The sequence below is a fragment of the Enterobacter sp. KBR-315C3_2022 genome (assembly GCF_041399425.1).
In the GTDB taxonomy this organism is placed as follows: Bacteria; Pseudomonadota; Gammaproteobacteria; order Enterobacterales; family Enterobacteriaceae; genus Enterobacter.
In genome coordinates, this window is the sequence record NZ_JBGKEB010000007.1 from 1 (window position 1) to 57,671 (window position 57,671).

48 protein-coding genes, 1 rRNA gene and 1 pseudogene (1 of these 50 running past the window's edge) are annotated in these 57,671 nt (G+C 58.0%); 20 read left to right on the top strand and 30 right to left on the bottom strand.

Going from position 1 to position 57,671, the window contains the following annotated elements; all coding sequences use genetic code 11:
• Positions 1 to 105, top strand: a 5S ribosomal RNA gene (gene rrf, locus AB8804_RS09200); the annotation flags it as partial.
• A 92-nt stretch (positions 106 to 197) separates the two neighbouring features.
• Here rrf and mobB read toward each other — a convergent pair.
• A complete protein-coding gene (gene mobB / locus AB8804_RS09205) occupies positions 198 to 701 on the bottom strand; it encodes a molybdopterin-guanine dinucleotide biosynthesis protein MobB (RefSeq protein WP_371185218.1) in 504 nt (167 codons plus the stop codon).
• Positions 701 to 1,282, bottom strand: coding sequence for a molybdenum cofactor guanylyltransferase MobA (mobA, locus tag AB8804_RS09210; protein WP_371185220.1), 582 nt, complete (start codon positions 1,280 to 1,282; stop codon positions 701 to 703). Before mobA ends, mobB begins: the two co-directional genes overlap by 1 nt.
• 68 nt (positions 1,283 to 1,350) lie before the next feature.
• Here mobA and AB8804_RS09215 point away from each other — a divergent pair, with 68 nt between their 5' ends.
• The 3 genes from AB8804_RS09215 to dsbA all read left to right on the top strand — a co-directional run bounded on the left by AB8804_RS09215 (position 1,351) and on the right by dsbA (position 3,333).
• Complete coding sequence (locus AB8804_RS09215; RefSeq protein ID WP_154161702.1) at positions 1,351 to 1,620, top strand: YihD family protein; 270 nt, start codon at positions 1,351 to 1,353, stop codon at positions 1,618 to 1,620.
• Positions 1,621 to 1,695: 75 nt separating this feature from the next.
• Positions 1,696 to 2,682 carry a serine/threonine protein kinase gene (locus tag AB8804_RS09220; protein ID WP_371185223.1) on the top strand — a complete coding sequence of 329 codons (987 nt, stop codon included), beginning with the start codon at positions 1,696 to 1,698 and terminating at the stop codon, positions 2,680 to 2,682.
• Positions 2,683 to 2,709: 27 nt separating this feature from the next.
• Complete coding sequence (gene dsbA, locus AB8804_RS09225; RefSeq protein ID WP_371185225.1) at positions 2,710 to 3,333, top strand: thiol:disulfide interchange protein DsbA; 624 nt, start codon at positions 2,710 to 2,712, stop codon at positions 3,331 to 3,333.
• Between the two features lie 27 nt (positions 3,334 to 3,360).
• Here dsbA and AB8804_RS09230 read toward each other — a convergent pair whose 3' ends face one another.
• The gene (locus tag AB8804_RS09230) at positions 3,361 to 4,269 is read right to left on the bottom strand and encodes an acyltransferase (protein WP_371185594.1); all 909 of its coding nucleotides are present in this window, start codon (positions 4,267 to 4,269) and stop codon (positions 3,361 to 3,363) included.
• A gap of 438 nt (positions 4,270 to 4,707) precedes the next feature.
• Between AB8804_RS09230 and polA the strand changes: the two genes are divergently transcribed.
• Entirely contained in the window at positions 4,708 to 7,500 is a 2,793-nt protein-coding gene (gene polA / locus AB8804_RS09235; RefSeq protein ID WP_371185227.1) for a DNA polymerase I, read from the top strand.
• 302 nt (positions 7,501 to 7,802) lie between these two features.
• Here the strand turns inward: polA and yihA are convergent, their stop codons facing one another.
• On the bottom strand, positions 7,803 to 8,432 hold the full coding sequence (gene yihA / locus AB8804_RS09240) for a ribosome biogenesis GTP-binding protein YihA/YsxC (protein ID WP_371185229.1): 630 nt from the start codon (positions 8,430 to 8,432) through the stop codon (positions 7,803 to 7,805).
• A gap of 577 nt (positions 8,433 to 9,009) precedes the next feature.
• On the opposite strand from yihA, the gene yihI reads away from it, so the two are divergent.
• Together yihI and hemN are read left to right on the top strand one after the other, a co-directional pair.
• Positions 9,010 to 9,525: a Der GTPase-activating protein YihI gene (yihI, locus tag AB8804_RS09245; RefSeq protein WP_371185231.1), complete on the top strand. Its 516-nt coding sequence runs from the start codon at positions 9,010 to 9,012 to the stop codon at positions 9,523 to 9,525.
• Between the two features lie 188 nt (positions 9,526 to 9,713).
• On the top strand, positions 9,714 to 11,087 hold the full coding sequence (hemN, locus tag AB8804_RS09250; RefSeq protein ID WP_371185233.1) for an oxygen-independent coproporphyrinogen III oxidase: 1,374 nt from the start codon (positions 9,714 to 9,716) through the stop codon (positions 11,085 to 11,087).
• A 63-nt stretch (positions 11,088 to 11,150) separates the two neighbouring features.
• Here the strand turns inward: hemN and glnG are convergent, their stop codons facing one another.
• The 3 genes from glnG to glnA form a co-directional block, all read right to left on the bottom strand.
• On the bottom strand, positions 11,151 to 12,563 hold the full coding sequence (gene glnG / locus AB8804_RS09255; protein ID WP_297119822.1) for a nitrogen regulation protein NR(I): 1,413 nt from the start codon (positions 12,561 to 12,563) through the stop codon (positions 11,151 to 11,153).
• Between the two features lie 11 nt (positions 12,564 to 12,574).
• On the bottom strand, positions 12,575 to 13,624 hold the full coding sequence (glnL, locus tag AB8804_RS09260) for a nitrogen regulation protein NR(II) (protein WP_112012687.1): 1,050 nt from the start codon (positions 13,622 to 13,624) through the stop codon (positions 12,575 to 12,577).
• 233 nt (positions 13,625 to 13,857) lie between these two features.
• Positions 13,858 to 15,267 carry a glutamate--ammonia ligase gene (gene glnA / locus AB8804_RS09265; RefSeq protein ID WP_112012689.1) on the bottom strand — a complete coding sequence of 470 codons (1,410 nt, stop codon included), beginning with the start codon at positions 15,265 to 15,267 and terminating at the stop codon, positions 13,858 to 13,860.
• A gap of 376 nt (positions 15,268 to 15,643) precedes the next feature.
• On the opposite strand from glnA, the gene typA reads away from it, so the two are divergent.
• Positions 15,644 to 17,467 carry a ribosome-dependent GTPase TypA gene (gene typA, locus AB8804_RS09270; RefSeq protein WP_112012691.1) on the top strand — a complete coding sequence of 608 codons (1,824 nt, stop codon included), beginning with the start codon at positions 15,644 to 15,646 and terminating at the stop codon, positions 17,465 to 17,467.
• Between the two features lie 56 nt (positions 17,468 to 17,523).
• Here the strand turns inward: typA and AB8804_RS09275 are convergent, their stop codons facing one another.
• From AB8804_RS09275 to yihU, 8 genes are all read right to left on the bottom strand, one after another.
• Positions 17,524 to 18,942 carry an MFS transporter gene (locus AB8804_RS09275; protein WP_371185238.1) on the bottom strand — a complete coding sequence of 473 codons (1,419 nt, stop codon included), beginning with the start codon at positions 18,940 to 18,942 and terminating at the stop codon, positions 17,524 to 17,526.
• A gap of 20 nt (positions 18,943 to 18,962) precedes the next feature.
• A complete protein-coding gene (locus AB8804_RS09280; RefSeq protein ID WP_371185240.1) occupies positions 18,963 to 20,357 on the bottom strand; it encodes an MFS transporter in 1,395 nt (464 codons plus the stop codon).
• A gap of 13 nt (positions 20,358 to 20,370) precedes the next feature.
• Entirely contained in the window at positions 20,371 to 21,243 is an 873-nt protein-coding gene (locus tag AB8804_RS09285; protein WP_371185242.1) for a sulfite exporter TauE/SafE family protein, read from the bottom strand.
• 2 nt (positions 21,244 to 21,245) lie between these two features.
• Complete coding sequence (locus AB8804_RS09290) at positions 21,246 to 23,285, bottom strand: alpha-glucosidase (RefSeq protein WP_371185244.1); 2,040 nt, start codon at positions 23,283 to 23,285, stop codon at positions 21,246 to 21,248.
• A gap of 37 nt (positions 23,286 to 23,322) precedes the next feature.
• On the bottom strand, positions 23,323 to 24,192 hold the full coding sequence (locus AB8804_RS09295) for an aldose-1-epimerase (RefSeq protein ID WP_371185246.1): 870 nt from the start codon (positions 24,190 to 24,192) through the stop codon (positions 23,323 to 23,325).
• A 78-nt stretch (positions 24,193 to 24,270) separates the two neighbouring features.
• Entirely contained in the window at positions 24,271 to 25,512 is a 1,242-nt protein-coding gene (gene yihS, locus AB8804_RS09300) for a sulfoquinovose isomerase (protein WP_371185248.1), read from the bottom strand.
• Positions 25,513 to 25,527: 15 nt separating this feature from the next.
• Positions 25,528 to 26,403 (bottom strand): sulfofructosephosphate aldolase, encoded by an 876-nt coding sequence (gene yihT / locus AB8804_RS09305; protein ID WP_371185250.1) that lies wholly within the window; start codon positions 26,401 to 26,403, stop codon positions 25,528 to 25,530.
• Positions 26,404 to 26,430: 27 nt separating this feature from the next.
• Positions 26,431 to 27,315, bottom strand: coding sequence for a sulfolactaldehyde 3-reductase (gene yihU, locus AB8804_RS09310; protein ID WP_371185252.1), 885 nt, complete (start codon positions 27,313 to 27,315; stop codon positions 26,431 to 26,433).
• A gap of 164 nt (positions 27,316 to 27,479) precedes the next feature.
• Here yihU and AB8804_RS09315 point away from each other — a divergent pair, with 164 nt between their 5' ends.
• The 7 genes from AB8804_RS09315 (at position 27,480) to AB8804_RS09345 (ending at position 32,732) form a co-directional block, all read left to right on the top strand.
• Positions 27,480 to 28,376, top strand: coding sequence for a sugar kinase (locus AB8804_RS09315; protein WP_371185254.1), 897 nt, complete (start codon positions 27,480 to 27,482; stop codon positions 28,374 to 28,376).
• Positions 28,377 to 28,410: 34 nt separating this feature from the next.
• Positions 28,411 to 29,211, top strand: a complete 801-nt coding sequence (locus tag AB8804_RS09320; protein WP_371185256.1) for a DeoR/GlpR family DNA-binding transcription regulator — start codon at positions 28,411 to 28,413, stop codon at positions 29,209 to 29,211.
• A gap of 118 nt (positions 29,212 to 29,329) precedes the next feature.
• Entirely contained in the window at positions 29,330 to 29,929 is a 600-nt protein-coding gene (gene yihX, locus AB8804_RS09325; RefSeq protein WP_371185258.1) for a glucose-1-phosphatase, read from the top strand.
• Positions 29,923 to 30,804, top strand: a complete 882-nt coding sequence (locus tag AB8804_RS09330; RefSeq protein ID WP_371185260.1) for a virulence factor BrkB family protein — start codon at positions 29,923 to 29,925, stop codon at positions 30,802 to 30,804. Before yihX ends, AB8804_RS09330 begins: the two co-directional genes overlap by 7 nt.
• Positions 30,801 to 31,238: a D-aminoacyl-tRNA deacylase gene (dtd, locus tag AB8804_RS09335; protein WP_203465378.1), complete on the top strand. Its 438-nt coding sequence runs from the start codon at positions 30,801 to 30,803 to the stop codon at positions 31,236 to 31,238. The genes AB8804_RS09330 and dtd overlap by 4 nt, the downstream gene beginning before the upstream one ends.
• A gap of 44 nt (positions 31,239 to 31,282) precedes the next feature.
• Entirely contained in the window at positions 31,283 to 32,224 is a 942-nt protein-coding gene (fabY, locus tag AB8804_RS09340; RefSeq protein WP_371185262.1) for a fatty acid biosynthesis protein FabY, read from the top strand.
• 181 nt (positions 32,225 to 32,405) lie between these two features.
• Positions 32,406 to 32,732 (top strand): hypothetical protein, encoded by a 327-nt coding sequence (locus tag AB8804_RS09345; protein ID WP_371185264.1) that lies wholly within the window; start codon positions 32,406 to 32,408, stop codon positions 32,730 to 32,732.
• Positions 32,733 to 32,792: 60 nt separating this feature from the next.
• Here AB8804_RS09345 and AB8804_RS09350 read toward each other — a convergent pair whose 3' ends face one another.
• From AB8804_RS09350 to fdnG, 13 genes and pseudogenes are all read right to left on the bottom strand, one after another.
• Positions 32,793 to 33,053, bottom strand: coding sequence for a hypothetical protein (locus AB8804_RS09350; protein WP_371185266.1), 261 nt, complete (start codon positions 33,051 to 33,053; stop codon positions 32,793 to 32,795).
• Positions 33,050 to 33,679 carry an adhesin gene (locus tag AB8804_RS09355; RefSeq protein WP_371185268.1) on the bottom strand — a complete coding sequence of 210 codons (630 nt, stop codon included), beginning with the start codon at positions 33,677 to 33,679 and terminating at the stop codon, positions 33,050 to 33,052. The genes AB8804_RS09350 and AB8804_RS09355 overlap by 4 nt, the downstream gene beginning before the upstream one ends.
• A 39-nt stretch (positions 33,680 to 33,718) precedes the next feature.
• Positions 33,719 to 33,778, bottom strand: a pseudogene (locus AB8804_RS09360) (VENN motif pre-toxin domain-containing protein); the annotation flags it as partial.
• A gap of 54 nt (positions 33,779 to 33,832) precedes the next feature.
• A complete protein-coding gene (locus AB8804_RS09365; RefSeq protein ID WP_371185270.1) occupies positions 33,833 to 34,081 on the bottom strand; it encodes a hypothetical protein in 249 nt (82 codons plus the stop codon).
• Entirely contained in the window at positions 34,078 to 35,268 is a 1,191-nt protein-coding gene (locus AB8804_RS09370) for a VENN motif pre-toxin domain-containing protein (RefSeq protein ID WP_371185272.1), read from the bottom strand. The genes AB8804_RS09365 and AB8804_RS09370 overlap by 4 nt, the downstream gene beginning before the upstream one ends.
• A gap of 3 nt (positions 35,269 to 35,271) precedes the next feature.
• On the bottom strand, positions 35,272 to 35,553 hold the full coding sequence (locus tag AB8804_RS09375) for a hypothetical protein (protein WP_371185274.1): 282 nt from the start codon (positions 35,551 to 35,553) through the stop codon (positions 35,272 to 35,274).
• 70 nt (positions 35,554 to 35,623) lie between these two features.
• The gene (locus AB8804_RS09380; protein WP_371185276.1) at positions 35,624 to 35,923 is read right to left on the bottom strand and encodes a hypothetical protein; all 300 of its coding nucleotides are present in this window, start codon (positions 35,921 to 35,923) and stop codon (positions 35,624 to 35,626) included.
• Between the two features lie 18 nt (positions 35,924 to 35,941).
• Positions 35,942 to 44,200, bottom strand: coding sequence for a hemagglutinin repeat-containing protein (locus AB8804_RS09385; protein ID WP_371185278.1), 8,259 nt, complete (start codon positions 44,198 to 44,200; stop codon positions 35,942 to 35,944).
• 70 nt (positions 44,201 to 44,270) lie between these two features.
• A complete protein-coding gene (locus AB8804_RS09390) occupies positions 44,271 to 45,956 on the bottom strand; it encodes a ShlB/FhaC/HecB family hemolysin secretion/activation protein (RefSeq protein ID WP_371185280.1) in 1,686 nt (561 codons plus the stop codon).
• A gap of 173 nt (positions 45,957 to 46,129) precedes the next feature.
• Positions 46,130 to 47,059 (bottom strand): formate dehydrogenase accessory protein FdhE, encoded by a 930-nt coding sequence (fdhE, locus tag AB8804_RS09395; protein ID WP_371185282.1) that lies wholly within the window; start codon positions 47,057 to 47,059, stop codon positions 46,130 to 46,132.
• Positions 47,056 to 47,691 (bottom strand): formate dehydrogenase cytochrome b556 subunit, encoded by a 636-nt coding sequence (gene fdoI / locus AB8804_RS09400; RefSeq protein ID WP_371185284.1) that lies wholly within the window; start codon positions 47,689 to 47,691, stop codon positions 47,056 to 47,058. The genes fdhE and fdoI overlap by 4 nt, the downstream gene beginning before the upstream one ends.
• Positions 47,688 to 48,590: a formate dehydrogenase subunit beta gene (gene fdxH, locus AB8804_RS09405; protein ID WP_371185286.1), complete on the bottom strand. Its 903-nt coding sequence runs from the start codon at positions 48,588 to 48,590 to the stop codon at positions 47,688 to 47,690. Before fdxH ends, fdoI begins: the two co-directional genes overlap by 4 nt.
• Positions 48,591 to 48,602: 12 nt before the next feature.
• Positions 48,603 to 51,653 (bottom strand): formate dehydrogenase-N subunit alpha, encoded by a 3,051-nt coding sequence (gene fdnG / locus AB8804_RS09410; RefSeq protein WP_371185288.1) that lies wholly within the window; start codon positions 51,651 to 51,653, stop codon positions 48,603 to 48,605.
• Between the two features lie 381 nt (positions 51,654 to 52,034).
• Between fdnG and fdhD the strand changes: the two genes are divergently transcribed.
• Positions 52,035 to 52,871 carry a formate dehydrogenase accessory sulfurtransferase FdhD gene (fdhD, locus tag AB8804_RS09415; protein WP_371185291.1) on the top strand — a complete coding sequence of 279 codons (837 nt, stop codon included), beginning with the start codon at positions 52,035 to 52,037 and terminating at the stop codon, positions 52,869 to 52,871.
• 114 nt (positions 52,872 to 52,985) lie between these two features.
• Positions 52,986 to 53,198 (top strand): DUF1471 domain-containing protein, encoded by a 213-nt coding sequence (locus tag AB8804_RS09420; protein ID WP_015569916.1) that lies wholly within the window; start codon positions 52,986 to 52,988, stop codon positions 53,196 to 53,198.
• Between the two features lie 44 nt (positions 53,199 to 53,242).
• Here the strand turns inward: AB8804_RS09420 and AB8804_RS09425 are convergent, their stop codons facing one another.
• A complete protein-coding gene (locus AB8804_RS09425; RefSeq protein WP_371185294.1) occupies positions 53,243 to 53,566 on the bottom strand; it encodes an AzlD domain-containing protein in 324 nt (107 codons plus the stop codon).
• Positions 53,566 to 54,225, bottom strand: a complete 660-nt coding sequence (locus AB8804_RS09430) for an AzlC family ABC transporter permease (RefSeq protein ID WP_371185296.1) — start codon at positions 54,223 to 54,225, stop codon at positions 53,566 to 53,568. The genes AB8804_RS09425 and AB8804_RS09430 overlap by 1 nt, the downstream gene beginning before the upstream one ends.
• Before the next feature lie 102 nt (positions 54,226 to 54,327).
• Between AB8804_RS09430 and AB8804_RS09435 the strand changes: the two genes are divergently transcribed.
• The 3 genes from AB8804_RS09435 to AB8804_RS09445 all read left to right on the top strand — a co-directional run.
• A complete protein-coding gene (locus AB8804_RS09435) occupies positions 54,328 to 54,876 on the top strand; it encodes a helix-turn-helix domain-containing protein (protein WP_371185298.1) in 549 nt (182 codons plus the stop codon).
• 17 nt (positions 54,877 to 54,893) lie between these two features.
• Complete coding sequence (locus AB8804_RS09440) at positions 54,894 to 55,889, top strand: LacI family DNA-binding transcriptional regulator (RefSeq protein ID WP_371185300.1); 996 nt, start codon at positions 54,894 to 54,896, stop codon at positions 55,887 to 55,889.
• Between the two features lie 103 nt (positions 55,890 to 55,992).
• Positions 55,993 to 57,671, top strand: the 5' portion of a protein-coding gene (locus AB8804_RS09445; RefSeq protein WP_371185302.1) for an alpha-galactosidase. The gene runs 445 nt beyond the window's last position; 1,679 of the gene's 2,124 nt are visible here — the first part of the coding sequence; the start codon lies at positions 55,993 to 55,995; the stop codon falls past the right edge of the window.

Below are 57,671 nucleotides of genomic sequence, written 5' to 3' on the forward strand. Positions count from 1 at the left end.
TAGCGCGGTGGTCCCACCTGACCCCATGCCGAACTCAGAAGTGAAACGCCGTAGCGCCGATGGTAGTGTGGGGTCTCCCCATGTGAGAGTAGGGAACTGCCAGGCATCAATTGAGAAGAACCCCGTACCGTAAGGTGCGGGGTTTTTTGCTTTGTGCGGATAATAAGTCAGGCATGGCAATGCCGGTAGCTTGAAATTCAGGCCTTCCGCCACCTTAAAATAAATTCAGCAATCCCATCCGGATCATTCAAATCCAACACCGGAACTTCAAGTGGCAACGCACTATCACTGGCCACTGCAATTACGTGCTCATCAAGCGTTAACTCACCGACATCATGCCCGGCATCGCTTCTGAACAGCAGGATCTTAGGCACGGCCTCATGCTTAAACCCCTCAACCAGCACCAGATCCAGCGTGGAATGATCCATCCTGCTGACCAGATAACTAAGATCTAAAGGCGCTTCATCCGGCGTCTCAGTCATTAATGCCCAGCGCTGGCTGCTTGCGACCATCGTTTGGGCTGCACCCGCCTTGCGAAGCTCGTAGCTATCTTTACCCGGCTTATCGACATCCATATTGTGGTGGGTGTGCTTAATCAAGCCGGTACGTAAACCTCTGGCGGTTAGCGCTGGTATCAGTTTCTTCAGAAGCGTCGTCTTCCCGGTGCCGCTCCAGGCGGAAATAGCTAAAACGGGCGTCATTATTTCTCCTGCATCATTTGCAAATCTTCTGTGGTATTCACATTCACAAAGGCTGATTTAAGATCGCTAAAATCAACGGAATGACCGCCCGACTGGCGCATGAAAACCATCACGCGTCGTTCTCCAGACGTCAGATAGTTATGTAAATCAGGCAGTAGTCGTTTGTGCATTAACGCGATTGTGGGATGGTCACGCTCTCCGTCATGCACCCAGACGACAGGCGAGTCACCGCGCTGCTCCGTCAGACGTTCGACCAGACATGACGGAATAAACGGCGTATCGCACGGACAAAAGATAAACCACTCCCCCCTGGACTGCTGCATGACCGAGAGCATTCCAGCCAGTGGGCCAGGAAAATCAGTAAGGCTGTCGTGATAAATGGGGTACCCACTTTGCTGATAAATATTGATATGGCGATTGGCGCTAATGGCCATTGCCGATACCTGATCTGAGAGCATATCAGCGACATAACGCCACAATGGTTTACCGTTCAACACCTGCAAACCCTTATCTTTTCCGCCCATGCGCGTTGCTCTTCCGCCTGCCAACACGACGCCGATAATTTCCCGGTGCTGATTCACGAATATCGCCTCTTTTATTGTGGGATTGACCCTGCTAACGTGTCTCTCTAAATGAAAGGAGCACTACCATGAAATGTAAACGTCTGAATGAAGTTATTGAACTCCTCCAGCCCGCCTGGCAAAAAGAGCCAGAGCTAAATCTGATGCAATTTTTACAGAAACTGGCGCAAGAGTCAGGTTTTGACGGTGAACTGGCAGACCTTTCTGACGACATTCTGATCTACCACCTTAAAATGCGTGATTCTGCCAAAGACGCCGTCATTCCGGGCATTCAGAAGGATTATGAGGAAGATTTTAAGACCGCGTTGCTGCGCGCGCGTGGCGTAATTAAAGAGTAAAAGCTTGTAAGCGGAGCCACCGATATCGCTACAAAATGATATCCTGAATCATTCGTATAATTTCCGGATGATCGGATGAACGACCAGGCTTTTACTTTCCAGACATTACACCCGGATACCATCATGGACGCACTGTTCGAGCAGGGTATTCGGGTGGATTCCGGGTTAACACCGTTAAACAGCTACGAAAACCGCGTCTATCAGTTTCAGGACGAGGAGCGTCAGCGTTTTGTCGTAAAATTCTATCGCCCTGAGCGCTGGACGGCAGAGCAAATTCAGGAAGAGCATCAGTTCGCTCACGATTTGCTGAATGACGACGTGCCCGTTGCCGCCCCTCTGAAATTCAATGACCAAACGTTGCTTACGCACGAAGGGTTCTTCTACGCCGTATTTCCAAGTCTGGGTGGCCGTCAGTTTGAAGCCGATAATATCGATCAGATGGAATGGGTTGCCCGCTATCTTGGGCGCATTCACCAGACGGGGCGTAAAAAAAGCTTTATTGCCCGCCCGACTATCGGCATCCTGGAATATCTCACCGATCCACGCCAGGTATTCGAAACCTCGACGCTTATCCCAAATGGGCTAAAGGCTAATTTCCTCACGGCGACCGACAGGCTTATTGACGCAGTCAAAGCCTGCTGGCGCGATGATATTTCCACGCTGCGCCTGCACGGCGATTGTCACGCGGGTAATATTCTGTGGCGCGACGGCCCCCTGTTTGTCGATCTTGATGATGCGCGCATGGGGCCGGCCGTTCAGGATTTATGGATGCTGCTCAATGGTGATAAAGCTGAGCAACGTATGCAGCTTGAAACTATCATTGAAGCATATGAAGAGTTTAGCCCCTTCAATTCAGACGAAATTGCCCTGATTGAACCTTTACGCGCGATGCGCTTTGTCTATTATCTCGCATGGTTAATCAGACGTTGGGATGATCCCGCATTTCCCCGTAATTTCCCGTGGCTTACCGGGGAGGATTACTGGCGCAACCAGATATCCACATTTACCGAGCAGGTTAAGGTTCTACAGGAACCGCCTTTACAATTAACGCCAATGTATTAATAGGACACACCCAGGAGAGAGTTAATCATGAAAAAAGTATGGCTGGCGCTGGCAGGTATGATTCTGGCATTCAGCGTTTCCGCTGCGCAATTCAGCGACGGCAAACAGTACACTACGCTGGATAAGCCGGTAGCGGGAGAACCACAGGTTCTGGAATTTTTCTCGTTCTATTGCCCACACTGCTATGAATTTGAGCAGGTGCTGCATGTTTCCGATAACGTGAAGAAAAAGCTGCCAGAAGGCACCAAAATGACCAAATACCACGTCGAGTTCCTTGGCCCTCTGGGTAAAGATCTGACTCAAGCGTGGGCGGTTGCCATCGCGCTGGGCGTAGAAGACAAAATCACCGGGCCTATGTTTGAAGCTGTACAGAAAACGCAGACCGTGCAGACCACTGCAGACATCCGTAAGGTCTTCGTTGATGCTGGTATCAAAGGTGAAGACTACGATGCGGCCTGGAACAGCTTTGTGGTGAAATCACTTGTGGCTCAGCAGGAAAAAGCGGCTGCTGACCTGCAGCTGCGTGGTGTGCCAGCAATGTATGTTAACGGCAAATACCAGCTGAACATGCAGGGCATGGACACCAGCAGCATGGATATCTTTGTACAACAGTATGCTGATACCGTGAAATATCTGGTTGAGAAGAAGTAAGCTACTCTCAATACACGAAAACGCCGGTCAATGACCGGCGTTTTTGTATGAAGATTTGATGTTGTCTATCTGTTCGTCTTTCTCTTTCCAGAGCGTATTGAGCCATAGCTGGAAACGACGTTTGAAATTTTTATCGTTAACGTAATCGCCGTGCAGTTCGCTCTCAATTGGAACGAGATTAACCCGCACCACAATGCGCGTCAGCTTCCCGCTAAGCATATCGTAGAAGGGAGTCTTATCATTTTCCGGATAGCAAAGCGTCACGTTCAATAATTTATCGAACTGCTTCCCCAGGACATTAAGCGCCATTGCAATACCGGCGGCCTTGGGAGGCAAAAGATTCTGATAAGGGGAGCGAGTCTGACGATGTTTTTCTTCCGTAAAGCGAGAGCCTTCGACAAAGTTGACGATCGTCGTTGGATGCACGCGAAATTTCTCACAGGAGCGGCGCGTGGTGTCGACATCTTTTCCGCGATGTTCCGGGTGACGAAGAAGATAGCCGCGCGAATAGCGCTTCATGAACGGCATATCCAGCGCCCAGCAGGCCAGACCGATAAAGGGAACCCAGGCGAGCTGCTGTTTCAGAAAATATTTATTCATCGGGATATGTTTGCGAAATAGCACGCACAAAACGACGATATCTGCCCAGCTGTGGTGATTACAAATCAGTAAATACCAGTTCTTTTTGTTTAAACCCTCCAGGCCCTCAATATCCCATTTGAGATGTGGATTCAGGCGTAGAAGGAGTGCGAGCCCTTCGCACCAGCAGTACATCATGAAATTGCAAAATGCAGAAACGGCCCGCCAAACGCCAGGGATGGGGAGCAGCAGTTTAATCAACCCGGCGATGATGATCGGTACAGAACAGGCGATAGTGACCAGAATCGTTAAAATGATGCTTATGAGCAGGGTTAATGCAGCGAGCAATCTCGACATGATGAGCTTTTTCAGATAGTTAGCTTTAATGGAGCGACCATGTAGGCGCCGCAGGGCGCTGATTTTACCAGAAATTAAAATAAAAAATGGCGGTTTAACACGGTTAGTCAGGGCTTTTCCCATTCCACCGTGATTTAAACTATCTGAATAGGGTTAGCGAGGCTTATATCCACACTGACTAAATAGCGATCGATAAGCGATAAACAAAATAAAGACTTATTAATTCATTGATTTATAATGTTAATTTAATGTTCCTCTAAAGGCGCAGACGCCTATTATTCTTCCGTATTGAAATTATTCACAAACTTATCCACAGATTAAATTTTGCGAGCGATCCTCACGATCGCAAAATCTTTTCCTCTAAAGGGCGCTAAAAACTGATGTTTTCATGCTTCTGTGGCATCCTTTATCCATAAATTGATTAAAGGCACGGACATTATGGTTCAGATCCCAGAAAACCCTCTTATTCTCGTCGACGGCTCCTCTTACCTGTATCGGGCGTATCATGCGTTTCCTCCTCTGACCAACAGCGCAGGAGAACCTACCGGCGCGATGTACGGCGTGCTGAATATGCTGCGCAGCCTTATCCTCCAGTACAAGCCAACGCATGCGGCAGTCGTTTTTGATGCGAAGGGCAAAACCTTCCGCGACGAACTGTTTGAGCATTACAAATCTCACCGTCCACCGATGCCTGACGATTTGCGCGCGCAAATTGAACCGCTGCATGCGATGGTAAAAGCGATGGGTCTTCCGCTGATGGCGGTATCCGGCGTAGAAGCTGATGACGTCATCGGTACGCTGGCCCGGGAAGCCGAAAAGCAAGGCCGCCCGGTGCTGATTAGCACCGGTGATAAAGATATGGCGCAGCTGGTGACTCCGGGAATCACCCTGATTAACACCATGACCAACACCATTCTGGGCCCGGATGAGGTGGTGGCAAAATATGGCGTGCCGCCAGAACTGATCATCGACTTCCTTGCCCTCATGGGCGACTCCTCGGATAACATTCCTGGCGTGCCGGGCGTGGGTGAAAAAACCGCTCAGGCGCTGCTGCAGGGGCTGGGCGGTCTCGATACGCTGTATGTCGAATCAGACAAAATCGCCGGGCTTACCTTCCGCGGTGCGAAAACCATGGCTGGAAAACTGGAAGAAAACAAAGAGGTGGCGTACCTCTCCTATCAGCTGGCCACGATTAAAACTGACGTTGAGCTGGAATTAACCTGCGAACAGCTTGAGGTCCAGGAGCCTGCCGCGGAAGACCTGCTTGGCCTGTTTAAAAAATACGAATTTAAACGCTGGATCACGGATGTAGAGGCCGGTAAATGGCTGCAGGCGAAAGGGGCAAAACCAGCCGCAAAGCCGAAAGATACTATCGTGGTGGATGCAGAAGAGATGGTGGACGAAGAGATCTCAACTCTCTCTTCCGAGCATTACGAAACCATCCTCGAAGAGCCGCAGCTGCTCGCCTGGATTGAAAAGCTGAAAAAAGCGCCGGTGTTTGCCTTCGACACGGAAACCGACAGCCTTGATAACGTGTCGGCCAACATGGTGGGCCTGTCGTTTGCGATTGAGCCGGGCGTTGCGGCGTATGTTCCCGTCGCGCATGACTACATCGATGCCCCGGATCAGATCGCGCGCGACCGCGTCTTAGAGCTGATGAAGCCGCTGCTGGAAGATGACAAGGCGCTGAAGGTTGGTCAAAACCTCAAATACGATCGCGGTATTCTTCAAAACTACGGCATTGAGCTTCGCGGTATTGCGTTCGACACCATGCTGGAGTCCTACATTCTGGACAGCGTGGCGGGTCGTCACGATATGGATTCGCTATCTGACCGCTGGCTGAAGCATAAAACCATCACGTTTGAAGAAATTGCCGGTAAAGGTAAAAATCAGCTGACCTTTAACCAGATTGCGCTGGAAGAGGCGGGCCGCTACGCGGCGGAAGACGCGGACGTTACGCTCCAGCTGCACCTCAAAATGTGGCCAAAGCTGCAAAAGAACGAAGGCCCGTTAAACGTATTCCAGCATATCGAAATGCCGCTGGTGCCGGTGCTTTCGCGCATCGAACGTAACGGCGTTAAAATCGATCCAACGGTGCTGCATAATCACTCCGGCGAGCTCGCGCAGCGTCTGACCGAGCTGGAGCAAAAGGCGCACGAAGTGGCGGGCGAAGCATTTAACCTCTCATCACCCAAACAGCTGCAAACTATTCTGTTTGAAAAACAGGGCATCAAGCCGCTGAAGAAAACCCCGGGCGGCGCGCCGTCAACGTCTGAAGAGGTGCTGGAAGAGCTGGCGCTGGACTACCCGCTGCCGAAGGTCATCCTCCAGTACCGAGGCCTGGCGAAGCTGAAATCGACCTACACCGACAAGCTGCCGCTGATGATTAACCCGAAAACCGGGCGCGTTCATACCTCCTATCATCAGGCGGTTGCGGCCACCGGGCGGCTTTCGTCGACCGATCCTAACCTGCAAAATATTCCGGTACGTAATGAGGAAGGTCGACGTATTCGCCAGGCGTTTATCGCCCCGGACGACTACCTGATTGTCTCTGCGGACTACTCGCAGATCGAGCTGCGCATCATGGCGCACCTCTCGCGCGACCAGGGCCTGCTGACGGCGTTTGCCGAAGGGAAAGACATCCACCGTGCGACCGCAGCGGAGGTCTTCGGGCTGCCGCTTGAGAGCGTGACGAATGAACAGCGTCGCAGCGCTAAAGCCATCAACTTTGGCCTGATTTACGGGATGAGCGCCTTTGGCCTGTCGCGCCAGCTCAACATACCGCGTAAAGAGTCGCAAAAATACATGGATCTCTACTTTGAGCGCTACCCTGGCGTGCTGGACTATATGGAGCGCACCCGCGCCCAGGCGAAAGAGAAAGGCTATGTAGAAACGCTGGATGGCCGTCGTCTTTATCTGCCGGATATCACGTCAAGCAACGCTGCACGCCGTGCAGGGGCCGAACGCGCGGCGATTAACGCCCCGATGCAAGGTACGGCCGCTGACATCATTAAACGCGCGATGATCGCCGTGGACGCCTGGCTGGAAAAAGAAAAGCCGCGCGTGCGCATGATCATGCAGGTTCACGATGAACTGGTGTTTGAAGTGCACAAAGACGACCTTGAGCCTGTCTCTAAAAAGATCCATGAGCTGATGGAAAGCAGCATGAAGCTGGACGTGCCGCTGCTGGTGGAAGTTGGCAGCGGTGAAAACTGGGATCAGGCTCACTAAGGACTTTAGGAATAACGCCCTTTTTATGTAAGTAAGCAACATAACGTAGGGCGTTTTGTGACGATCATTAGATTTCCCTATGTAAAGAGTGAAAAAAAACTACGAAAAGTGCTTTTTCTGTCGTTAAAAAAGGGGTAGAGTTAGCGACGTAGGGTACAGAGGTAAGATGTTCTATCTTTCAGACCTTTTACTTCACGTAATCGGATTTGGCTGAATATTTTAGCCGCCCCAGTCAGTAATGACTGGGGCGTTTTTTATTGCGTCAAAGAAATAAAAAAGCGCGGACGGTGCCGCGCTCGGGATTACTCTTCTTCCGCTTCTGTTGCGGGTTCCAGCTCATTAAACCAGCTGTCGAGCTTCTGGCGAAGCTTATCCACGCCCTGTTTCTTCAGCGAAGAGAAGGGCTCAACCTGCACGTCGCCGTTGAACGCCAGCACCGCTTCGCGAACCATATTCACCTGCGCTTTACGCGCGCCGCTTGCCAGCTTGTCGGCTTTTGTCAGCAGCACCAGAACGGCGATTTCGCTCGAAACGGCCCAGTCGATCATCTGCTGATCGAGATCTTTCAGCGGATGGCGAATATCCATCAGCACCACGAGGCCTTTCAGACACTGCCGTTTTTCGAGATATTCACCCAGCGCGCGCTGCCACTTGATTTTCATCTCTTCCGGCACCTGCGCGTAGCCGTAGCCCGGCAGGTCGACAAGGCGTTTGCCTTCTGCCACTTCGAAAAGGTTGATCAACTGCGTGCGGCCAGGCGTTTTTGAGGTGCGCGCCAGGTTTTTCTGGTTTGTTAGCGTGTTAAGGGCACTGGATTTCCCCGCATTGGAGCGGCCAGCAAATGCCACTTCAATACCCGTATCGGAAGGTAAGTGGCGAATATCAGGCGCACTGGTGACAAAATGCGTCTGTTGATAGTTCCAGGTAGTCACGTGGTCGTCTCCAAAATCGTAATCTGCTGGGGATTATACCTGAATGCAGGCAAAAGGCTTTTCCCATCGTAACGGGCCTGTAGGTTAAAACCCTTCTGTCTGTGAGAGATCTGCCATAAAGTCTATGGGAGATTTAAGAGAAATCGCAGGCGTTAAAAACAGCAATATGTTTAAAATCAAAAAGTTGATTTAGGGTAATTATCCGAAAATTGATTTTTGTTCCTTTTGGTTGCTTGTTACTTTAACGGAAAAAGGTAAAGTGTGCGTCAAGGCGAGGATGCCACAGGATAACGACTTAAGGACAAGGGTCAGGAGCGCCAGGAGGCGAAGACTCAGGATTGTCAGGATGACAAGCGCCTGGAGGCGTTTAAACAGGAAATGGAACCGTATCACGGACGGTATTAGCCAAGGGATAAACAGGGTTTGTTGTTGGCAAACATGGATTGTCTGGCCCGTTAAGGGTTGAGAGTCAGGAAAAAAGGCGACAGATTGCTCTGTCGCCTTTTTTCTTTGCTTGCTTTCTGCTAGATTTCGCCGCAATTCTATACTGAAGAAAACGACTTAAAGATAAAACATCATGAAAAAACCGACTACCGCAGCGGGCGCGAAACGTCCTGCAAAAGCACGCCGCAAAACGCGCGAAGAACTGAACCAGGAAGCGCGCGATCGCAAACGCGATAAAAAGCATCGTGGCCACGCTGCGGGCAGCCGTGCAAGCGGTAGCGGTGCTGAAGGTGGGTCTGCAAAAGGCAAACCGCAGAAAGATCCACGCATCGGCAGTAAAACTCCCATTCCTCTGGGCGTGACAGACACCCCGGTCACTAAGCAGCACAAACCAAAGAGCGAGAAACCTATGCTTTCACCGCAGGCTGAGCTGGATTTGCTGGAGAACGATGAGCGCCTGGACGCGCTGCTGGAACGTCTTGAAGAGGGTGAAACCCTCACCGCAGAAGAGCAGTCATGGGTTGATGCCAAGCTGGATCGCATTGACGAGCTGATGCAGAAGCTGGGTCTGTCTTATGACGATGAAGACGACGAAGAGGAAGAAGAAAAGCAGGAAGACATGATGCGTCTTCTGAAGGGTGGAAACTAACGTTTGCATCCGGCAGGCACGCTCGTCCTGCTTATAACCCTTCCGGTTATATGTTATCTGGTGTGGTTATTCGTTAAACTACGGCGGTTGTCGCGGCGACAGAAGTGGCTGCGCACCCGAATGATGGCCCACAATGGGGCCAGAAAGGGCCGCCGTATACGAACGCGACACCAACGGAAGGAGTGAGCATGTCTGTACCATCTATCGACTGGGATTTGGCGCTAATCCAGAAATATAACTATTCCGGGCCGCGTTATACCTCATACCCCACTGCGCTTGAGTTCGCAGACACCTTTGGCGAAGCTGATTTTCAGCAGGCCGTTGCGCGCTATCCCGAGCGCCCGCTCTCGCTATACGTTCACATTCCGTTCTGCCACAAGCTCTGCTACTTCTGCGGCTGCAACAAAATTGTGACCCGCCAGCAGCACAAGGCCGATCAATATCTGGATGCGCTCGAGCAGGAAATTCTTCACCGCGCGCCGCTGTTTACAGGGCGTCATGTCACCCAGCTTCACTGGGGCGGCGGTACGCCGACCTATCTGAATAAAGCGCAAATCAGCCGTTTGATGACGCTGCTGCGCGGCAACTTCGCGTTTAACGACGACGCCGAAATCTCGATCGAGGTCGATCCGCGCGAAATTGAGCTGGATGTACTGGATCACTTACGCGCGGAAGGCTTCAACCGCCTGAGCATGGGCGTGCAGGATTTCAACAAAGAGGTGCAGCGTTTGGTTAACCGCGAGCAGGACGAAGAATTTATCTTCGCCTTACTCAACTGCGCGCGCGATATTGGGTTTACCTCGACCAACATCGATCTTATCTACGGCCTGCCGAAGCAGACGCCGGAGAGCTTTGCCTTCACGCTCAAGCGCGTGGCCGAACTTAATCCCGATCGCCTGAGCGTCTTTAACTATGCGCACCTGCCGACGCTGTTTGCGGCGCAGCGCAAAATCAAGGATGCGGACCTGCCGTCTGCCCAGCAAAAGCTGGATATTCTGCAGGAAACCATCACCTCGCTGACCGACACCGGCTACCAGTTTATCGGTATGGATCACTTTGCCCGCCCGGACGACGAGCTGGCGATCGCCCAGCGCGAGGGCGTACTGCACCGCAACTTCCAGGGTTACACCACGCAGGGCGACACGGATCTGCTCGGTATGGGCGTTTCCGCCATCAGCATGATCGGCGACTGTTATGCGCAGAACCAGAAAGAGCTGAAGCACTATTATCAGCAGGTGGACGACACCGGCAACGCCCTGTGGCGGGGGATCGCATTGACCCGCGACGACTGCATCCGCCGCGACGTGATAAAAGCGCTTATCTGCAACTTCCGCCTCGATTTCAGCGACGTGGAAGCGCAGTGGGATCTGCACTTCAGCGATTACTTTGCGGAAGACCTGAAGCTGCTGGCGCCGCTGGCAAAAGATGGGCTGGTGGATGTCGCTGATGGTGCGATCGAGGTGACGCCAAAAGGGCGCCTGTTGATTCGTAACATCTGCATGTGCTTCGATGCCTACCTGCGCCAGAAAGCGCGCCTGCAGCAGTTCTCGCGGGTGATTTAAGGCGCATTGCAAACGTGGCATTGCAGGCCGGGTAGGCGAAGCGCCACCCGGCACTGTACACAATCACTCCATTCCCAGCTCTTTCAGCTTGCGCGTGAGGGTGTTGCGCCCCCATCCCAGCAGGCGCGCGGCTTCCTGCTTGTGGCCCTGCGTATGGCGCAGCGCCGTGGTCAACAGCGTACGTTCCAGCTCCGGCTGAGCCTCAGAAAGCAGGTTTTGATGACCGGAACGCAGCGCGCGGTCGGCCCACTGCGCCAGCAGCGTCGCCCAGCTGTCCGGCAGCGCGTGGCCGGTGCTGCTTTCAGGCACGGTCGCTTCAAACAGCTCACTCGGTAAATCCTGAATCAACACCTCCTGTCCGGCGGCCATCACGGTTAGCCAGCGGCAGGTGTTCTCAAGCTGGCGCACGTTGCCGGGCCACGCCAGGCGGGTGAGGGCGGCGTCGGTTTCCGGATGCAGCTGCTTCGCTTCGACGCCCAGCTCGCGGGCGGCCACCTGCAGGAAATGGCGCGCCAGGCGTGGAATGTCCTCACGACGCTCGCGCAGCGGCGGCAGATGCACGCGGATAACGTTCAGGCGGTGGAATAAGTCTTCACGAAACTTCCCCTCCTGCACGCGCAGCTCCAGGTTCTGGTGCGTCGCGGCGATGATGCGCACGTCCACCTTAACGGGCGCGTAGCCGCCCACGCGGTAAAACTGCCCGTCGGCCAGCACGCGAAGCAGGCGCGTCTGCACGTCCAGCGGCATATCGCCGATTTCGTCCAGGAAAAGCGTGCCGCCATCCGCCTGTTCGAAACGCCCCTGGCGAATGGTGTTCGCCCCGGTAAACGCGCCTTTCTCGTGGCCAAACAGCTCGGATTCAATCAAATCCTTCGGGATCGCCGCCATATTCAGGGCGATAAACGGCGACTTTGCGCGCGGGCTATGGCGATGCAGCGCGTGCGCAACCAGCTCTTTACCGGTACCCGATTCACCGTTGATTAATACGCTGATTGACGAGCGGGACAGGCGGCCAATGATGCGAAACACGTCCTGCATCGCGGGCGCTTCGCCGATGATGTCCGTCGTCGGGCCAAAATCCGGCGCGTTGCGCGGCTGCTGCTGTTCCTGATAGTGGCTAATGGCGCGCTCGACCAGGGCAACCGCCTCGTCGATATCAAACGGCTTGGGCAGGTAGTCAAACGCGCCCTGCTGATACGCGCTCACGGCGGCATCCAGGTCCGAGTGCGCGGTCATTATGATGACCGGAAGCATCGGATGACGCTGTTTGATCTGCTTTAAGAGCGCCAGCCCGTCCATGCCCGGCATACGAATGTCCGACAGCAGCACGTCCGGCGTTTTGGTGGTGAGTGCGTCGAGCACCTCGCTGCCGCTTTCAAACGTTGTGCAGCTTAATCCGGCCCCCGTGAGCGCGCGTTCAAGCACCCAACGGATGGAGCTATCGTCATCGACTACCCAGACTATCCCTCGTTGCATACTCGTCACCTTTATTTTTTAATCGGCAGGAAAACCGAGAACTCGGTATGTCCCGGCCAACTGGTAAATTCAATTTTGCCTGAGTGTTGGTCAATCAGGCTGCGGGCAATGGATAATCCCAGGCCGGTACCGCCTTCGCGCCCGCTCACCATCGGGTAGAACAGCGTGTCCTGCAAATGCGGTGGAATGCCCGGCCCGTTATCCTCAACGTCGATGCGCGCCGCCAGGCGATAGCGCACGCCGTGCAGCGTGAGCTGGAACGCCGTGCGGGTGCGCAGAATGATCTCGCCCCCTTCCGGTCCCAGCGCCTGCAGCGCGTTACGCACGATGTTCAGCAGCACCTGTTCAATCTGGTCGGGATCGTGCGCCAGCTCCGGCAGGCTGGGATCGTAGTCACGCACCAGCGTGACGTTTTCCGGCAGCTCCATCGACACCAGCTTCACCACGCGCTCCGCCACCTTGTGGATGCTCTCTGAAACGTGCATGCCGGGGTGCTGCGGCCCTAAAAGACGGTCCACCAGATTACGCAGGCGGTCCGCCTGCTCGATGATAACGTTGGTATATTCCGCCAGCGAAGGATCGGGCAGCGCTTTGGTTAACAGCTGCGCCGCGCCGCGCAGGCCGCCCAGCGGGTTTTTGATTTCGTGGGCCAGGCCGCGCACCAGGTCGCGGGCGGCTATTTGCTGCGCATGCTGAAGCTGTTCCTGGCTCAGGCGGCGCTGATTGTCCATCGGCGCCATCTCCAGCAGGATCATGCCGTCAGGAAGACGCTGCGCCGTCAGGGAGAGAATATGCGAGCGCCCGTCAATCACCAGCGTCACTTCGTTGTCGGTAAACCCCTGTCCGGCGAGCAGGCTTTCGCGCATCAGCTCGACGTTCAGCGAGAAATAGCTCAGCAGCTCCGGGAGCGGGGTGCCAAACAGCTTGCGCGCGCTCTGCGCCAGCAGCTGCTGCGCCGCCGGGTTGGCGTAATGCACGGCCAGCTCGTCATCAACAAGCAAAATGCTGGTAATCAGGGAATTGAGGATCTGCCCAGCATCGGGCAGCGTGCCAGTTGCCATTCAGCAGTCTCCTGGAGTTGTTTGCACTAATTTAGTGCAGTATAGCTTTTTGTTAACAAAAAGCGCGGGGAATCAGACCGTTGGCGGAGAAAAAAGCCCATCCTGAGATGGGCTAAAAAGTTTCCACGGCAACTAAAACCTGCGTCTTTCTCGCTACAGCCGCGTTGCTGCGGCAAGAAATCCATTGGCTTTTAAAACTCTCGCGACGCATTGCGCAGAGTTTTTATTCTTCTTTAAACGCTGTAGTACAGTTCGAACTCAACCGGGTGCGGCGTCATGCGTACGCGGTCGTTCTCTTCGGTGCGCAGCGCGATGTAAGCGTCGATCGCTTCATCGGTGAACACGCCGCCGGCCGTCAGGAACTCACGGTCTGCGTCCAGCGCCTGCAGGGCTTCTTCCAGAGAGCCTGCAACCTGTGGGATCTCTTTCGCTTCTTCTGGCGGCAGATCGTACAGGTTTTTATCCATGGCTTCGCCAGGGTGGATCTTGTTCTTAATACCGTCCAGACCGGCCATCAGCAGCGCGGCGAAGCACAGGTATGGGTTAGCCGCCGGGTCCGGGAAGCGCACTTCGATACGACGCGCTTTCGGAGAAGCAACCACCGGGATACGGATAGAAGCGGAACGGTTACGGGCAGAGTAGGCCAGCATAACCGGCGCTTCGTAGCCTGGGACCAGACGCTTGTAGGAGTTGGTGGTTGGGTTCGCCAGGGCGTTGATCGCTTTAGCGTGCTTAATCACACCGCCGATGTAGTGCAGCGCCTGCTCGGACAGACCGGCATACTTGTCGCCAGAGAACAGGTTGGTACCGTTCTTGGACAGGGACATGTGGCAGTGCATACCGGAACCGTTGTCGCCAAACATCGGTTTTGGCATGAAGGTCGCGGTTTTACCGAAACGGTGCGCCACGTTGTGCACAACGTATTTGTAGATCTGAATCTCGTCCGCTTTCTTGGTCATGGTGTTAAAGCGGGTTGCGATTTCGTTCTGGCCAGCAGTAGCCACTTCGTGGTGATGCGCTTCAACCACCAGGCCCATCTCTTCCATGATCAGACACATGGTAGAGCGGATGTCCTGTGAAGAATCGACCGGAGGAACCGGGAAGTAACCGCCTTTCACGCCAGGACGGTGACCTTTGTTACCACCTTCGTATTTGGTGGAGGAGTTCCACGCGCCTTCGATGTCATCGATAGCCACGTGAGAACCGGAAATCGTTGCGCCGAAGCGGATGTCGTCGAACAGGAAGAACTCAGGCTCTGGCCCGAACAGCACGGTGTCCGCGATGCCGGTAGAACGTAGATACTCTTCAGCGCGTTTCGCGATGGAGCGCGGGTCGCGGTCGTAGCCCTGCAGCGTGCCTGGCTCGAGGATATCGCAACGGATGATCAGCGTAGACTCTTCGAAGAACGGGTCAATGAGCGCAGTAGAGGCGTCTGGCATCAGAACCATGTCGGATTCGTTAATGCCTTTCCAGCCGCCGATGGAGGAGCCGTCAAACATTTTGCCTTCTTCAAAGAATTCGGCGTTCACCTGATGAGCAGGAATTGTGACGTGCTGTTCTTTACCTTTGGTATCGGTGAAGCGCAGATCAACAAACTTCACTTCATGTTCGTTCAGCATCGTCAAAACGTGTTCAGCGGACATACTTACTCTCCAGATTGGTCATTGTCGTCGTGGTAACGAGGTCTTCAAATCGGCCGTGCTGCCATTTTTTTACTGTATTTCTGTAAAGCGAAATCTGTGCCAACTTTTAAAACACCCCAAAAAGGCGTTATCATGCGCACCATAGTGCAAAAGTGCTGCACTACAATGGATTTGTTGCACCAGTATAGTGCTTCAATGTGAACATTGAGCACCATATTGGTGCAATTTACGTTAAAGTGCCCTTTTACCGCTCCGTGAAAGCGATCACAAAGCATCTCTGCAATACTTGTTTGCGGGGGATGTTTGTGATCCTGTTTTGTAGTGCGATTAATCCGTGTACAATAACGCGCTATTTCTAAATGCCTGAGGCAAAGTTGTGATCGAAAAATTGCGTAACATCGCCATCATCGCGCACGTCGACCATGGTAAAACTACCCTGGTTGATAAGCTGCTGCAGCAGTCCGGTACGTTTGATGCTCGTGCCGAAACTCAAGAACGCGTGATGGACTCCAACGATTTGGAGAAAGAGCGTGGGATTACCATCCTCGCCAAAAACACCGCCATCAAATGGAATGACTACCGTATCAACATCGTTGATACCCCAGGCCACGCCGACTTCGGTGGTGAAGTTGAACGTGTAATGTCCATGGTAGACTCCGTTCTGCTGGTCGTTGACGCAATGGATGGCCCAATGCCGCAGACGCGCTTTGTGACCAAAAAGGCGTTTGCCCATGGTCTGAAGCCAATTGTTGTTATCAACAAAGTTGACCGCCCTGGCGCGCGTCCTGACTGGGTTGTTGATCAGGTATTCGACCTGTTCGTTAACCTCGACGCGACCGACGAGCAGCTGGACTTCCCTATCGTTTACGCTTCTGCGCTGAACGGTATCGCCGGTCTGGACCACGAAGACATGGCTGAAGACATGACCCCGCTGTATCAGGCGATTGTTGACCGTGTTCCGGCTCCAAACGTCGATCTCGACGGCACCCTGCAGATGCAGATCTCTCAGCTGGACTACAACAACTACGTTGGCGTCATCGGCATTGGTCGCATCAAGCGCGGTAAAGTTAAGCCTAACCAGCAGGTCACTATCATCGATAGCGAAGGCAAAACCCGTAACGGTAAAGTCGGTAAAGTCCTGACTCACCTGGGTCTTGAGCGTATCGAGAGCGACATTGCTGAAGCGGGCGATATCATTGCCATCACCGGTCTGGGTGAGCTGAACATCTCCGACACCATCTGCGATCCGCAGAACGTCGAAGCGCTGCCGGCCCTGTCCGTTGATGAACCAACCGTATCCATGTTTTTCAACGTCAACACCTCTCCGTTCTGTGGTAAAGAAGGTAAGTTCGTTACCTCTCGTCAGATCCTTGACCGCCTGAACAAAGAGCTGGTGCACAACGTTGCGCTGCGCGTTGAAGAAACCCCAGATGCGGACGCATTCCGCGTTTCCGGTCGTGGTGAGCTGCACCTGTCAGTTCTGATCGAAAACATGCGTCGTGAAGGTTTCGAAATGGCGGTTTCCCGTCCGAAAGTTATCTTCCGCGAAATCGACGGCCGCAAACAAGAGCCGTTCGAAAACGTGACCCTGGACGTTGAAGAGCAGCACCAGGGTTCTGTAATGCAGGCGCTGGGCGAGCGTAAAGGCGACCTGAAAAACATGAATCCAGACGGCAAAGGCCGCGTGCGTCTCGACTACGTGATCCCAAGCCGCGGCCTGATCGGCTTCCGTTCAGAGTTCATGACCATGACCTCTGGTACCGGTCTGCTGTACTCCACCTTCAGCCACTACGACGACGTTCGTCCGGGCGACGTGGGCCAGCGTAACAACGGCGTGCTGATCTCCAACGGTCAGGGCAAAGCGGTTGCGTTTGCACTGTTCAGCCTGCAGGACCGCGGTAAGCTGTTCCTGGGTCACGGTGCGGAAGTGTACGAAGGCCAGATCATCGGTATTCACAGCCGTTCTAACGACCTGACCGTAAACTGCCTGACCGGTAAGAAACTGACCAACATGCGTGCGTCCGGTACGGACGAAGCAACGGTTCTGGTTCCACCGATCAAGATGACCCTGGAGCAGGCTCTGGAGTTCATCGATGATGACGAACTGGTAGAAGTGACTCCACAGTCAATTCGTATCCGTAAACGTCACCTGACCGAGAACGATCGTAAACGCGCAATGCGCGGTGCGAAAGAAGAGTAATTTTTACTCTGAATGAAAAAAGCCGCTGACTTCAGCGGCTTTTTTGTGGCTGACGTTCAGGCGGTGCTCAGCGTGTCCCGGGCATTAATTTTTGCGGTATCTGAAACCTGTACCTGCTTACGCCGGGCCAGTTCTTCGATGATCAGCGCAAACCGCGCCTCGTTGAGCCTGTAAAAAAGCCCCATCGTTAATGCCGCGAGAATAGCCAGCGCGCAGGGCCAGAGGAAGATAAGCTGGCGCAAACCGGACAGCGCCCCGGCGCTTTGGACGACATTCGGCACATAGCCAATTTGCGTCAGCATAATGCCGGGTAAGAAGCCCGCCAGCGCGGCGGATATTTTCCGCGAGAAGGTATAGCCGGTATACACCGAGCCTTCAGCACGGATCCCCGTTTTCCATTCGCCATAGTCGACCGTATCCGGCACCAGCGCCCAGTTGAGGCTGTTAACGAACGCCGTGCCGAAGAATGCGACGCAGGAGAACGCCACGAACAGCGCAGAGCTGCTGCCCCAGACAAAGTTCAGCATATCGCCAGCGGCCCACAGAACCAGCCCGCCCAGATACACCTGTTTCTTGCCAAAGCGCTTCACCGCGGCAGGAACGAGCAGCACGCCGAGTAAAATGCAGCCCATGCTAAAAAAGCCCATCCATGCCAGCAGCTGAACGTCGTTTAAAACGTACTGCGTGTAGTAGACCTGAATGGCCAGCTTGATGTTGAAAGCCGCCAGCGTGCAGAGATTCGCAATGCATAACACCAGCAGCGGGGGATTGCGAAAGATGGCGCAGATCGATTTCACAATGGTCGGCTTATGGTGATCGGGCGAGCGCTCAATGTAGCGCTCCTTCACGCCGCTGTAGCACCCCCACATGCAAAACAGCCCGACGGTGACGAACAGCAGCGCAGCCACCAGATAACCCAGCGACGGTTTCGCGCTGAACAGCCCCTGAATGGGCATAAATCCAACGGTGCAGATCAGCAGGCCCAGGGTTGCTCCACCCTGTCGCCAGGCGGCGAGATGCGCCCGCTCCTGCGGATTTTTGGTGATAGCCGGCACCATCGCGCCATAAGAGCAGTTCATCAGGCTGTAGAACAGGCCAAACAGCATAAACAACGCGGTGGCGAGGGCGGTTTTGACCGTCAGGCTAAAGTCATTCGCCATAAACTGCGCGGCGGAGACAATGGCGACCGGTAAAGACGCATAAAGAATGAACGGACGGAATTTCCCTCTGGCACCGATGTTCCTTCGCGAGTCGAGCAGCACGCCGGTAAGCATGTCGGTAAAGGCGGTGAAAAATTTCGCCACCAGGAAAATCACGCCGCCGTAAAAAGCCGGCATCCCCAGCTCGTCGGTATAGAACTTCAGCAGATACAGCGTGCCGATGCTCAGCATCAGGTTTGAGCCTACGTCGCCAAGGCCATAGGCACATTTCTCCCGCAGGCTCAGCGTCAGGGTTAACGGGTTGTGAAGCGTCATAGTTGCCCTCTCATTGTCCATCAGGCCGTACGCTTACGCGTTTCGATTTCTTTTACGATGCGGACGTACATCTTCTCATCGAGGGTATAGAAAAAGCCCATTGCCACGATGGTGATGACCGCCAGCGCGCTCGGCCAGATAAAAATCAGCTCGCGAAGGCCTTCCACCGTGCTGGTGGATTGCACCACGTTGGGCACATAGCCGATTTGCGTGAGCATCAGTCCAGGGAAGAAACCGGCCAGCGCCTGGGAGACTTTGCGAAAGAAGGTAAAACCGGTGTATACCGTACCTTCCGAGCGCACGCCGGTTCGCCACTCGCCGTATTCAACGGTGTCGGACACCAGCGCCCAGTTCAGGCTGTTAACGAAAGCGGAACCGAAAAACGCCAGGCAGGAGAACGCCACAAAGCTCACCGAGCCGCCGCCGAAGAAGTAGTTGAGCAGATCGCCTGTCACCCAAATCAGCAGGCCGCCGAGATAGACCTTTTTCTTGCCGAAGCGCCGCACCGCGCCGGGCATCAAAAACACGCCGACAAAGATGCAGCCCATGCTGAAGAAGCCCATCCAGGACAAAAGAATCGGGTCGTTAAGCACGTACTGCGTGTAATACACCTGAATCGCGAGCTTAACGTTGAACGCCCCAAGCGTGCAGAGATTGGCAATGCAGAGGATAAACAGCGGGCGATTCCCGGCGATGGCGCGAAACGAGGCAAGCAATCCGGGTTTTTGTGCCGGATTGGCGGGCTGGGTTTCTACATAGCGCTCCTTCACGCCAGCGTAGCAGCACCACATACAGAACAGGCCGCAAAGGGAAAACAGCGCGGCGGCAAAAATATAGCCACGCTGCGGATTTCCCTCCATCAGGTTCATCACCGGCACGAAGCCCACCGTGCAGAGCAGCAGCCCGAGCGTTGCGCCTCCCTGACGCCAGGCCGCAAGCGAAGCCCGCTCGTCCGGATTTTTGGTGATGGCAGGCACCATTGCCCCGTAGGAGCAGTTCATCATGCTGAAGACCAGGCCGTAGAGCATGAACAGCAGCGTGGCGATGAGCGTCTTCCCGGTGATATCAAACGGCGTGCCGACAAAGTTGGCCACCGCCAACAGCGCCACCGGGAAGGCGGCGTACAGCACGAACGGGCGGAACTTGCCTGTCGGGCCAATCTTTCGGCGCGAGTCGAGCATGATGCCGGTGCCCATATCGGTAAAGGCCGTAAAGAACTTCGCCACCAGAAAGATAACCCCACCGTAGGTGCCGGGCAGTCCCAGCACGTCGGTGTAAAATTTCAGCAGATACAGGGTGCCGATATCCAGCAGGATATTCGACCCGAGCTCGCCCATCCCGTAGGCGACCTTCTCTTTAAACGGCAAACGCAACCGTGCCGGATCGCTGCCGCTTTCACTGATAACCTGACTCATCGCCCGCTCCTTCTTATGACTGACTAGCCGCGCGGATCGCCGCGACCTTTTTGCCAAACAGCAGGTGCAGCACCAGCAGCAGGCCAAAGACAGGCAGCAGCGCGCTGAGCGCGGAAATCCCGGTAGCGCCTTTAATCAGCATCGCGCCGGAGGCAATCAGCAGTAAAAACACCATCACACGGAATACGTTAACGGAAATCCGCTTATGCACGTACTGGCCCACCAGCGAGCCCAGAATCATGGTCGGGATGCAGAACAGCACCAGCTTGACGGTCGACACCGTCAGAATGCCGCTGGTGGTGAGCCCCCCGATAATGGCGATGTTGTTGGCGGTGAAAAACGCGTTCAGCGTACCGCGAAAAGCGGCCGGAGCCAGATTGCGCAGCATGCCGTAAATCACCACCGGCGGCCCGTTAGTGGAAAACGCCGATCCCAGCGCGCCGGCAATCACGCCGATCGGCATGGCGATCCAGTTTTTGTCGTACACCGGCAGACGCGGAATAAACAGGCTGTAGAACGAGTAGAGGATCAGGAAACCGCCAAGGCCGATTTTCATGATGTGATCGGGTAGGTACGACAGCGCGTAAATCCCCACCGGAATGCCTGCAAAGGAGAACACAATCAGCACCAGCGCGGAGCGCCAGTTCGTTTCTTTGCGCGACAGCCAGGTGGCGTACAGCGCGGTGGCGGTGCCGACAATCACCGACATCGGCGCGGCCATTTTTAACGGCAGCAGCAGGGTAATCAGCGGCATCGTGGTTAATGCCCCGCCGAATCCGGCGCAAATGCCAACGAAGGTGTACATAAACATAATGGCGATAACCAGCGCCATGACGCTGTAGTCCAGCTGAACGCCGTCGGGCGTAAAGAGCGTAAAAAAGTCCATGATTAGCCTCGGATAGCCAGGGTGCGGAGTGGGGCGAAGAGCGATTGCCATTCACTGCTGGCGCGATAAAAGACCGGCGGTTGCCCGAGCGGGGCGTCAACGGTAACGTCACCGCCCGCGTATTCCTGGCCTGTCCAGACGTGGATCCATCTGTCCTGCGGCAGATATACCGTCCAGTCGCGTCGTCCCTGCTCGTAAACCGGCGCCACCAGCAGGTCACGCCCAAGCAGATACTGATATTTCAGGTCGTAGGTGCGCCGATCGTCCTCGTAGTGCAGGAACAGGGGGCGCATGACCGGCAGGCCGCTTTTGGCGTTCTGCGCGACGGCGGCTTTGATATACGGCTTCAGCGTGGTGAAAACCGTAGTCATACGCGCGAAGTGGGCGATGGTTTCCGCGTCGCCGTCGAACTGCCAGTTATCGCCAGGACGATTGCCCTCGTGGGTGCGCATCATCGGCGTGAAGGCGCTGAAATCGCACCAGCGCAACAGCAGCTCTTTGCTGCGCTTCATCTCGAAGAGGGTGGTGTAACCGCCGATATCGCTGTGGTGCAGGCCGTGTCCGCTCATGGCCAGAGAGAGCGCCGCCGGGATCACCGAGGCCAGCCCGTCGTCGAGGCTCCAGTCGACGTTCTGATCGCCCGCCCACATCATGGTGGCGTACTTCTGGCTGCCGGTGTAACCCGCGCGCATAAAGAACAGGATCTCGCCGAGCTTGCCGGTCTCTTCCAGCGCCTCGTAGTTACACTTCGCCCACAGCGCGGGCCAGGCATTATGCATGATCTCCGCGCTGACGCCGTTGTGCAGGAAGGTATCGGTCGGCAGATATTCCCCGAAGTCGGCCATCCAGCCGCCGCAGCCCAGCGCAATCAGGTTCTTTTTAATCACCTCTTTGTACCAGTCGTAGGCTTCCGGATTGGTCAGGTCGATAACGCCCGCGTAAAACTCGCCGAACTCAACGTGGTAGTCCTTGCCGTCGGCGTCTTTGGTCAGATAGCCGCGCTTCGCCGCCTCGTCGCAAAGGTCTTTGTCGCTGGCGACGTAGGGGTTGATATAGGAGAGGAACCGCACGCCCTCCTGCTTCCACTGCGCGATGCGTTGATCAAGCTGCGGATACAGCTCGCGGTTCCACTTCCAGTTCCACATCACGCGCTTGCCGAACGAGGTCATGCGGATGCCGGACCAGTCCTGCGCCCAGATGCCGTTCACCTTCACGCCGCCTTCGCGCATGGCGTCGAGCTTTTGCTGGCACACGTCGGTGCCGCCCTGCACGCCCAGGGTCACGCCGTCGTAAACCCAGTCCGGCAGCTCAGGCTGGCGGCCGAGCAGCGCCGTTAATTTTTCCAGCAGATCGACGTACGTTGGCGCACATTCAAAGCGCAGCGTGGCGTTATCCTCCCAGAAAGCCAGCTCGTGAAAGTCCGGGGCGCTGAAGTCGAAATTCATGTACCCGCTGTTATCCACGTGGCAGTAATACTTTTGGGTGCTGACAAACGTCGGCTGGGGGAAGAAGGTCCAGTAGTAGTCGCCTCCGGCGTTTTCCTTGCAGTCGGCAAGCCAGGTCACGTGCGTTTTTTTATTGCGCCCCACGCCCTGTTCACTGGTCCAGAGCGGGAAGGGTTTACCGCGCAGATCAAAATAGGAGAACTGTTCGCCGCAGCCGTAAATGTGATCTTCTGGCTTCGCCGCTACCCTCAGCCAGATGCGGTTGTGGCTGGCGTTATCGTTGTGAAGATCCAGCACCAGGCGACCGTTTTCATCCTGATGAACGGCGAGCGTGGCGCGGGCCGTGTCGCCGCGTGAAAAGAGAATGCGCCAGCCTGAGTCGTGCTTTTGTACGCTGGCTTCCGTCAGCGCGATTTTCTCGCGAAGCTTATCTTTGATGCTGAAGTTGCCGCGAAACATCTCAATATCGGCCGTCCCCGTTCCAAGCCACAGGCATGGCGTTTGACGGCTGTGATGCAGAATGGGACGAGCCTGGAACGACAGCGTAAAGCCATCGTCCTGGGTGATCAGTTCTATATCAGTAAATTGCGAAGCCATAACGACCTCCGTTGTAGGGTAAGCGTTTCTTTTTTTGTTATTTGCAGCCAATGTCAAAGCACATCGAGTGGCCGTCGCCCGGATTGAGATGCACCAAATCAATGCCGGAATTAAAGGCGTTCGGCGGGCAGCTCATCGGTTCGACGGCCATCCCTTTCCGCTCCAGCTTTTCACCCGAGTAAACCTGCAACCACGGCGCGCGGGTTTGCAGCCGGACGGACAGGCCCGTTTGCGGATGCGTCATTTCAACCTGATAGGCGCTTTGGCCTTCCGGCGCTTTAAAGGTGTGATCGATTTGCGTGCCGCCGACGGGGCGCGACGTCAGGAAATCGAGTCTGGGGTCCGTCAACATCGTTTTCCTAACCACATCAAAAACGTCGCGGGTAGGCAGCCGTAGCTCGCACTCGTCAACGGGTTGCAGATCACAGGTCAGATACGGGTGGATGCCCGCGCCATACGGCGCGGTGACATCCCCGATATTGCGGCTAAAAATGCGGGCGCTGAGGCCCACGGTTTCATCCAGCCAGTAGCTCACCTCGGCGGAGAGCATGAAAGGGTATCCATAGGTCGGCGCTAAAAACGCAGACAGCGTGACGCGCCCGGGCGTCTGCTCCACAATCTGCCAGTTTTGCCACGCCAGCAGCCCATGGATGGCGGTATTCCCTGCGCGATCGTTGATCGCAGGAGTAAACGTGCGCCCGCCGTACTCATAGCTCCCGTCCGCGATGCGATTAGGCCAGGGAAGCAGGACTTTCCCCAGATGCGCCAGCGGCATCTCTTCCGGAGGATGCGGGATGACGAGGTGACGACCGCGGTGCGTCAGCGAGGCGATGCCCGCGCCAACGCTCACGATCTCTGCCCGGTAGTCTCCCGCAGCCAATACGATGGTGACGCCACTCTTATGCATTCCCTCTCTCCGCTATTTGCCTTGTTTTGTAGGCCGGATAAGCGAAGCGCCATCCGGCAATGACAATGAAGCCGCCGCTTACTTCGCCAGGCTGTCCAGCAGCCCGGCAGCCACAGCCGGCGCAAGCCCCGGAGCCAGCGGCAGGCGCGGGATCACCAGGCAGTGCAGCAGATGGTAAATATCCTGCTTGCCGTCCCACACTTTGGTGGTCACTTCGTTATTGGTGTCCAGCTCCTGCCACCACGAACCGTTTTCATAGTCCATCAGGTACTTGATGCAGTATTCCCACCAGGTCTGATACCAGGTCTCATACTGCTTCTCGCCGGTGACGGTCCACAGCGCGTAGGCCGTTCCCATGGCTTCCACGATGGGCCAGCGCACGCGTTCACGCACGATTGGTTTGCCGTCCCAGTCGACGGTATACACGATGCCGTCTGCGCCATCCGGCGCCCACGCGTCGCGAATGGTCGCGTGGAACAGGCCTTTGGCATCTTCCAGCAGCCACTCCGGCGGCGTTTCAAAGCGGGCTTCCAGCGCGGCGCGCAGATGAAGCATCAGGCGACCCCACTCGATCCAGTGGCCCGGCGTGCCGCCATAGGCGCGGAAGCGGTGGGCAGGATTCTCTTTGTTGTAATCGCGAATAGGGTTCCACTGGGTGTCGAAATGTTCGTTAACGCGATAGTCCCCTTTGCGGGCCACGTCGTGAATAATCACCGAGGCCACGCGCAGGGCGCGGTCGAGCCATTTGCGGTCGTGCGTCACGTCGTAGACGATCAGGAACGCCTCGACGGCGTGCATGTTGGCGTTCCCGCCGCGGTAGTCCTCGGTTTTGCTAAAGGCTTCGTCCCACGACTCCAGGCACATCTGCTCTTCTTCGCTCCAGAAGTACTTCTCGATGATCTCGATAGCGTCATCAAGCAGCTGGCGAGCGGCAGGATGGCCGGTGGTGACGGCGCTTGCCGCGCCCAGCAGAACGAAGAAATGCTGATAGCCCTGCTTGGACGCGTCGATCACGCCTTCGTCATTCACGCAGGCGTACCAGCCGCCGTGCTTTTTATCGCGCAGCGCGCCGTTCAGCGCGTTAATGCCGTGCTCCACCAGCGCATACGCGCCCGGACGACCCATGTTGGCGGCGACGGAATAGGTATGCAGCATGCGGGCGGTGATCCACAGGTGCGTGCCCTGATCGGCTTTGATCTGCCCTTTATTTCCCAGCCAGCCAAAGCCCGTAGGCACGGCGGCGTTTTTACCAAACTCAAAAATGCGGTCCGTTTCCTGTTCAAGCCAACGGTTGTGGCTCAGCGTGTTAAACCATTTCATTGGAATATCCTTTTATTAGCGGCGGGCCATCATTTCGTCGACGATGTCGCCTAAACGTTGCAATTTCGGCGCGGAAATATCGCGCAGCATCAGTTCTGTATCCGGGAGGCCGACGACGGTTGACCACACGGCGCGCCCGGCCAGGAAGCCGGAGGCCCCGGCCTGCATGGCCACGCGAACGGCGCGCGGGAACAGCTTTTCATCAACGCCGGATGAGAGGATCACCCACGGCATATTGATGTGTTCGTTCAGGCGCTGCGCCGCGGTCAGCAGCTCCGGCTGCGTGCCTTTACCAAAGAGCGGCATTTCCACTTTGTAGAGATCGGCTCCGCTGTCGCCGAGTTCTTTTGCGGTATCGATGATGGCCTGCTCGCGATCGAACCTATCGCCGCGGCGCGGTGGGCGCACCACCGGTTCAATAATGCTCAACAGCCCGTGGCTGTGGCAGAGCTGGTTAAATTCATGAACCATCTGCAGGCGCTGCTGCGGATCTTCATCGCTGCGCCAGAGCACCAGCAGCTTCAGCGCTTTGGCGCCTTCGCGCTTGAGGGCCGTAACGTCGAGGCTTTTATCAATCACCACGCTGTCGACAGGAATGCCGTTGCCCGGAATAAATTCATCGGCGGCCACAATCATCGCGCAGCTGTTGGCGACGGCCTGCTGCTCGATAATCTGGCGATAGCAGAACTGGCGATCGACCAGCACGGCAGAGGCGTGCGGCGACAGGATTTTTGCCGCGCTGACTTTAAAATCGGTGAGCTGCTGGTCGGCGATCGGCCCCTTCATGCCTGCGGCAGAAAACATCAGGCGCATCGCTTCGCGCTGATCGACCGCCAGCATCGCAAAACCGCCGGACGGGCGGGTGATCTCTTTCAGGGTGTACTGCGTCATAAGGTCAATCCTTGTAGGTACGTGAAATTAGCGTTTGAGCCCGGCGCTGGTGCGCACCTGCTCCAGAATGGCTGACCAGTCTTCCCGGCCGCGTCCGGCGGCGCGCGCCTGGCTGTAAACCTCGCGGGAAGCGGCGCCGAGCGGCATGGGAACGTGAAGCTGGTTAGCAACGTCCAGGGCAATGCCCAGATCTTTGTGGGCGAGGTCGATCATGAAGGCAGGGGAAAGATCGCCTTTGAGCACCTTGTTCGGCCAGGTGGTCGTGAAATGGCCTTTTCCGGCCGCGGTGCCGCTCATCACGCTGAGGGCGACGTCCAGCGAAAGCCCCAGCGCCTCACAGAGCGTGGCGGCCTCAGCGGAAAGGGCGTTCAGGGCGATGCTCATGTAGTTGTTGATCAGCTTTACGCGGATGCCCATGCCCGGCCCGCCTGCGTTGATGAGCTCGCTGCCCATCAACATCAGTACCGGCTTGGCGCGTTCGACCTGCTGCTCGCTACCGCCCGCCAGCAGCAGCAGGGTGCCGGAAATGGCGTTGTCCGACGTGCGGCCCACCGGCACATCCATCATGCTGAAGCCGCGCGCCTGCATCTCGGCGATGAGTTTGTCCGTTTGAAGCGGGTGGATGGTGGACATATCGATGACCAGCGCGTCGCGCTTAAGCGATTCACACACGCCGTTTTCCCCGAACAGCACGCTGCGCACCAGATCGCCGTTGGGCAGCATGGTGATGACAAACTCTGCCGCTTCGGCTGCGTTAGCCGGCGTGGCGGCGGCCTGTGCGCCTTTGGCGACAAGCTTTTTTACCGCTTCCGGGTTCACGTCATAAACCTGAAGCTGGTGCCCTGCGTTGAGCAGGTTGCTCGCCATCGGGGCGCCCATTTGCCCCAGGCCGATAAATGCGATGACAGACATACGATTCTCCTGCTGGTGGTGTCATGTTTTGTCAAAAATTGCGCGTTTGCGTTGTCTGTTTTTGATCGTATTTGTAATTTATGGTCAAAAAATTGACAGCCGTCACTTTTTAAACATTTGGCAAAATTAAAATAGCGGCAGGTTTTCACGCTTAAGGAACAGCCATGATTCGCATTGCTTGTATCGGAATTACCGTGATGGACAGGATTTATTACGTTGAGGGATTGCCCACGGAAGGGGGAAAGTACGTGGCGAATAACTACCGGGAAGTCGGCGGCGGGCCAGCGGCAACGGCTGCCGTCGCCGCCGCGAAATTAGGGGCGCAGGTTGATTTTATTGGCCGGGTCGGGGATGACGATACCGGGCAGAGCCTGCTGCAGGAGCTGGAGTCTTTGGGGGTTAACACGCGCTACTGCAAGCGTTACGCTAACGCCCGCTCTTCGCAGTCTGCGATTATGGTGGATGCGCAGGGTGAGCGCGTCATCGTGAACTACCCAAGCCCCGACCTGCTGGCCGACGCGGACTGGCTGGAGGAGATCGACTTCACGCAGTGGGACGTCGTTCTGGCCGACGTTCGCTGGCACGAGGGAACGCAGAAGGCGTTTACCCTGGCGCGACGGGCAGGGGCGGTAACGGTACTCGACGGCGACATCACCCCGCAGGACATCACCAGCCTGGTGGCGTTAAGCGATCATGCGGTCTTCTCCGCACCCGGGCTGCGGAAAATGACCGGCGAGCAGGATATCCGCCTGGCGCTGAAGAAGTCGCAAACGCTCACAAACGGACAGGTGTATGTCACTAACGGTGCCGAAGGGTGCCTGTGGCTTGAGAATCAGCAGATTAAGCACCAGCCAGGCTATAAGGTGGAGGTGGTCGACACCACCGGCGCGGGAGATGTTTTCCACGGTGCCTTTGCATTCAGCCTGGCGCAAGGCCAGGCGGGCGTTGATATTATTCGCTTTGCCAGCGCCGTTGCCGCGCTGAAATGCACGCGGCCTGGCGGGCGAGCGGGTATCCCAGACTGTGCACAAACCCGCTCTTTTTTGTCACTTTATGGTTAAAATGCGGGACGAGATGGTTTTCAGAGGACAACCCATGAGCCTTACCGAGCTGACCGGCAATCCGCGCCACGACCAGCTGCTGACGCTGATTGCCGAACGTGGCTACATGAATATTGATGAGCTCGCGCAGCTGCTGGAGGTGTCGACGCAGACGATCCGCCGCGATATTCGTAAGCTCAGCGAGCAGGGGCTGATCACGCGCCATCACGGCGGCGCGGGCAGGGCATCCAGCGTGGTCAACACCGCCTTTGAGCAGCGCGAAGTATCGCTGACCGAAGAGAAGCGGGCGATTGCCGAAGCGATTGCGGACTATATTCCCGATGGCTCCACCATTTTTATCACTATCGGGACGACCGTGGAGCACGTGGCCCGGGCGCTGCTGAACCACAATCATCTGCGCATCATCACCAATAGCCTGCGGGTGGCGCATATTCTGTATAAGAATCCGCGTTTCGAAGTGATGGTGCCCGGCGGCACGCTGCGCGCCCACAACGGCGGCATTATCGGCCCGGCGGCGACGGCCTTTGTGTCCGGCTTTCGGGCGGACTACCTCGTGACCAGCGTCGGGGCCATCGAGCACGACGGCGCGATGATGGAGTTTGACGTCAACGAGGCCAGCGTGGTGAAAACCATGATCGCCCACTCGCGCCACATTTTACTGGCGGCCGATCATACGAAATATCACGCCTCCGCGGCGGTTGAAATTGGCAACGTGGCGCAGGCCACCGCGCTCTTCACCGATGAGCTCCCCGGCTCCGCGCTGCAAAACCACCTTAAATCCAGCAAGGTTGAAGTGGTTGAGGTCCATTGCGGAGAAGAACAGCAGGCGGGTTAATGCTCTCACGGCCCGGGCGTCAGGTTCGGGCTGCTCCTTTCTCTAAGCTGAACCTGGCGCATAGCCAAACCTTCTCTTTCCCGCTACAGTTACTTTTCCACGGCGAAAGGAGATAAACATGCTTTATATCTTTGACTTAGGAAATGTCATCGTCGACATCGATTTTAACCGGGTGCTGGGCGCATGGAGCGATTTTAGCCGTGTTCCGCTGGCGACGTTAAAACAGAACTTCGCAATGAGTGACACCTTCCATCAGCACGAGCGCGGCGAAATCAGCGACGAAGCGTTCGCAGAACGTTTCTGCCAGGAGATGGGGCTGTCGTTAAGCTACGAGCAGTTTTCTCACGGCTGGCAGGCGGTATTTGTCGCGATCCGCCCGGAAGTGACGGACATCATGCATAAGCTGCGCGAGCAGGGCCATCGCGTGGTTGTGCTATCGAATACCAACCGTCTGCACACCACCTTCTGGCCGGACGAATACCCTGAAATCCATGCCGCGGCCGATAAGGTCTTTCTTTCCCAGGAGATGGGCATGCGCAAACCGGAAGCGCGGATTTATCAGGCCGTACTTCAGGCGGAAGGCGTTTCCGCCGCCGATGCCGTCTTTTTCGACGACAATGCCGAAAATATCGAGGGAGCTAACCAGCTCGGCATCACGTCAATTCTGGTGACCGGAAAAGAGACGATACCGAACTACTTTGCGAAGCAGCTATGCTAAAAACCGTTCATCAAAAAGCCACGCACCACACAAGACCGCTGCGCGCGTGGCTGAAGCTCCTCTGGCACCGCATTGACGAAGACAACATGACCACGCTGGCGGGCAACCTTGCCTACGTGTCGCTGCTTTCGCTGGTGCCGCTGGTGGCCGTTATCTTTGCGCTATTTTCCGCCTTCCCGATGTTTGCGGACGTGAGCGTGCAGCTTCGCCACTTCGTTTTCGCGAATTTCATCCCCGCCACCGGCGACATCATTCAGAACTACATCGAGCAGTTTGTCGCCAACTCCAGCAAGATGACGGCGGTGGGGGCGTGCGGGCTGATCGTCACGGCGCTGCTGCTGATGTACGCCATTGATAGCGCGCTCAACACCATCTGGCGGAGTAAAAAAGCGCGGCCCAAGGTTTACTCGTTTGCCGTCTACTGGATGATCTTAACGCTAGGCCCGCTGCTGGCGGGGGCAAGCCTGGCCATCAGCTCGTACCTGCTTTCGCTGCGCTGGGCGAGCGATCTGAATACCGTGATCGATAACGTCCTGCGCATCTTCCCGCTGATTTTGTCGTGGCTCTCTTTCTGGCTGCTGTACAGCGTGGTGCCGACCACGCGCGTGCCCAATCGCGACGCCGTTATTGGGGCGCTGGTGGCGGCCCTTCTCTTTGAGCTGGGCAAGAAAGGCTTCGCCCTCTACATCACCATGTTCCCGTCCTATCAGCTGATTTACGGCGTGCTGGCGGTGATCCCCATTTTGTTTGTCTGGGTTTACTGGACGTGGTGTATCGTCTTGCTTGGCGCCGAAATTACTGTCACTCTCGGCGTATACCGCGATCTCAAAAAAGCAGCACTTGCTGAAGAACAACAAGAAGCAGACCAACCATGATTGCATTAATTCAGCGCGTAACCCGTGCCAGCGTCACCGTGGAGGACGAGGTGACGGGTGAAATTGGACCAGGACTTTTGGTGTTGTTAGGTGTCGAAAAGGATGATGACGAACAAAAGGCGAACCGCCTGTGCGAACGCGTTCTGGGCTACCGCATCTTTAGCGATGCGGAAGGCAAGATGAACCTCAACGTTCAGCAGGCGGGCGGCAGCGTGCTGGTGGTTTCCCAGTTTACGCTGGCGGCGGACACCGAGCGCGGCATGCGTCCGAGTTTCTCAAAAGGCGCCGCGCCGGACCGCGCAGAAGCGCTTTACGAATACTTTGTTGAGCGCTGTCGCCAACAGGATATGAACACGCAAACCGGACGATTCGCTGCGGATATGCAGGTATCGCTGGTGAACGATGGCCCCGTGACGTTCTGGCTCCAGGTATGAGCCAGCTGGCGGCGCGGCCGCGGGTAACAAGAGAGAGTACAGCTATGTATCACCTTCGAGTACCGCAAACGGAAGAAGAACTGGAAGCGTATTACCAGTTCCGCTGGGAAATGCTGCGCAAGCCGCTCCATCAGCCGAAAGGCTCGGAACGCGACGCCTGGGACGCCATGGCGCACCACCAGATGGTGGTGGATGAAGAGGGCAACCTCGTCGCCGTCGGACGTTTGTATATCAATGGCGATAACGAAGCCTCGATTCGCTTCATGGCGGTGGATCCGTCCGTTCAGGATAAAGGCCTGGGGACGCTGATCGCCATGACGCTCGAGTCCGTCGCCCGCCAGGAGGGCGTTAAGCGCGTCACCTGTAGCGCCCGCGAAGACGCGATGGATTTTTTTGCCAAGCTGGGCTTCGTGAACCAGGGCGAAATCACCGCACCGCAAACCACGCCGATTCGTCACTTTTTGATGATCAAGCCGATCGCCACGCTGGACGACATTCTGCACCGCGCCGACTGGTGCGGGCAGCTGCAGCAGGCCTGGTATCAGCACATTCCCCTGAGTGAAAAAATGGGCGTGCGCATCCAGCAGTACACCGGGCAAAAGTTCATTACCACCATGCCGGAAGTCGGCAATCAGAACCCGCACCATACGCTGTTTGCGGGCAGCCTGTTCTCGCTGGCGACGCTCACCGGTTGGGGGCTGATCTGGCTGATGCTGCGCGAGCGCCACCTCGGCGGCACGATTATTCTGGCGGATGCCCACATTCGCTACAGCGCCCCGATCAGCGGTAAGCCCAGCGCGGTGGCCGACCTCGGCGCGCTCGGCGGCGACCTCGACCGTCTGGCCCGCGGCCGCAAGGCGCGCGTACAGATGCAGGTTGAACTGTTCGGCGATGAAACGCCGGGCGCAGTGTTTGAAGGCACCTACATCGTCCTTCCCGCGAAGCCCTTTGGCGCGTTTGAGGAAGGGGGGAATGAGGAGGAGTGATCTCCTCTTTGTTATCGCCGGGCGAAATTAATCCGCCAGGCGATATCCCGCATAAGGTCTCGTGCTGAGGGGCTAATCAGAAAGTGCAGTAATTGAAACTGAAGCAAAAAATCGTGAGCATGAGCATAAAAAGGGCGTCAATTGGCGACATGATGAACAAACTATTTCGGTACGGTTTTATGTGCGTGAAACCGAAGACTCAGCTTGCTGCGAGCTTTACATGCGGGTAAGCAGCAACTATCTGCCGTTAACCGGACATACCCGTGCCGGATTTCGATGTGGCATGGTGGTAAGAATTCGCAGTACTGTTGACGAGTCAGGCCGCTGGCGCGCCAGCTGGCAACATGCTGGCGTCGTTCTTCAAGCGTACAGAGTTTTTGTTGCTGCATTGATTTCTTTCCTCAATATTCAGATATCTGGAGAGAAAACCGATGCTAACGAACCAAAAGACAATTGGAAGATGAGTTCACCGCATGGTTACGCTATCCCTGCGGATCGAGCCGGTTAAAGGCTGATGGTTAAGGAGAAGATCCCTGGGTGGTGGTAGGGATCTTCGGTTCAAGGATGATCATTTATCGGGATCTACTGGTGGTTTCTTGCGGGTGTTGTACTCGTCTATTTTGTTGAATATTAAACATCCCACTGCACTAAGTATTCCTGCGACAACACTCATCTTAACGACTTTAATAACACCAGATAGCGATAAATAAACTTCCCCAGTATAAATAACCGCTGTTACAATCCTGGTAACTACACCTAGTGCAAAAAAAGCCGTGGTCATATAGATAAAAATAAGAATAAATATAAGAGGTGTCATTTTCTTCTTCATTGTTTTTTATCCTTATTTTTTATTAATTCTTTAACTGTATCATTGGATATTTCAAAAACCGAAGCAGAACCAATATCTCCTATCACACCGGAAAAAGACCCTACGTATGGCGCAATCAGCTTTGGAGCATACTTTCCAAAATATCCTCCGGCCAGCGACCCCGCAATGGCGCCGCCCTGACCAGTTAAGCTGGGTCCATCAGTCATATATGCACCACCCATATTAATAAGAGTGTTACCACCAATCTTATATCCTGGAGCCAGATAACCAGTACCTGCCGCTACGGCAGCGCTGTAGTAACTAAACTCACTGCCTGGCGACATATTCATGTACTGGAATAAAGAGTTAGCCCCACCACCAATAACCGCACCAGTAACACCTTTACCCACTGCGACTGTCGGGCCAAGATAAATGGCTCCAGCCATAAATACCCCATCCTGATAACCTTCCACTATCGCTTTAGTGATATTAGCCCCTTCCGGTAAGTCCCCTTTCGCCAGTTTATCCAGCCCCGCCAGTTTCTCTTCTGCTGATAGCCCGTTATCCTCTGCATACTGATTCCAGGAAGTTGCTGCCATGCCATAGTCCATCATCCCTTTCGGCAGACTCAGCGTGTTATTTTCCACCGTCGTCTTCCCGGCCTGCGCCCCCGCAATGGCGCTTGCCGTGCCGTCTCCCGCTACGCCGCCCGCTATCCCTGCGGCAAGTGTCGCCAGCGTGCTGATGGTCTGCTACTGATAGTAGGATTTTTCACCATGATTGGCTTTGTGATGGATATGTCATTGTTTTCTATAATTCCTATAGTATATATACCAGCAGCCTATAGCACCTATAACACCACCAATAACGCTTCCTTTAAAGATTTTAAAATAATCAATTGATGATAAATTGAGATCTATTCCGTCAGTGAAAAAATAAAATACGTTCATTAAAATTTGTGTAACAGTAACAGAGATAAATATCCCAATAGGTAAGGATACTATTAAATAAAGAAAAGCTAGCGGCCATTTTGAGAACTTTTTTTTCATTTTTGCTCCTCGTTTGTTTTTCCTGCTTGGTTATTCCCATATTCTGTTGTTGTGGAACCAGCTATGTTGCCAGAAATACTAGGTACGGGATTAGTTGGTAGTGGTTTGGATATTCCCATCCCGATATCTGTCCAAATCCATTCTTTCCACGGTTTCATTGGATTCAAGAACTTATCAAGTGGTAACTCGATGAGTTTGCCTGCACCATAGCCAAAGCCAGTTGCAATCCCGCTGGTTACCCCGCCTTTGAGTGGATCATCACCTTTGAGATAACTAGATGTTGCTCCGTTTGCAGCATTCCAGGTCATGGTTCCAATTAGCTCAGTGTTTGCAGTTAATGCCCCTGTCCAGTATCCAAGAATGACATCATTTGGGGTCACTTCGCCATTGAATAGATAACTAATTCCTGCATTTGCGGAAGCGCCAATAAGACTGGTTGTTGCCATTGCCTCAGGTAAAAGCGGCCATGCCATTAAACTCCCCATTGCTGCAACGGCTGTTTCACACGAAACTGGCGTACCGCCGCTACAGGCTTCCTTAATCGCAGCCTGTTGTTCTTCCTGCCATTTCTCTACTGTCCCCGGTTTGTTCGCTTCAGTTGCTGCCAGCACATGCGCCAGAGAGTTATTCTCAACCACCGTCTTTCCGGCCTGCGCCCCCGCAATGGCGTTTGCCGTGCCGTCGCCCGCTACGCCGCCCGCTATTCCTGCGGCAAGGGTTGCCAGCGCGCTGATGGTCTGCTTCTGCGTTTCATCAAGGTCTCCCGCTTTTTTACCGGGATACATCGATTCCATTATCGCTTTCGCCGCCAGCTCTCCGGCCAGCGCTCCCGCCGCGCCCGCAAGTGCGTCTTTCCCCTGCATCGCGGCCAGCACGGCGTTCGCGACCGCGTGGGCGGCGGCTTTTTCGGCCTCTTTACCTTCCTTCTCCAGCCCCATCCGGTGGCCGATGATTTCCGCCACGTACGGCGCGGCGGCTCCGGCCAGCGCGGCGGTCATGTCGCCGCCCGCCAGCCCCTGAGCGGCGGCGGTGGCGGCCTGGATGGCGCGCTGCATGTCGCTGCCCGTGCCGTACTGCTCCATCGCCGTGCGCCCGGCCTGGTCGGCTATCTCCTGCGGGGTCGGGTTGCTCCTGCCGTCGGCCCTCAGCTTCTCCTCCGCGGTGCTGAGCGCGGCCGGGTCCTTCATGGCCTACTGCTTCGCGATTTCACCCTGCGTTTTAGCGATATCCGCCACCTGCATGCCGATTTCCGCGATAAGCTGCGCCTCCTCCATCCTGCGCTGCTCTTTCTCCTTGTCGAAGATGGCGTCGATGCTGCCGTTGGCATTCGCAGTGTCGCGGCTCAGGTCCGCCACGTCCTGCGTCTGGCTTGCGCCATCACGGACGGTAACGGTTCCTTCCCCGATGGCTGCGCGCGTCGTGCCCTCGGCGCTGCCGCTGCTGTCCGCGCCGACCAGCAAGTTGCTCGCCATGTTCCCCGCGAACTGTCCGGCGATGCTGCCGCCGGTGCTAACGAAATACCGGCGCGGTGGCCGGGATTTTTCAATTTTTTATGGTAAATGATACGTATATATTTTCGCCTATTAAAAGACTTAAATGCTCTTTTGCATAGTTGCAACTCTCTGATGGGCTGCTCAGATTACAGTGCCAATCTGCATAAAAGTTCTGCATTTTATTACTTTTTTGCTGATAAACATCCCCTCCTAGAACTATCCACTTTGCGGCTGAAAATAATTCAAGAGCTTCGTTTGCTACAGACAACGGCAACACAGCATCATGAATCCCATCGTCTAAAAGGCTTGTTCCACAGCGTGAATATAGCTCTAAAATTTTATTTATCATTGTTAAAACCTCTTATCACTATGATTTAGGTACAAAAAGTCGGTGATTTATGGAACCATTTGGTTCACGAATGTATTCAAATACACCTTCATGTCCACGATAACTACCAGATATCTGTAGTCTTAAACGCTCCACACCATCGCCTCCTGTGATTACAGATATTTTCCCCTCTCCTGCATAACTATCCACAGATTCAGGGAATGAGTGATAATCTCCAGAAGAAGCTTGTTGCTTAACTTTATCCGTATATGTTGTTCCTTTAAAGAAATCTCCTGCGCTAGCAGAACTATTTTTATCAACTGACTCAGAAACATAACGTGTGCCGCTATTTTCTATAGGTCTCGGGTTAATATATATGCCGTCATTTTTCCCCGGCTGACTTTCAGGGGATACTGTAATAACAAAACTATTCTTATCGGATTGATCTGGTGTAACTAGTGAAGTTCCTTTACTCATGTCTGGTAGTGGATTTTCCAGTATTCCGATATGTTCGGTACCACTCTGTTGATCGCCCCCAGTATGCGCAGGTGAATATTTATCTTGGAGTGAACTAAGATACTTACTAGTAATTTCATCATTACCCATCATTTCCAGGGTAACAAGATGTTCCAGTTCGTCTGATGTCATCTTGTCAGCAATATCCTTGATAGCCTTACCGGCAAGGCTAGCTACTCCTGCTTTTGCACCTATTTCCAGCAACTGCTCGGCAACTTTCGTCCGGCATGGAGCAGCAACCGCACACCCTCTGGTTACCAGGCTCAGCGAGTTATTCTCAACCACCGTCTTCCCAGACTGCGCCCCGGCAATGGCGCTTGCCGTGCCGTCTCCCGCTACGCCGCCCGCTATTCCTGCGGCAAGGGTCGCCAGCGCGCTGATGGTCTGCTTTTCACTTTCACTCAGCGCAGTAACATCCTTGCCGTACATCTCCAGCGCGATACTGCCCGCCAGCTCTCCGGCCAGCGCTCCCGCCGCGCCCGCAAGTGCGTCCTTGCCCTGCATCGCGGCCAGCACGGCGTTCGCCACCGCATGGGCGGCGGCTTTTTCGGCCTCTTTACCTTCCTTCTCCAGCCCCATCCGGTGGCCGATAATTTCCGCCACGTACGGCGCGGCGGCTCCGGCCAGCGCGGCGGTCATGTCGCCGCCCGCCAGCCCCTGAGCGGCCGCGGTGGCGGCCTGGATGGCGCGCTGCATGTCGCTTCCCGTGCCGTACTGCTCCATCGCCGTGCGCCCGGCCTGGTCGGCTATCTCCTGCGGGGTCGGGTTGCTCTTGCCGTCGCCCCTCAGCTTCTCCTCCGCGGCGCTGAGCGCGGCCGGGTCCTTCATGGCCTCCTGCTTCGCGATTTCACCCTGCGTTTTAGCGATATCCGCCACCTGCATGCCGATTTCGGCGATAAGCTGCGCCTCCTCCATCCTGCGCTGCTCCTTCTCCTTGTCGAAGATGGCGTCGATGCTGCCGTTGGCGTTCGCCGTGTCGCGGCTCAGGTCCGCCACGTCCTGCGTCTGGCTTGTGGTGTCGCGCACCACCACCGTGCCGCTTTCAATCGCCGAGCGCGTCGTGCCCTCGGCGCTGCCGCTGCTGTCCGCGCCGACCAGCAGGTTGCTCGCCATGTTGCCTGCGAACTGCCCGGCGATGCTGCCGCCGGTGCTGATGCCCGCGCTCTGGTGCTGCACGTCGTATTCGGCGGCGTTATGGATGTCGGTCCAGCCGAGCGTCCCGGTGTCGAGGCGGTTTCTGTCCGCGGCGGCGGTGGAGGCGATAACCGCGCCGTCGAGCTGCGTGTGGTCGCCGACGGTGATGTCAAAGCCGCCGGTGCCCGCGAAGATGCCGGTCTGCTCCTTCACGGAGGCATAGTCGCTGGTCATCCTGTCGCGGCTGTAGCTGACGCTGGCGGAGCCGCTCATGGAGCCAATGGAGAAGCTGCCGCCCGCGCTGATATTCTGCTGTTTGCTGTCGTAGCTGTCGGTGTCCTGCCCGCTGGCGAGGGTCAGATTGCGCCCGATATCCGCGACGACGGTTTTGCCGCGGGCCTGCGCCCCGGCGAGGGTGGCGTCGCGGCCGCTGACGATGCTGAGCGTCTCCCCGGCGTTCAAAAGGGATTCGGTGTGGGTGGTGCCGTTGCCGCGCTCTGTGCCTTTGCCGCCGTTGACGCTGGCGGAGACGCTGAAGCCAACGCCGCCGGAGCCGTAGCCGATACCGACGCCCGCGCTGCCGCCGTGGCTTTCGTTTTTGCCGTCGAGCGTCGAGGTATTGAGGGCGGATATCAGGTTCACGTCGCGGCTGGCCTGTAACCACAGGTCGTTCTGCGCGTCAAGCTGGCTGCCGTGAACCAGCAGGTCGCCGTCGGTTGCCACCACGGTGAGGTTATTCCCGGCGGTGAGGCTGCTGCCTTTCGCGGTGGCCTGCGTGCTGGTCTGGGTGGAGGTTGACGACTGGCTGCCGTAGGAGAGGCTGACGCCGATGGTGTTGTCGTTGCCCTTCTGGTTGCCGGTGGCCTGGTCGAGCAGGACGGACTGCGCGCCCTGTCCGATGGTCAGCGCGCCTTTCACCGCCTGCAGGGCGGCGAGGCGGTCGTTACCGGTCTCACTGGCCTGCTGCAGGGTGCGGACGCTGCTGTCGAGCGCGCCGCCCGCAGCGCCGGAGAGCGCGAGGGTCAGGCCGGAGGTTTTCTGCTCGACGGTGTGGGTCTGGGTGCCGCTGTCGGTGGCGGCGGTGATGCTGACGTTTTTCCCGGCGAGCGTCATGTCCTGCCCGGCAATCAGCTCTGAGCCGTGGACGCTCAGGGCGTTGCCCGCGCTCAGGGTGACATTGCCGTTAACGGAGCCGATGGTGCTGCCGCGATGGGTGGCGTCCTGCGCGGTGTCGGAGATCTTAAGGCTCTGCTTGCCGTAGCTGGCGCCAATGCCGCCCGTGCCGGACAGGCCGGTTTTTTTCTCCTGCCGCCAGTGGATTTCCTGCGAGGACTCTTCGGCAGTTGTCACCGACAGGTTATTCCCGGCGGCGAGCGCCACGTCCTGCGTGCCGATGACCTGGCTGCCGCTGACGGTGAGGTCCCGGCCGCTGACGATGGTCACGCTGTCGCCGCCCAGGCGGGAGGCGGTGGCGCGGTTAACCAGGGTCTCGTCGTGGGTCTCCAGCGATTTGCCCGAGAGCAGGCCGCTGCTCTGCTGCTTGCTGTGTTCGGTGAGGTGATAGCCGCTCCGTCCGGCATTGATGGTGACGTCGTTGTCAGCCTGCACCATCAGCGCCATCCCGGCGTCGAGCGCGGCGGCGGTGGCGATCAGGTTATTGCCCGCCGCGAGCGTGAGGTTGCCGCGGGCCGTGAGGCTGCTGCCCGCATCCTCGTGCTGGGTCAGGGTGCGCCAGGTGTCCTTGCCGAAGCTGCTTTCCTCGCTGTGGGTCAGCGTCTGCACGCCGAGGGTGATGTCGTGTCCGGCCTGCAGCAGGGCGTCGCCCTGGCTGTTGATCTGCGTGGCGTCCAGGCGAATGTCGTTGCGTGCGGCGAGCTGCAGCGTGCCGTTCTCGTTCTGGACGAACACCGTGGCCAGACGGTCAATGTACTGGCCGTCGGCGTTGGTGGTAATCGTGCTGCGGCTGATGATGTCCCGCCCGGCGGCGAGCGTCACGCCGTCGCGCCCGGTGAGCCGTCCGCCGGTGTTGATGATGTCATCCCGGGCGGCGAGGCTAAGCGCTCCGGCGTCCATGCGCCCGGTGTTGCTGATGTTCTGCGCGGAAACCTGCGCGCGCTCGCGTCCGGCGAGGGTGCCGCTGTTGGTCAGGTCGCCCGCCACGTTCAGCGCCACCTGGCGCCCGGCCAGCAGCGCGCCGCTGCCGTCAACGTCGCCGGGCTGCACGCGGGCATACACCTGCGGCACCAGCACCTCTTCGCGGCTGCCGTCCGGCAGGGTGACGGTCTGCGTCACCATCCACACCATGTCGGTGGTGAGCAGGGCCATCTGCTCCGGCGTCAGGGCGACGCCCGGCACCAGGTTGTACTGGCGGGCGAAGGTGACGCCGTTGTCCATTAGCGCCTGATACTGGGCCTCGTCGCTGGCGTAGTTCCCGAGGAAGCGCTGCCCCGTCAGGGCCATGACCTGATCGCGGATCAGCTTCTGCTCGTAGTAGCCATCGCCGAGGCGACGCAGGATCCGGTCCGGGTCGCGGGTCAGCTGGCTCATCATATAATCCGAGCCGAGCCATTCGCGGTTGTTCGCAAAGCGCGGATCGGTCTCCACCAGGTAGCCCGCGCTGCTTTCCGGATGCACCACGTAAAGGCTGCTGTCCGGCAGGCGGACGTCGGGCGTCAGCACCCGGATTTCACGCGGCGTCTCGCCGCTGGCGGTGACCGGAACGATAACGACCGGGGAGAGGCTGCTGTCGCCGCGCGCGCTCTCCGGGCCGCTGAGCTGCACGTCGTCCCGCGCGGTGATGACGGTGCCGGAGCCGGTCACGCTGGCGTTGCCCTGCCAGGCGAGAATGCCGAGATCGATCGTCTCCGTCAGCGGTGCCGGGGCGTAGCTGCTCCGGTCCTTGCCCTGTGTCGTTTTGGTGCCGCCTACCTTTTTCTTCTTCTTTTTGGCGTACCAACGGGTCTGGGTGCCGGTATCGGTGGTGATACGCACGCCGGTGGTGGCTTCGTTATCAATCCGGCCTGCAAGCGCGCTGAGCGTGCCGCCTGCCACAATCTGGCTGTCGCGGTTGGTTATCTGTCCGGCGGTGATGGCCATGTTGCCGCCCGCGATAATCTGGCCCGGATCGCTGCGGGTGACCTGCGTCTCCTGCACCTTGCGGGTGTAGTCGTACTCGTAAAACTCCTTGCCGCCTTTCCCGTCCGGCGTCTGCGCGTCGTGGACGCCGTACTTGTCCGTTTTGCTGAGATCGACCTCGCTCCAGTCGTAGCGCACGATGTCGCCCTGGTACGTCATCTCGTGACGCTTGCTGGTTTCGGTGGTGACGATTTTTGTGCTCAGGTGGTCGTTAATGTTGTTCAGCGTGGCGACGTCAAGCCGCAGGCTGCCGCCAGCCTCGATGCGCGCGCTGTGGTTGTCGATCAGCTGCGCCTGGCCGCTGGCCATATGGTTCTCGTCCAGCGTGCCGCCGATCGCCATGTCGCCGTCGCTGTAAATCAGGCCGTGCTCCCGGTTGGTCACGGTCTGCGCCCCGATGTCCAGCCGCGCGCGGGCGGCGATGACCGGCGCCTTTTTGCCGTTGCCGGAGTTATCCAGCGTGCCGGTGGCGATGGCGACGTGGTCGCCGTAGATGCGCCCGGAAGGGGCGTTGGTGAGCGAGCCGCTCTCAATCCAGGTGAGGCCACCGTCGAGCAGGCCTTTGTTGGTCACGGCGTTCTTAATGATCAGGTGATTTTCACCGGCGCTGATCTCGCTGTCAGCGTTATTGGTCAGCTTGTTCGCCGCGAGCGTCAGCGTGCCGCCCGCCTGAATCTGCGCGTTGTTGGTCACCGCCTTGGCAACACTGATGTTGGCGTTGCCGACCGCGATAACCCGCCCGCTGTTGGTGAACGCCTGCGCAAGCGTCAGGGCGAGATCGCCCAGAGAGAGGATCTCGCCGTCGCCGCTAAGGTCGCGCGCAGTGAGGCCTACGCCTTCATCGGCGATCAGCGTGCCGCCGGTGTTGGTGACGCTGAGCGTTTTTCCGCCGCTGACGTCCAGCTGCCGTTCGGCGGAGAGCAGGCCGAGGGCGTTGTTGAGCGCGGTGGTCACGTTTAGGGCGAGCTGTCGGCCAGCCCGCATGGCTCCCTCCGCGTTGCTGACGGTCTGGCTGACGATGCTCACGGTGTCGCCCTCGATGCCCCGGTCTTCGCCGGAGGTGGCGTCGTTCAGCAATGACTGCGCGGTGACGGACAGCGTGCCGCCGCTGCGCATCAGGCCCGCGGTGTTGTCCGTCAGCCCGGCGGCAATCTGGATATCGCCGGGAGAGAGCAGCTCGCCGTCCTGGTTGAGCAGGGCGGTGGCCTGAACGTCAATGGCACCGCCCGCCAGGCTGCCGCGGCGGTTGTCCAGCTCGCTGACGCGTAGCGCGGCCTGCCCGGCGGCCTGAATCGCGCCGTTCTGGTTGTTGAGCGCCTGGCCCTGCGTGTCGATGCTGATGTCGCTGCCGCTCGCGATAAGGCCCTGCGCGTTATTCAGCTCGCCGCTGTTGAGCGTCAGGCTGCCGCCGCTGAAAATCCCCCCGCGCTCGCTGCCCTGCTGGTTGATGAGCGTTTGCCCCTGCGTGTCGAGCGTCAGGGCGGCGTTTGTCTGGATCAGACCGTCGGTGTTATCGAAGGCGGTGCTTTTCCCGGTCAGCGCACCGGCCGCGGCGAGCGTGCCCTGCCGGTTGTTGACCTGCGCGGCGCTGAAGGTCAGGCCGCCGTTCTGCGCAATAATCTGCCCGTCCTGGTTATCCAGCCCGCCCCGCAGGGTGAGCGACATCGCGTCGTCGCCGATCTGTAACATCGTTCCACTGCGGTGCGAGAGGCTGTCGGCATTGACCGTCAGCCGCTGTGCCTGGGTTACGCTGTCGTCCATCTGCAGCTGGCCCGCGCTTAACGTCAGGCTGCCGCTGCTGAACAGCTCGCCGCCGTTGCCCTGTACGCTGCTGGCGGAAACGGTGAACTGCTCGCCGCCGTGCAGCAGCTGGCCGCGCGTGTTGTTTAGCGTTGTGGTGTCGATGGTGAACCGCTTTGCGTTGCTGCTGATGGCGCCGTCCTGGTTATCCAGCCCGTCCCGCAGGGCGAGCGTCAGGTCGTTCGTGCCGGTCTGCACCAGCTTGCCTCCCGCGTTGAGCAGGCGGCGGGCATCAAGAGCAAGCGTCTCGCCGCCGAGCGCGCCCCCGCGGTTGTCTATCGTCGCGGCCTGCTGCACCGTCAGGCTCCGTCGCGCGCCGACGGTGGCCTGCGCGGTGATGACGTCCTTGCCCTGTGCGTTCAGGGTCACGTTGCGCCCGGCGGTCTGGCTGCCGTGCAGATCGAGGCCGCTGCCGGTCAGGCGCGCGTCGCCCGCGGCCTGGTGCTGCCCCTGCGAGCTTAACTGGCCGCGGCTGGTGACGGTCAGGTCTCCGCGGTCAGCAACGCTGCCGTCAGCGTTGAGTCCAGCCGCCAGAACGCTCCGCGAGGTGCCGGTCACGTGGTCTGCTTCAACCTTCACGCTGCCCGCCCCGGCCAGAAAACCGTCGTGGTGCAGCGCGCCAGCGGCGGTGACCGCGGCGTTACCGCCTGCGTAGACCGTGCCGCTGCTGGTGAGGTTCTCGTTCGTGGTGAGGCGGATATCCTGCTGCGCGGTGATGTTGCCGCTGTTTTCAATACGCCCGTCGGCGGAAAGGGTGACCGCGCCCGCTTCCGCGCCGATATTGCCCGCGTTGCGCACCCCGACGCCTTTTTCCGTGCCGAGCAGGCGAATTTTTCCGGCGTACATGCCGCCGACCTGCGCGACGTCCAGCGCCAGCGCGGGCTTCGCCGAACCGCTACCCGCGAGGGCGGTGACCTTTTCATGGGCGGCATCCACCGCGTTGCGCCCGGCGGTGACGCGCAGATCCTGTGCGTGAATGGCGGCGTTCACCTGTACCGCCCGGGCGATGATGTCGGTGTGCGTCTGCCGTGAGGCATCCAGCCCGCTGCCGTTCACGGCGATCTCACCGCGCTCCACCTGATACCTGGTTATCCGGCCGTCCTGCATCTGCGCGGTGCCTGTGGTCAGCGTGGCGCGCCCGGCGTTGATAAAGCCGCAGCCGTCGCAGGTAATGCCGGACGGGCTGGCGATGACCACGTCGGCCTTCTGCCCGGCCACTTCGATGTAGCCGTTGAGCTGGCTCGGGTTGCGCGCGTTCACCTCGTTGAGGATGACCTTCGCCTCGCCCTTCGCCAGCCACGGGTTGGCCGTGACCATGCCGCCGATCTGGGTTGAGGCGTTTTTATGCGAGTTGTTGAGGATCACCCCATCCCGGCCCACGTCGAACTGGCTGTAGGTATTGCGGGAGACGCCGCCCGCCGACGGCGTCTGGATATTCACCTGCGTCGTACCGTTTGCGCTGCTGATGACGGTGGGCTGTTGCTTCGCGGGCGCGGAGGCGTCCGCCACGATGCCGGCGGCCTGTACCGTTACTGCACCGGAGGCCAACCACAGGGCGAGGCTGAGCGCCCCGACGCGGCAGACAAGGCGCTGAAGAGCGTGCCCGATGCCGGAAGAGGCCGCGCTTCCCGTACAGCCGCGGGCAAGCTCGGAGACGACCATCAGCATGCCGCGGGCTTTATTGAAGACGATACGGTGCAGGCGTTTATTCATGGTGAAATCCTTTTATTTTTATGTCCGTACAGCGGGCAGTGACGGCTCCGTCGGCTGCCCTCGCGCGCGGTCAGAAATCCATATTCAGGTTGAAGCCGAAGGTCGCCGGGCTGGTTTTAAAGCCGTCGGGGCGGGAGAAGGGTACGCCCGCGAAGGCGTCGTAACCCACTTTCCAGATCGCGCCGCGCAGGCCCGCGGCGCCACCGGCCAGGTGAGCGCCCGTGAGGTATTCGGTCCCCTTGCCCGCGACCTCGCCGTAGTCGGCTGCAAGGTAAAATTCGGCTCCGGCAAGCGGGGTCTGCCAGGAGAGATCGTTACGCACCAGCCAGCCGCGATCGGCGTTAAGCGTGCGTTCGCCGTCAAAGCCGCGCACCGTCCAGCGCCCGCCGATGGAGAACTGATCCTGCGACGTGAGCGGCGTGTTGCTGGTCTGACGCTGCCAGGCCACGTCGTAGCGCAGGCGCTGCGCGCTCAGCTCAAACGGCAGGCTCAGGCGCGCGTTGGTGCGAAGAATACGGCCTAGCGCGGTGGCTTCTTCGAACGTCTCTTCCGGGGCAGGCTGCGCGCCAAACCACCGCGTGCCGCGCTGGTAGCTGATGCCCGCATCAAGCGTGGCGGGGCCGATATAGTGGCGATGCTGAAGCCCGGCCTTCCAGGAGGAGACGTGGCGGCGCTGCACCTCCACCTCGGTGTCGTCGATGTAGTTTTTCGTTATCCGGCTTTCTACGTCCCAGGTGAAGGTGGTTTTCTGCGCGCTGCTGCGGTGCAGCACCCGGCTGGCCTGCGCCACCAGGCTCTGGCTTTTACCGCTGTAGCGAATGTCGCCGTTAAGGCCCGCCACGGTCTGGTGGTAGTGGTAGTCGCTGCCGGTGAAGGAAAATGCCCACCAGCCCACGGGAACGGACCAGTGGGCGCTGAGGTTCTGGTTGCCTTTTTCCGGCCCGGTCTGGAGGTCATGGTTAATGGAGAACCAGAAGAGATCGCTCAGCGCCAGCGGGTTATCCAGCGAAAGCGTCATCCCGCCCTGATAGCGGCCCGTGGACGAGGTGCCGGAATCATCAAGCGACAGGCCAAGCCGCCAGAACTTACTTTGCTCGCGGGTAATGACGATATCGCTCTCGCCGGGCCGCTCGGCCGGAACGATGTCCATTTCGACCTTCACGGTGGGCAGGCGCTGGAGGTTCTCGAGGCCCTGCTCGATATCACGCAGATCAAGCAGGTTGCCGTCGTGAGCCGGGAAGGCGCTGTACAGCCACAGCCAGCGGCTGCTGTCGTCGGTTAACCTGACGTGGCGGATCTTCCCTGGAATAACGGCCAGCGCCAAATGCCCGCTTTTTAAATCCTGCGCGGGAGCCAGCACGCGAGCGGTCGTCCAGCCGTGGGAAATCAGCCGGTTTTGCAGCAGGCTCATGACGTGGTTGATACCCTTCGCGCCGAGGCATTTCCCCACGGCCTGATTGGCCATGCGCTGCAGCGGCACCCAGTGCGGGAGCGCGTCGTGCCCGGACAGCGTGACGTCACGGATCGTGAAGCAGGGCGTTTCGGCCGCAAACTCGCCGCCGTCGTCGCGCTTTTCAGGCGCTTGCAGCCGAACGTCGGGCGCGGGAGGCGTCAGCTGGGCTTCCAGCGCCTGCTGGCGCTGCTGTTGCAGAATAAACTGCTCGTCCCCCGGCGCGGCGACGGCGGCCGAAGAGAGGCAGAGAAACGCGCAGCGAAAAGAAAAGCGCGTAAGGGGCGCTAAGGTTCGAAATTCCATTTCGACATATTCCCTTGCAATTTGTCATGTTTTGATAAGGCGGGAATAGTGGCGAAGAAAGGCCGATTTATCTACGGAAGGGGGGGTAAACAGAATCCGAAAATGCAGGAAGCGACGGGGGGATTAACAAGAAAACGGAGCGTGGCTCGCAAGGTACGAGCCACTACAGGAGATTACTCCCCTTCACCCGGGAACAGGAACGGGTTGATCGAGCTGCGGGCAAAGCCCTCTTGCTCCATCTTTGCGTCCAGAATCAGCGAGGCGAGATCGTCGGCCACGGCTTCGACTTTCGGGTCTTTTTCCTGATAGAGGATCTTCAGGTAGGTTCCGCAGTCGCCGCAGCTTTCGGCTTTCACCGCCGCGTCTTCATTTTCCAGCGACCAGTAGTTGAGGTCGCGGGTCTGCTCGCAGTTGCTGCACTTGATGCGCACCACGTGCCACTCGGTTTCGCACAGGTTGCAGTGCAGGTAGCGCAGCCCCTGCGTGGTGCCGATTTGCACCATGCTCGATACCGGCATGGAGCCGCAGACCGGGCAGAACTGACGCGCTTCGCCGTATTCGGCGCGCGCTTTGCCGGGGATCAGGCTCGCCATCTGCGCCCAGTAGAGCGACAGGGCGGCCCAGATAAACGGCGCTTTATCGCTGCTCACCAATGAGAAGTCGGACGCAAACAGCGCGCTCGCCATCTCTTCCAGCTCCATGTCCGACGCTTTTTCCAGATTCTCGATCACCGCCAGCGCGGTGCCGCTCATCTCGGGCTTCAGCTCGGCAATCAGCGAGTGCAGCAGCTTATGCCAGTGCTTGTCGCGCGGCAGGACGTGAATATCCAGCGGCGGCTTGCCCCGATCGCTGGCTTCCTTGATGCGCGCGGTGAGGTCCATCTGCAGCGGGTGGTCGTACAGCACCACTTCCTGCGCGTGGGCGACCAGCGCCGCAAAGCGCAGAAAATCGCCCAGCGGGTTGCTCTCGGCCAGCTCGCGCAGACGCTCCGCGCGGCGGTTGTAGAGGTTCTTGAGTCTGGGGAATAACAGCGGCGGAATATAATCCGCCGTGCGTTTCTCGCTCGACCCCAGCTCATCTTGCGGGATTATGCGAATACTCATTCAGATGACTTTTCCTGTTTCTGGCGGACTTCGCGGTACCAGCGCGGGTGATGTTTCTTCGCCCACGTTTTGGTAACCCAGCCTTCCACCATCGCGGTAATGGTGCCTTTCACCCAGAGGGCGGCGTAGATATGCACCATGATAACCACAATCAACGCCACTGCGGCAAATGAATGCAGCATCAGCGCGAATCGGATCACCGGGATTGAGAAAGCAGGCGCAAAGTACGGACGCCAGATGATCACGCCGCTTGCCAGCAACAGGACCAGGAAGATAATCGCCGCCCAGAATACGCATTTCTGGCCGAAGTTATAGCGCCCGGTATCACCCACTTCCTCGTTGACGACGATCTTACGAATATTCTTCGCCCAAAAGATATCATCCCGATTGATTAGGTTATGGTGCCAGTATCGGAAAAACATGATGATGAACGACGCGAACATGATGACGCCAACAAACGGGTGCAGTATACGCGCCAGCTGCGGTGTCCCCATGATCTGCATCAGCCAGTTGAAGGACGGGAAGAAGAACCCCAGCCCGCTTATCGCCGCCAGCATGAAGCAGAAGGCGGTGACCCAGTGGTTGATGCGTTCCGGCGCGGTGTAGCGCACGATGGTGTCACGTTTTCTCATTTGCGCACCTCGTCTTTCTCTTCATGCAGGTTGTCGTCTTCCTCTTCCGCACGGTTCGGACCGACGCCGACGTAGTGGAAGATGCTCGCTGCGAAGGTGGCAGCAAAGCCTACCGCTGCCAGCGGTTTCCAGATGCCTTTCCAGAACTTCACGGTGGCGCTGATTTCCGGGTTCTCCGGCAGGCCGTGGTACAGGTTCGGCTTGTCGGCGTGGTGCAGCACGTACATCACGTGCGTACCACCCACCCCGGCCGGATCGTACAGGCCCGCGTTGTCGTAACCACGGGTTTTCAGCTCGGATACGCGCTCACCCGCCAGCGTTTTCATGTCCTCTTTGGAGCCAAAGTGGATCGCGCCGGTTGGGCAGGTCTTCACGCACGCAGGCTCCTGGCCGACGGTGACGCGGTCTACGCACAGCGTGCATTTGTAGACGCGGTTGTCTTCCGGGTTCAGGCGCGGCACGTCGAACGGACAGCCCGCGATGCAGTAGCCGCAGCCGATGCACTGTTCGGACTGGAAGTCGACGATGCCGTTGGCGTACTGAATGATGGCCCCTTCCGACGGGCATGCCTTCAGGCAGCCCGGGTCCGCGCAGTGCATACAGCCGTCTTTGCGGATCAGCCATTCCAGCTTGTCGTTTTGCTCCACCTCGGAGAAACGCATCACCGTCCAGGACTTGGCGGTCAGGTCCGCGGGGTTATCGTACACCCCGACGTTATGACCCACTTCGTCACGCAGGTCGTTCCACTCCGAGCAGGCCACCTGACAGGCTTTACAGCCGATGCAGGTGGTCACGTCGATAAGCTTCGCCACTTCCTGCTGGTGGTCCCGCGCCTGAGGTGCGGGGGTGAAACCGTTAGTCGCGGAACGACGGATAATGTCTTGAGATTGATAAGCCATAGGTCGTCTCCGTTACACCTTTTCCACGTTCACGAGGAAGGCCTTAAACTCCGGCGTCTGCGTGTTCGCATCGCCGACGAACGGCGTCAGGGTGTTCGCAATGAACCCTTTCTTCGCCACGCCCTCGTAACCCCAGTGAATCGGAATACCGATGGTATCCACCTGCTGGCCGTGAACGTTCAGCGTGCGAATACGCTTGGTCACCACCGCCTTGGCCTTGATGTAGCCGCGGTTGGAGGAGACCTTCACGGTATCGCCATGGGCGATGCCGAGCTTATCCGCCAGCTTCTCGCCGATCTCCACGAACTGTTCCGGCTGCGCGATGGCGTTAAGCAGCGCGTGCTTGGTCCAGTAGTGGAAGTGCTCGGTCAGACGGTAGGTGGTGCCCACGTACGGGAACTTGTCCTTTTTACCCAGCGCCTCAAAGTCGCCCTTGAAGATACGCGCGGCCGGGTTAGAGACCACGTTCGGGTGCAGCGGGTTGGTGCCCAGCGGCGTTTCAAACGGCTCGTAGTGTTCCGGGAACGGCCCTTCCGCCATCTTGTCGATAGCAAACAGGCGTCCCATCCCTTCAGGCTGCATGATGAACGGCCCGACGTCGCTGCCCGGTGCGGCAGTGCTGTAGTCCGGAATGTCCACGCCGCCCCACTTCGCGCCGTCCCACTTCAGAAGCTGACGCTTCGGATCCCACGGGTTGCCCTGCGGATCAGCGGAGGCGCGGTTATAGAGGATGCGGCGGTTCAGCGGCCACGCCCACGCCCAGCCCAGCGTATTGCCGAGGCCCGACGGGTCGGCGTTATCGCGGTTGGCCATCTGGTTGCCCTTCGGCGTCCAGCTGCCAGCGAAGATCCAGCAGCCGCTGGAGGTGGTGCCGTCATCGCGCAGGTGCGCAAAGGTGCTGAGCTGATCGCCTTTCTTCGCCAGCACGGTACCGGTCGCCGGGTCGATAACGTCCGCCAGCGCCTTGCCGTTGCTCTCCATCGCCACTTCTTCCGGCGCAGGGTTTTCCGGCGTCGAGTAGTTCCAGGTCATGTTCAGGACCGGTTCCGGGGTCGCGCCGCCTTCGGAGGCGTACATCTTACGCAGGCGCAAGAAGATGCCGGCCAGGATCTCGCCGTCGTTCAGGGCGATGCCAGGGGCGTCCGCGCCCTTCCAGTGCCACTGCAGCCAGCGGCCGGAGTTAACGATAGACCCGTTCTCTTCTGCGAAGCAGGTGGACGGCAGGCGGAACACTTCGGTCTGAATCTTCGACGGATCGACGTCGTTCGACTCGCCGTGGTTCTGCCAGAAGGTCGAGGTTTCGGTGTTGAGCGGATCAATCGTCACCAGGAACTTCAGTTTTGAGAGCGATTCGACAACCTTGTTCTTGTTCGGGAACGAGGCCACCGGGTTAAAGCCCTGGCAGATGTAGCCGTTGACCTGGCCCTGGTGCATCATTTCGAAATACTGAAGCACGTCGTAGCCTTTGTCCCACTTCGGCAGCCAGTCAAAGCCCCAGCTGTTTTCCGCCGTCGCCTTGTCGCCGTAGAAGGCTTTCATCAGCGAGACGAAGAACTTCGGATAGTTGCCCCAGTAGTTCACCTGGCCTTCGAGCAGCGGTTTTGGCGTGCTGGCCGTCAGGTAGGTTTGCAGGTCGGTTTGCTTCTCGCTCGGCAGGTTCATGTAGCCCGTCAGGCTCTGCGACAGCAGGCCGAGGTCGGTCAGACCCTGAATGTTGGAGTGGCCGCGCAGGGCGTTCACGCCGCCGCCCGCCATGCCCATGTTGCCGAGCAGCAATTGCACCATCGCCATGGTGCGAATGTTCTGCGCGCCGATGGAGTGCTGCGTCCAGCCGAGCGCATACAGGAACGACGCGGTCTTATCTTTGGCGCTGGTTTCCGCGATCATCTCGCAGACCTTCAGGAAGTCCGCTTTCGGCGTGCCGCAGATGTTTTCGACAACTTCCGGCGTGTAGCGGGAAACGTGCTCTTTCAGCAGGTTCCACACGCAGCGCGGGTGTTGCAGAGTGGTGTCGCGCTTCGCAAAGCCTTTTTCGTCCAGCTCGTAGTTCCAGCTGGTCTTGTCGTATTTGCGTTTTTCCGCGTCGTAACCGCTGAACAGGCCATCTTCGAAGCTGTAGTCCTCACGCACGATCAGGCTGGCGTTGGTATAAGCTTCGGTGTATTCGCGGTTGTATTTTTCGTTGGTCATCAGGTACAGCAGTACGCCTGACAGGAAAGTGATGTCAGTACCTGAACGAATAGGGGTGTAGAAATCCGCCACTGACGCCGTACGCGTAAAGCGGGGATCGATCACAATCAGCTTCGCGCCGTTGTGGATTTTGGCTTCCATCGCCCAGCGGAACCCGACGGGGTGCGCTTCAGCGGCGTTACCGCCCATCACCACGATAAGGTTGGCGTTTTTGATGTCGACCCAGTGGTTGGTCATCGCACCGCGACCAAATGTTGGAGCAAGACTTGCTACCGTTGGTCCGTGTCAGACGCGCGCCTGGTTGTCGACCGCGAGCATGCCGAGTGCGCGCGTGAATTTCTGGGTTAAATAGCCGGTTTCGTTGCTGGAAGCCGAGGCGCAGAGCATGCCGGTGGAGAGCCAGCGGTTGACCGTGACGCCGTCAGCGTTCTTAGCGATAAAGTTGGCATCGCGATCTTCTTTGATGAGTTTTGCGATGCGGTCAAACGCGGTTTCCCAGCTGATTTGCTGCCACTTATCGGAGCCTGGCGCACGATATTCCGGGAACTTCAGGCGGCTTTCAGAGTGGATAAAGTCCACCAGACCGGCCCCTTTCGGGCACAGCGCGCCGCGGTTAACCGGGTGATCCGGGTCGCCTTCGATGTGGAAAATAGACGCTTTGGCGTTTTTTGCACCGTCGCCGAGGCTGTACATTAACAGCCCACAGCCAACGGAGCAGTACGTGCAGGTGTTACGGGTTTCGCGGGTGCGCAGCAGCTTATACTGCCGCGTTTCCGCCAGCGCTACGCCTGGGGCAAAGCCCAGCGCCGCCGCCGTTGTGCCTGCCATACCGCCAGCGCAGATCTTAAAGAACTGCCTTCTGCTGACCTGCATGGGTCACTCCTTGGTTCATTTCGACATTGCTTTTCGTTTTTACGCTGCGGTTAAACGGTAACCACAGCGCTTAAAATTTGCGTTAAACCCTCAATTCCGCGAGGGATATATCCAGAATACCACAATGTCGGTAAGACTGTTCTTATCTGGTTAAAACAAAGTGAACGTATTATCACGGCATTGATTATAAAATGTGATAACGATCACTTTAAAGCCCTTACATGTTAAAGGGGTGTAGCGGCGTCCGCATTGCACCTCTCCTTAGTGAGTAGGTAAACTTGACGGGGATGGGTGACGAAAAGTTGATCCATACTATGCGCAGGGCCTGTGGTTTATGGTGCAATAGCAGGCTCACCTCCGTGGTTGTTCAGGAATACCGCTGTGTCTAAACAAAACCGTGTTAACCGTCCGTCGCCGCTGCCCGTGGGCATTGTCGAGCTGTCGGTACACAGACCGCCCCACGTTAGCGATGCCATCCCCGATTTCCTGGCGCAGGAAGTTCCCGTTGCGCTGGTCTACAACGGCATTTCGCACGTGGTGATGATGGCCTCGCCCAAGGATCTGGAGCTGTTTGCCATCGGGTTTTCCCTTTCAGAAGGCATCATTGAACATCCGCAGGAGATCTACGGCATGGAGGTGGTGCAGGCCTGCAACGGGCTTGAGGTGCAGATTGAGCTTTCAAGCCGACGCTTCATGGCGCTGAAAGAGCGCCGACGCGCGCTGGCCGGACGCACCGGCTGCGGCGTGTGCGGCGTGGAGCAGCTTAACGATATCGGCAAGCCCGTCGCGCCGCTCTCGTTTACCCAGACGTTCAACCTCGCCCATCTTGACCGCGCACTCGAGCACCTGAATGACGTCCAGCCCATCGGCCAGCTGAGCGGCTGTACGCACGCGGCGGCGTGGGTACTGGCGTCGGGAGAGATTATTGGCGGCCATGAAGACGTGGGTCGCCACGTGGCGCTGGACAAGCTGCTGGGGCGCAGGGCGCGCGAAAGCGAGGTTTGGCAGCACGGCGCCGCGCTGGTCTCCAGCCGCGCCAGCTATGAGATGGTGCAAAAGGCGGCGATGTGCGGCGTTGAAATCCTGTTTGCCGTCTCGGCGGCCACCACGCTAGCGGTTGAGGTGGCCGAGCGCTGCAACCTGACGCTGGTCGGCTTTTGCAAGCCGGGAAGGGCGACGGTGTATACGCATCCGCAGCGGTTAATTGTTGATCAATAAATTTGAATGATTTCTGCAAATCCTTCCGCTTTTAGTTGTTCGTGATGAGGTCTAGTATTTATCTCAACAAGGCGATACGCCTTATCCAAACAACTTACTGAAAGGGTTTATCTCATGAAAAGCATCAAAACTTTTGTCGCTGTTATCGCTCTGGCTGCTTCATTCGGTTCTTTCGCTGCGCAAACCGTGACCGCATCCGCCTCTACGCTGGACGGTGCTGAAGCGAAAATCGCCGCACAGGCTCAGGAAGCGGGCGCGTCCTCTTACAAAATTACCCAGGCGTTTACCGGTAACCGCGTACACATGACCGCTGAACTGAACAAATAAGTTAGCCGTCACACCGTCGAAAGAGCGCCCCAGGGGCGCTTTTTTTATTGCAGCCCCGCCAGGCGCAGCAGCGCGGTAACCACCGCCGCCGCCACGATCACCACAATTAACGGCATTTTGCGCCAGGCCAGGAACACCGCAAACGCCACGCCCAGCACGCGCGCCATACCGGCGAAATGCTCCCCTTCATAAAACGTTGTCGCCAGCGCCACCGAGAACAGCAGCACCGTTGCCGCATCCGACAGCAGCGCCTGCGAGCGCTCCGAGAGCGCCAGCCGGCTACCGAGCTTCGCCCCGCCGAGGCGCATCAGATAGGTTCCCGCCGACAGAATGGCGATGCCCAGAATAAAGACCGTCATGTTTTCCATTATTTCTTCCTCGCGGCCAGGCCGAGTAAAGAGAGCAGAACCGGCAGGCCCACCGGCGCGAACGGTACGGCGGCCAGCGACAGCACGGCGCCGCAGCAGGCGCGGATCAGCGTGGTGCGGTTTTTAAAGGCAGGCACCACCAGTGCCAGCAGGATGGCCGGGAATACCGCGTCCAGCCCGATGGTTTCCGGGTCCGGCAGCAGCTTTCCGACCATCGCCCCCAGCAGCGCGCCGAGCGGCCAGATAATCGCCACGCCCAGCCCGCACAGCCAGTAGGCGGCCTTGCGCTGCTCCGGCGTTTTCTGCGACAGGCCAAACACCACGCTTTCATCGTTCATGATGTGGCAGCCTAAAAAGCTCAGGCCGCGCTTGCCCACCAGCTCGCGCACCGTGACGCCAAACGGCACGTGGCGCGCGTTAACCAGCAGACCGGCCGCCGCCGCCGCGAGCGGATTTCCGCCGCTGGCCACGATGCCAATAAACATAAACTCCGAGGCCCCGGCCAGCACGGTGATCGACAGCACGAAGGGAACCCAGATCGGAAAACCGTAGGCCATCGCCAGCGATCCGTAGGACATCCCGACGACGCCCACCGCCAGGCAGACCAGGATGATTGCTTTTATGGTGTCGCCTTTCAGGCAGGAGAGATGATGCGTCATACAATTTTAGCCATATCGAACGAGTTTCCATTATAATGAACGCAACGAAATGGTTTTACAAGACGAACGATTTGTTCGATTTAACAAAATTAAGGGGCGTTTATGACGCAGCCAATTAGCGTGATCGCCAAAAGCCTGGTGCGTGAGCGCCTGAGAACCGGCCTTTCGCTGGCGGAAATCGCCCGCCGCGCCGGGGTCGCCAAATCGACGCTTTCGCAGCTGGAGTCCGGCAACGGCAACCCTAGCCTGGAAACGCTGTGGTCGCTGTGCGTGGCGCTGGATATTCCTTTTGCGCGCCTGTTCGAGCCGCAGCAGCCAACCACGCAGGTGATCCGCCGCGGAGAAGGCACGAAGGTGGTGGCCGGGCAGGCAAACTACGAGGCGATTTTGCTGGCGGCGTGTCCGCCGGGCGCGCGGCGCGACGTTTACCTGCTGCTGACCCAGCCGGGCGCGGACAGGATCTCCCAGCCGCATCCGCCGGGATCGGTGGAGCATATTATCGTGACGCAGGGGCGGGCGATGGTCGGGTTACTCGACGCGCCGGTAGAGCTCGGGGAAGGGGATTATATTTGCTACCCCGCCGACCAGGAGCATATCTTTAAGGCGCTGGAGCCGGACACGCACGCGCTGCTGGTGGCGGAACAGAACTAAAAACAATACGGAAAATTATGTCGCTTAAAGCCATTGCTAAAGAACTGGGGCTGTCTGTTACCACCGTCAGCCGCGCCCTCAACGGATATGACGACGTCTCCCGCGAGACGCGCGCGCGCGTGGAAGCGGAAGCCCAGCGCCGTGGCTACCGGCCAAACACATTCGCCCGCCGCCTGAAAATGGGCAAAATCGATGCCGTGGGCCTGGTGTTTCCCGTTCATCCCGTTCCGCTCAATAACAACGTTTTTATGGACATGGTCGGCGAAATTAGCCATGAACTGGCGCGACATGAAATTGACCTGCTGCTGATTGCCGATGACGATCTCGCCGATAAACACAGTTACATGCGCATGGTGCAAAGCCGCCGCGTGGACGCCCTGATTGTGGCGCACACGCTGGAGAACGACCCGCGCCTCGAGCAGCTTCAGGCCGCCGGGTTCCCGTTCCTGGCGCTGGGCCGCAGCCAGCTTTCACAGCCCTACGCGTGGTTCGATTTCGACAACTACGCCGGAACGCATCAGGCCACCCGCTGGCTTATCGACAAAGGCCATCAGCGCATTGCGCTGCTGGGCGAAAGCAACAACCAGGCGTTTATTACCCAGCGCCGCCATGGCTTTTTAGACGCGCTGCGCGAGGCCGGGCTGTCCAGCGAATGGCTCCGCGCGATGCCGCCGTCGCGCCGCGTCGGCTACGCCACCACCCGCGAACTGCTTGCTTTGCCGCAGCCGCCGACGGCCATCATCACCGACTGCAATACCCACGGCGACGGCGCGGCGATGGCGCTGGCCGAGCTTGGGCGCTTAACCGGCGATAATCCCGTCGCGCTGGTGGTTTATGACGGCCTGCCGCAGGACAGCATCGTCGATATCGACGTCGCGGCGGTGCGCCAGTCCACGCGCCAGGGCGTCGGCAGGCAGATTGCCGACATGGTGCGCCAGCTGATAAGCGGCGACGATATCGCCCAGCTTCAGGTGCTGTGGCAGCCAGAATTCTCCCCGGGCCAGACGGCCTAAAACCGCAAATTTTTAAAGCGGATCACAAATCCGAAACGTTTTGGTTTGTATCCGAAACGTTTCGGATCAACACTCAGGACATTCCGAAGACAGGAGATGTCCGATGCAAGACGCCATTTTACGACTCGAAAGCAACACCGTGGACGTGGTGATAAAAACCCATCCGTTCGCCGAAATTCTCTACTGGGGACCGCACCTTCAGCACTTTTCGCCGCAGGATGCCTCAAGCCTTGCGCGTCCGGTTGCCAACGGCAGGCTGGACGTCGATTCCCCGGTCACCCTGATGGCGGAGCTGGGCCACGGCCTGTTTGGCTCGCCGGGCATCGAAGGTCACCGCCTGGGATTAGACGGTTCCCCCGTCTTTACAACCACCGGCGTGCAGCAGCAGGGGCAAACCCTGACGGTGACGGCTGAAGATGCGCAGGCGGCCCTGCGTCTGACCAGCGAGCTGGCGCTGGATGCCAGCGGCGTACTGACGGTGCGCCACGGTGTAACCAACCTGAAAGCACAGCCGTGGCAGGTTGACCGCATTGCCGTGACGCTGCCTCTGGCCGAGCGCGCGCAGGAGGTGATGGCGTTTCACGGCCGCTGGATCCACGAATTCCAGCCGCACCGCGTTGAGCTGGAGCACGACAGCTTCGTGATTGAAAACCGCCGCGGCAAAACCTCCCATGAACACTTTCCGGCGCTGATTTCCGGCACGCCGTCGTTTGGTGAAATGCAGGGCGACGTGTGGGGCGTACATCTGGGATGGAGCGGCAACCACCGCCTGCGGGTGGAAGCCAAAACCGACGGTCGCCGCTACGTTCAGGCAGAAGCGCTCTATCTGCCGGGTGAAATGGCGATCGATGAAGGCGAAACGCTCTGGACGCCGCGCCTCTACGCAAGCTACTCCGCGCACGGGCTGAACGGCATGAGCCAGCAGTTCCACCGCTACCTGCGCGAGAATATCATCCGCTTCCCTGACAACAAGCCGCGCCCGGTACACCTCAACACCTGGGAGGGGATCTACTTCAGCCACGATCCGGCCTACATCATGAAGATGGCCGACGAAGCGGCGGCGCTGGGCGTGGAGCGCTTTATTATTGACGACGGCTGGTACAAGGGCCGCAGCGACGACCGCCGCGCGCTCGGCGACTGGTATCTGGACGAGAACAAATACCCCAACGGCCTGACGCCGGTGATCGACCACGTTAAGGCGCTCGGCATGGAGTTTGGCATTTGGGTCGAGCCGGAGATGATAAGCCCCGATTCCGATCTGTATCGCGCTCATCCAGACTGGGTTCTGGCGCTGCCGGGCTATGCGCAGGCCACCGGGCGGCACCAGCTGGTGCTCAATCTGAACATTCCCGAAGCGTTTGAGTATCTTGTCGAACGCATGAGCTGGCTGCTGGGCGAGCACGACGTGGACTACGTGAAGTGGGACATGAACAGGGAGCTCGTGCAGCCGGGGCACCACGGCAAAGCCGCCGCAGACGCTCAGACGCGCCAGTTCTACCGCCTGCTGGACGTACTGGGCAAGCGCTTCCCGCGCGTTGAGTTTGAATCCTGCTCCTCCGGCGGCGGGCGTATTGATTACGAGGTGCTGACCCGCAGCCACCGCTTCTGGCCGTCCGATAACAACGACGCGCTGGAGCGCAACACGATCCAGCGTGGGATGAGCTATTTCTTCCCGCCGGAGGTGATGGGCGCGCACATCGGTCATCATAAATGCCACGCGACGTTCCGCCAGCACGATATCGCCTTCCGCGGCCTGACCGCGCTGTTTGGTCATATGGGGCT

What these genes read in the sequence shown, in the direction of transcription:
- dsbA (WP_371185225.1), top strand. Translation starts at nt 2,710, where the DNA reads ATGAAAAAAGTATGGCTGGCGCTGGCAGGTATGATTCTGGCATTCAGC.
- AB8804_RS09375 (WP_371185274.1), bottom strand. Translation starts at nt 35,553, where the DNA reads ATGGCGAGCAACTTGCTGGTCGGCGCGGACAGCAGCGGCAGCGCCGAG.
- AB8804_RS09430 (WP_371185296.1), bottom strand. Translation starts at nt 54,225, where the DNA reads ATGACGCATCATCTCTCCTGCCTGAAAGGCGACACCATAAAAGCAATC.
- yihX (WP_371185258.1), top strand. Translation starts at nt 29,330, where the DNA reads ATGCTTTATATCTTTGACTTAGGAAATGTCATCGTCGACATCGATTTT.
- yihU (WP_371185252.1), bottom strand. Translation starts at nt 27,315, where the DNA reads ATGTCTGTCATCGCATTTATCGGCCTGGGGCAAATGGGCGCCCCGATG.
- AB8804_RS09290 (WP_371185244.1), bottom strand. Translation starts at nt 23,285, where the DNA reads ATGGCTTCGCAATTTACTGATATAGAACTGATCACCCAGGACGATGGC.
- glnL (WP_112012687.1), bottom strand. Translation starts at nt 13,624, where the DNA reads ATGGCAACTGGCACGCTGCCCGATGCTGGGCAGATCCTCAATTCCCTG.
- AB8804_RS09295 (WP_371185246.1), bottom strand. Translation starts at nt 24,192, where the DNA reads ATGCATAAGAGTGGCGTCACCATCGTATTGGCTGCGGGAGACTACCGG.
- glnG (WP_297119822.1), bottom strand. Translation starts at nt 12,563, where the DNA reads ATGCAACGAGGGATAGTCTGGGTAGTCGATGACGATAGCTCCATCCGT.
- AB8804_RS09390 (WP_371185280.1), bottom strand. Translation starts at nt 45,956, where the DNA reads ATGGAATTTCGAACCTTAGCGCCCCTTACGCGCTTTTCTTTTCGCTGC.
- AB8804_RS09385 (WP_371185278.1), bottom strand. Translation starts at nt 44,200, where the DNA reads ATGAATAAACGCCTGCACCGTATCGTCTTCAATAAAGCCCGCGGCATG.
- fdxH (WP_371185286.1), bottom strand. Translation starts at nt 48,590, where the DNA reads ATGGCTTATCAATCTCAAGACATTATCCGTCGTTCCGCGACTAACGGT.
- AB8804_RS09230 (WP_371185594.1), bottom strand. Translation starts at nt 4,269, where the DNA reads ATGTCGAGATTGCTCGCTGCATTAACCCTGCTCATAAGCATCATTTTA.
- AB8804_RS09315 (WP_371185254.1), top strand. Translation starts at nt 27,480, where the DNA reads ATGATTCGCATTGCTTGTATCGGAATTACCGTGATGGACAGGATTTAT.
- AB8804_RS09320 (WP_371185256.1), top strand. Translation starts at nt 28,411, where the DNA reads ATGAGCCTTACCGAGCTGACCGGCAATCCGCGCCACGACCAGCTGCTG.
- AB8804_RS09285 (WP_371185242.1), bottom strand. Translation starts at nt 21,243, where the DNA reads ATGGACTTTTTTACGCTCTTTACGCCCGACGGCGTTCAGCTGGACTAC.
- AB8804_RS09215 (WP_154161702.1), top strand. Translation starts at nt 1,351, where the DNA reads ATGAAATGTAAACGTCTGAATGAAGTTATTGAACTCCTCCAGCCCGCC.
- AB8804_RS09280 (WP_371185240.1), bottom strand. Translation starts at nt 20,357, where the DNA reads ATGAGTCAGGTTATCAGTGAAAGCGGCAGCGATCCGGCACGGTTGCGT.
- dtd (WP_203465378.1), top strand. Translation starts at nt 30,801, where the DNA reads ATGATTGCATTAATTCAGCGCGTAACCCGTGCCAGCGTCACCGTGGAG.
- AB8804_RS09330 (WP_371185260.1), top strand. Translation starts at nt 29,923, where the DNA reads ATGCTAAAAACCGTTCATCAAAAAGCCACGCACCACACAAGACCGCTG.
- hemN (WP_371185233.1), top strand. Translation starts at nt 9,714, where the DNA reads ATGTCTGTACCATCTATCGACTGGGATTTGGCGCTAATCCAGAAATAT.
- AB8804_RS09370 (WP_371185272.1), bottom strand. Translation starts at nt 35,268, where the DNA reads ATGAAGGACCCGGCCGCGCTCAGCACCGCGGAGGAGAAGCTGAGGGCC.
- glnA (WP_112012689.1), bottom strand. Translation starts at nt 15,267, where the DNA reads ATGTCCGCTGAACACGTTTTGACGATGCTGAACGAACATGAAGTGAAG.
- AB8804_RS09440 (WP_371185300.1), top strand. Translation starts at nt 54,894, where the DNA reads ATGTCGCTTAAAGCCATTGCTAAAGAACTGGGGCTGTCTGTTACCACC.
- AB8804_RS09275 (WP_371185238.1), bottom strand. Translation starts at nt 18,942, where the DNA reads ATGACGCTTCACAACCCGTTAACCCTGACGCTGAGCCTGCGGGAGAAA.
- fdoI (WP_371185284.1), bottom strand. Translation starts at nt 47,691, where the DNA reads ATGAGAAAACGTGACACCATCGTGCGCTACACCGCGCCGGAACGCATC.
- yihT (WP_371185250.1), bottom strand. Translation starts at nt 26,403, where the DNA reads ATGACGCAGTACACCCTGAAAGAGATCACCCGCCCGTCCGGCGGTTTT.
- AB8804_RS09435 (WP_371185298.1), top strand. Translation starts at nt 54,328, where the DNA reads ATGACGCAGCCAATTAGCGTGATCGCCAAAAGCCTGGTGCGTGAGCGC.
- AB8804_RS09380 (WP_371185276.1), bottom strand. Translation starts at nt 35,923, where the DNA reads ATGATAAATAAAATTTTAGAGCTATATTCACGCTGTGGAACAAGCCTT.
- AB8804_RS09220 (WP_371185223.1), top strand. Translation starts at nt 1,696, where the DNA reads ATGAACGACCAGGCTTTTACTTTCCAGACATTACACCCGGATACCATC.
- polA (WP_371185227.1), top strand. Translation starts at nt 4,708, where the DNA reads ATGGTTCAGATCCCAGAAAACCCTCTTATTCTCGTCGACGGCTCCTCT.
- fabY (WP_371185262.1), top strand. Translation starts at nt 31,283, where the DNA reads ATGTATCACCTTCGAGTACCGCAAACGGAAGAAGAACTGGAAGCGTAT.
- mobB (WP_371185218.1), bottom strand. Translation starts at nt 701, where the DNA reads ATGACGCCCGTTTTAGCTATTTCCGCCTGGAGCGGCACCGGGAAGACG.
- yihS (WP_371185248.1), bottom strand. Translation starts at nt 25,512, where the DNA reads ATGAAATGGTTTAACACGCTGAGCCACAACCGTTGGCTTGAACAGGAA.
- AB8804_RS09425 (WP_371185294.1), bottom strand. Translation starts at nt 53,566, where the DNA reads ATGGAAAACATGACGGTCTTTATTCTGGGCATCGCCATTCTGTCGGCG.
- yihI (WP_371185231.1), top strand. Translation starts at nt 9,010, where the DNA reads ATGAAAAAACCGACTACCGCAGCGGGCGCGAAACGTCCTGCAAAAGCA.
- fdhE (WP_371185282.1), bottom strand. Translation starts at nt 47,059, where the DNA reads ATGAGTATTCGCATAATCCCGCAAGATGAGCTGGGGTCGAGCGAGAAA.
- AB8804_RS09365 (WP_371185270.1), bottom strand. Translation starts at nt 34,081, where the DNA reads ATGAAAAAAAAGTTCTCAAAATGGCCGCTAGCTTTTCTTTATTTAATA.
- AB8804_RS09350 (WP_371185266.1), bottom strand. Translation starts at nt 33,053, where the DNA reads ATGAAGAAGAAAATGACACCTCTTATATTTATTCTTATTTTTATCTAT.
- AB8804_RS09420 (WP_015569916.1), top strand. Translation starts at nt 52,986, where the DNA reads ATGAAAAGCATCAAAACTTTTGTCGCTGTTATCGCTCTGGCTGCTTCA.